The sequence below is a fragment of the Cylindrospermum stagnale PCC 7417 genome (genome assembly GCF_000317535.1).
Taxonomy (GTDB): domain Bacteria; phylum Cyanobacteriota; class Cyanobacteriia; order Cyanobacteriales; family Nostocaceae; genus Cylindrospermum; species Cylindrospermum stagnale.
Genome location: NC_019757.1, coordinates 342672 through 400342, shown reverse-complemented (window position 1 = coordinate 400342; position 57671 = coordinate 342672). Strand labels below are relative to the sequence as shown.

52 protein-coding genes, 2 tRNA genes and 2 pseudogenes (1 of these 56 only partly in view) are annotated in these 57671 nt (G+C 42.3%); 30 read left to right on the top strand and 26 right to left on the bottom strand.

Annotation, left to right across the window (positions count from 1 at the left end; genetic code table 11):
* The first annotated feature begins 314 nt into the window (after nucleotides 1-314).
* Nucleotides 315-1634 (top strand): IS4 family transposase, encoded by a 1320-nt coding sequence (locus CYLST_RS01790; RefSeq protein ID WP_041233351.1) that lies wholly within the window; start codon nucleotides 315-317, stop codon nucleotides 1632-1634.
* 94 nt (nucleotides 1635-1728) lie between these two features.
* Here CYLST_RS01790 and CYLST_RS01785 read toward each other — a convergent pair.
* The 3 genes from CYLST_RS01785 to CYLST_RS01775 all read right to left on the bottom strand — a co-directional run bounded on the left by CYLST_RS01785 (nucleotide 1729) and on the right by CYLST_RS01775 (nucleotide 3894).
* A tRNA-Leu gene (locus CYLST_RS01785) sits at nucleotides 1729-1812 on the bottom strand.
* A gap of 109 nt (nucleotides 1813-1921) precedes the next feature.
* Nucleotides 1922-3034 (bottom strand): alpha-hydroxy acid oxidase, encoded by a 1113-nt coding sequence (locus CYLST_RS01780; protein WP_015205993.1) that lies wholly within the window; start codon nucleotides 3032-3034, stop codon nucleotides 1922-1924.
* Nucleotides 3019-3894, bottom strand: coding sequence for a M48 family metallopeptidase (locus CYLST_RS01775; RefSeq protein WP_015205992.1), 876 nt, complete (start codon nucleotides 3892-3894; stop codon nucleotides 3019-3021). Before CYLST_RS01775 ends, CYLST_RS01780 begins: the two co-directional genes overlap by 16 nt.
* 163 nt (nucleotides 3895-4057) lie before the next feature.
* Here CYLST_RS01775 and CYLST_RS01770 point away from each other — a divergent pair, with 163 nt between their 5' ends.
* Nucleotides 4058-4771: a Uma2 family endonuclease gene (locus tag CYLST_RS01770; protein WP_015205991.1), complete on the top strand. Its 714-nt coding sequence runs from the start codon at nucleotides 4058-4060 to the stop codon at nucleotides 4769-4771.
* Nucleotides 4772-4906: 135 nt separating this feature from the next.
* On the opposite strand, the gene CYLST_RS01765 is transcribed toward CYLST_RS01770, so the two are convergent.
* Complete coding sequence (locus CYLST_RS01765) at nucleotides 4907-5173, bottom strand: helix-turn-helix domain-containing protein (protein ID WP_015205990.1); 267 nt, start codon at nucleotides 5171-5173, stop codon at nucleotides 4907-4909.
* A gap of 398 nt (nucleotides 5174-5571) precedes the next feature.
* On the opposite strand from CYLST_RS01765, the gene CYLST_RS01760 reads away from it, so the two are divergent.
* Nucleotides 5572-5808, top strand: a complete 237-nt coding sequence (locus CYLST_RS01760) for a hypothetical protein (protein WP_015205989.1) — start codon at nucleotides 5572-5574, stop codon at nucleotides 5806-5808.
* Nucleotides 5809-5937: 129 nt separating this feature from the next.
* Here CYLST_RS01760 and murA read toward each other — a convergent pair whose 3' ends face one another.
* Nucleotides 5938-7311: a UDP-N-acetylglucosamine 1-carboxyvinyltransferase gene (gene murA / locus CYLST_RS01755; RefSeq protein ID WP_085960565.1), complete on the bottom strand. Its 1374-nt coding sequence runs from the start codon at nucleotides 7309-7311 to the stop codon at nucleotides 5938-5940.
* 413 nt (nucleotides 7312-7724) lie between these two features.
* Here murA and CYLST_RS01750 point away from each other — a divergent pair.
* Nucleotides 7725-7806, top strand: a tRNA-Leu gene (locus tag CYLST_RS01750).
* Nucleotides 7807-7861: 55 nt separating this feature from the next.
* A complete protein-coding gene (locus tag CYLST_RS01745) occupies nucleotides 7862-8644 on the top strand; it encodes a TrmH family RNA methyltransferase (RefSeq protein WP_015205987.1) in 783 nt (260 codons plus the stop codon).
* Nucleotides 8645-8669: 25 nt separating this feature from the next.
* Here CYLST_RS01745 and CYLST_RS01740 read toward each other — a convergent pair whose 3' ends face one another.
* The 10 genes from CYLST_RS01740 to CYLST_RS01700 all read right to left on the bottom strand — a co-directional run bounded on the left by CYLST_RS01740 (nucleotide 8670) and on the right by CYLST_RS01700 (nucleotide 16968).
* On the bottom strand, nucleotides 8670-8945 hold the full coding sequence (locus CYLST_RS01740; protein WP_015205986.1) for a hypothetical protein: 276 nt from the start codon (nucleotides 8943-8945) through the stop codon (nucleotides 8670-8672).
* A gap of 87 nt (nucleotides 8946-9032) precedes the next feature.
* Nucleotides 9033-9227 (bottom strand): hypothetical protein, encoded by a 195-nt coding sequence (locus tag CYLST_RS34045; protein WP_157162508.1) that lies wholly within the window; start codon nucleotides 9225-9227, stop codon nucleotides 9033-9035.
* A gap of 69 nt (nucleotides 9228-9296) precedes the next feature.
* Nucleotides 9297-11945 (bottom strand): carboxypeptidase-like regulatory domain-containing protein, encoded by a 2649-nt coding sequence (locus CYLST_RS01735; RefSeq protein ID WP_015205985.1) that lies wholly within the window; start codon nucleotides 11943-11945, stop codon nucleotides 9297-9299.
* A complete protein-coding gene (locus tag CYLST_RS01730; RefSeq protein WP_245587457.1) occupies nucleotides 11902-12774 on the bottom strand; it encodes a fimbrial biogenesis chaperone in 873 nt (290 codons plus the stop codon). The genes CYLST_RS01735 and CYLST_RS01730 overlap by 44 nt, the downstream gene beginning before the upstream one ends.
* A gap of 285 nt (nucleotides 12775-13059) precedes the next feature.
* On the bottom strand, nucleotides 13060-13578 hold the full coding sequence (locus CYLST_RS01725) for a hypothetical protein (RefSeq protein ID WP_015205983.1): 519 nt from the start codon (nucleotides 13576-13578) through the stop codon (nucleotides 13060-13062).
* Between the two features lie 84 nt (nucleotides 13579-13662).
* On the bottom strand, nucleotides 13663-14151 hold the full coding sequence (locus CYLST_RS01720) for a hypothetical protein (protein ID WP_015205982.1): 489 nt from the start codon (nucleotides 14149-14151) through the stop codon (nucleotides 13663-13665).
* A gap of 56 nt (nucleotides 14152-14207) precedes the next feature.
* Nucleotides 14208-14687 carry a hypothetical protein gene (locus tag CYLST_RS01715; protein WP_015205981.1) on the bottom strand — a complete coding sequence of 160 codons (480 nt, stop codon included), beginning with the start codon at nucleotides 14685-14687 and terminating at the stop codon, nucleotides 14208-14210.
* Nucleotides 14688-14847: 160 nt separating this feature from the next.
* Complete coding sequence (locus CYLST_RS01710; RefSeq protein WP_015205980.1) at nucleotides 14848-15447, bottom strand: J domain-containing protein; 600 nt, start codon at nucleotides 15445-15447, stop codon at nucleotides 14848-14850.
* 180 nt (nucleotides 15448-15627) lie between these two features.
* On the bottom strand, nucleotides 15628-16221 hold the full coding sequence (locus tag CYLST_RS01705) for an ATP-dependent Clp protease proteolytic subunit (protein WP_015205979.1): 594 nt from the start codon (nucleotides 16219-16221) through the stop codon (nucleotides 15628-15630).
* Nucleotides 16222-16305: 84 nt separating this feature from the next.
* Entirely contained in the window at nucleotides 16306-16968 is a 663-nt protein-coding gene (locus CYLST_RS01700) for an ATP-dependent Clp protease proteolytic subunit (RefSeq protein ID WP_015205978.1), read from the bottom strand.
* A gap of 305 nt (nucleotides 16969-17273) precedes the next feature.
* Here CYLST_RS01700 and CYLST_RS01695 point away from each other — a divergent pair, with 305 nt between their 5' ends.
* From CYLST_RS01695 to gloA2, 3 genes are read left to right on the top strand one after another with little or no spacing between them, the layout of a single operon-like run.
* Nucleotides 17274-18530: a vWA domain-containing protein gene (locus tag CYLST_RS01695; RefSeq protein ID WP_015205977.1), complete on the top strand. Its 1257-nt coding sequence runs from the start codon at nucleotides 17274-17276 to the stop codon at nucleotides 18528-18530.
* A gap of 52 nt (nucleotides 18531-18582) precedes the next feature.
* Nucleotides 18583-19863 carry a vWA domain-containing protein gene (locus CYLST_RS01690; RefSeq protein WP_041232915.1) on the top strand — a complete coding sequence of 427 codons (1281 nt, stop codon included), beginning with the start codon at nucleotides 18583-18585 and terminating at the stop codon, nucleotides 19861-19863.
* Between the two features lie 53 nt (nucleotides 19864-19916).
* The gene (gene gloA2 / locus CYLST_RS01685) at nucleotides 19917-20303 is read left to right on the top strand and encodes an SMU1112c/YaeR family gloxylase I-like metalloprotein (RefSeq protein WP_015205975.1); all 387 of its coding nucleotides are present in this window, start codon (nucleotides 19917-19919) and stop codon (nucleotides 20301-20303) included.
* A 266-nt stretch (nucleotides 20304-20569) separates the two neighbouring features.
* Here gloA2 and CYLST_RS32990 read toward each other — a convergent pair whose 3' ends face one another.
* Together CYLST_RS32990 and CYLST_RS01680 are read right to left on the bottom strand one after the other, a co-directional pair.
* Nucleotides 20570-20752, bottom strand: a complete 183-nt coding sequence (locus CYLST_RS32990) for a hypothetical protein (RefSeq protein WP_015205974.1) — start codon at nucleotides 20750-20752, stop codon at nucleotides 20570-20572.
* A gap of 5 nt (nucleotides 20753-20757) precedes the next feature.
* The gene (locus tag CYLST_RS01680; RefSeq protein WP_015205973.1) at nucleotides 20758-21834 is read right to left on the bottom strand and encodes a PIN/TRAM domain-containing protein; all 1077 of its coding nucleotides are present in this window, start codon (nucleotides 21832-21834) and stop codon (nucleotides 20758-20760) included.
* A gap of 248 nt (nucleotides 21835-22082) precedes the next feature.
* On the opposite strand from CYLST_RS01680, the gene hemW reads away from it, so the two are divergent.
* The 3 genes and pseudogenes from hemW to CYLST_RS36630 form a co-directional block, all read left to right on the top strand.
* Nucleotides 22083-23267, top strand: coding sequence for a radical SAM family heme chaperone HemW (gene hemW, locus CYLST_RS01675; RefSeq protein WP_015205972.1), 1185 nt, complete (start codon nucleotides 22083-22085; stop codon nucleotides 23265-23267).
* A gap of 106 nt (nucleotides 23268-23373) precedes the next feature.
* Nucleotides 23374-23631 (top strand): annotated as a pseudogene (locus tag CYLST_RS36635) (transposase); the annotation flags it as partial.
* A gap of 147 nt (nucleotides 23632-23778) precedes the next feature.
* Nucleotides 23779-24027 (top strand): annotated as a pseudogene (locus CYLST_RS36630) (transposase); the annotation flags it as partial.
* Nucleotides 24028-24063: 36 nt separating this feature from the next.
* Here CYLST_RS36630 and CYLST_RS01665 read toward each other — a convergent pair.
* The gene (locus CYLST_RS01665) at nucleotides 24064-24471 is read right to left on the bottom strand and encodes a universal stress protein (RefSeq protein WP_015205970.1); all 408 of its coding nucleotides are present in this window, start codon (nucleotides 24469-24471) and stop codon (nucleotides 24064-24066) included.
* An 88-nt stretch (nucleotides 24472-24559) separates the two neighbouring features.
* On the opposite strand from CYLST_RS01665, the gene CYLST_RS01660 reads away from it, so the two are divergent.
* The 4 genes from CYLST_RS01660 (at nucleotide 24560) to CYLST_RS01645 (ending at nucleotide 27848) form a co-directional block, all read left to right on the top strand.
* Complete coding sequence (locus tag CYLST_RS01660; RefSeq protein ID WP_015205969.1) at nucleotides 24560-25762, top strand: phosphoglycerate kinase; 1203 nt, start codon at nucleotides 24560-24562, stop codon at nucleotides 25760-25762.
* 207 nt (nucleotides 25763-25969) lie between these two features.
* Nucleotides 25970-26554, top strand: a complete 585-nt coding sequence (locus CYLST_RS01655) for a Uma2 family endonuclease (protein ID WP_015205968.1) — start codon at nucleotides 25970-25972, stop codon at nucleotides 26552-26554.
* Between the two features lie 278 nt (nucleotides 26555-26832).
* Nucleotides 26833-27246 carry a hypothetical protein gene (locus tag CYLST_RS35425; protein ID WP_041232914.1) on the top strand — a complete coding sequence of 138 codons (414 nt, stop codon included), beginning with the start codon at nucleotides 26833-26835 and terminating at the stop codon, nucleotides 27244-27246.
* A gap of 320 nt (nucleotides 27247-27566) precedes the next feature.
* Nucleotides 27567-27848 carry a hypothetical protein gene (locus CYLST_RS01645; protein WP_041232913.1) on the top strand — a complete coding sequence of 94 codons (282 nt, stop codon included), beginning with the start codon at nucleotides 27567-27569 and terminating at the stop codon, nucleotides 27846-27848.
* Between the two features lie 237 nt (nucleotides 27849-28085).
* Here CYLST_RS01645 and CYLST_RS01640 read toward each other — a convergent pair whose 3' ends face one another.
* Complete coding sequence (locus tag CYLST_RS01640; RefSeq protein WP_015205967.1) at nucleotides 28086-30272, bottom strand: serine/threonine-protein kinase; 2187 nt, start codon at nucleotides 30270-30272, stop codon at nucleotides 28086-28088.
* A gap of 79 nt (nucleotides 30273-30351) precedes the next feature.
* The gene (locus CYLST_RS01635) at nucleotides 30352-32052 is read right to left on the bottom strand and encodes a serine/threonine-protein kinase (RefSeq protein WP_015205966.1); all 1701 of its coding nucleotides are present in this window, start codon (nucleotides 32050-32052) and stop codon (nucleotides 30352-30354) included.
* A 208-nt stretch (nucleotides 32053-32260) separates the two neighbouring features.
* Between CYLST_RS01635 and CYLST_RS01630 the strand changes: the two genes are divergently transcribed.
* The 10 genes from CYLST_RS01630 (at nucleotide 32261) to CYLST_RS01585 (ending at nucleotide 46815) form a co-directional block, all read left to right on the top strand.
* The gene (locus CYLST_RS01630; protein WP_015205965.1) at nucleotides 32261-33763 is read left to right on the top strand and encodes a phenylacetate--CoA ligase family protein; all 1503 of its coding nucleotides are present in this window, start codon (nucleotides 32261-32263) and stop codon (nucleotides 33761-33763) included.
* Nucleotides 33764-35433: 1670 nt separating this feature from the next.
* A complete protein-coding gene (locus tag CYLST_RS01625; RefSeq protein WP_015205963.1) occupies nucleotides 35434-36432 on the top strand; it encodes a WecB/TagA/CpsF family glycosyltransferase in 999 nt (332 codons plus the stop codon).
* Between the two features lie 915 nt (nucleotides 36433-37347).
* A complete protein-coding gene (locus CYLST_RS01620; RefSeq protein WP_015205962.1) occupies nucleotides 37348-38742 on the top strand; it encodes a GumC family protein in 1395 nt (464 codons plus the stop codon).
* An 8-nt stretch (nucleotides 38743-38750) separates the two neighbouring features.
* The gene (locus CYLST_RS01615; protein ID WP_015205961.1) at nucleotides 38751-40016 is read left to right on the top strand and encodes an O-antigen ligase family protein; all 1266 of its coding nucleotides are present in this window, start codon (nucleotides 38751-38753) and stop codon (nucleotides 40014-40016) included.
* Nucleotides 40017-40097: 81 nt separating this feature from the next.
* Complete coding sequence (locus tag CYLST_RS01610) at nucleotides 40098-41348, top strand: lipopolysaccharide biosynthesis protein (protein ID WP_015205960.1); 1251 nt, start codon at nucleotides 40098-40100, stop codon at nucleotides 41346-41348.
* Between the two features lie 188 nt (nucleotides 41349-41536).
* The gene (locus CYLST_RS01605) at nucleotides 41537-42463 is read left to right on the top strand and encodes a glycosyltransferase family 2 protein (protein ID WP_015205959.1); all 927 of its coding nucleotides are present in this window, start codon (nucleotides 41537-41539) and stop codon (nucleotides 42461-42463) included.
* A gap of 49 nt (nucleotides 42464-42512) precedes the next feature.
* On the top strand, nucleotides 42513-43514 hold the full coding sequence (locus CYLST_RS01600; protein WP_015205958.1) for a glycosyltransferase family 2 protein: 1002 nt from the start codon (nucleotides 42513-42515) through the stop codon (nucleotides 43512-43514).
* A 65-nt stretch (nucleotides 43515-43579) separates the two neighbouring features.
* Nucleotides 43580-44569, top strand: a complete 990-nt coding sequence (locus CYLST_RS01595; protein ID WP_015205957.1) for a glycosyltransferase family 2 protein — start codon at nucleotides 43580-43582, stop codon at nucleotides 44567-44569.
* 156 nt (nucleotides 44570-44725) lie between these two features.
* Complete coding sequence (locus CYLST_RS01590) at nucleotides 44726-45418, top strand: class I SAM-dependent methyltransferase (RefSeq protein ID WP_015205956.1); 693 nt, start codon at nucleotides 44726-44728, stop codon at nucleotides 45416-45418.
* Nucleotides 45419-45717: 299 nt separating this feature from the next.
* Nucleotides 45718-46815: a glycoside hydrolase family protein gene (locus CYLST_RS01585; protein WP_015205955.1), complete on the top strand. Its 1098-nt coding sequence runs from the start codon at nucleotides 45718-45720 to the stop codon at nucleotides 46813-46815.
* Nucleotides 46816-47106: 291 nt separating this feature from the next.
* On the opposite strand, the gene CYLST_RS01580 is transcribed toward CYLST_RS01585, so the two are convergent.
* From CYLST_RS01580 to CYLST_RS01570, 3 genes are all read right to left on the bottom strand, one after another.
* Complete coding sequence (locus CYLST_RS01580; RefSeq protein ID WP_015205954.1) at nucleotides 47107-47571, bottom strand: CYTH domain-containing protein; 465 nt, start codon at nucleotides 47569-47571, stop codon at nucleotides 47107-47109.
* Between the two features lie 70 nt (nucleotides 47572-47641).
* Nucleotides 47642-48379, bottom strand: a complete 738-nt coding sequence (locus CYLST_RS01575; RefSeq protein WP_015205953.1) for a DUF4079 domain-containing protein — start codon at nucleotides 48377-48379, stop codon at nucleotides 47642-47644.
* Nucleotides 48380-48680: 301 nt separating this feature from the next.
* Nucleotides 48681-49061, bottom strand: coding sequence for a hypothetical protein (locus CYLST_RS01570; RefSeq protein ID WP_015205952.1), 381 nt, complete (start codon nucleotides 49059-49061; stop codon nucleotides 48681-48683).
* Between the two features lie 253 nt (nucleotides 49062-49314).
* Here CYLST_RS01570 and CYLST_RS01565 point away from each other — a divergent pair, with 253 nt between their 5' ends.
* The 3 genes from CYLST_RS01565 to CYLST_RS01555 all read left to right on the top strand — a co-directional run bounded on the left by CYLST_RS01565 (nucleotide 49315) and on the right by CYLST_RS01555 (nucleotide 52066).
* The gene (locus CYLST_RS01565) at nucleotides 49315-50373 is read left to right on the top strand and encodes a DMT family transporter (protein ID WP_015205951.1); all 1059 of its coding nucleotides are present in this window, start codon (nucleotides 49315-49317) and stop codon (nucleotides 50371-50373) included.
* Nucleotides 50374-50783: 410 nt separating this feature from the next.
* Complete coding sequence (locus CYLST_RS01560; protein WP_015205950.1) at nucleotides 50784-50993, top strand: hypothetical protein; 210 nt, start codon at nucleotides 50784-50786, stop codon at nucleotides 50991-50993.
* Between the two features lie 158 nt (nucleotides 50994-51151).
* Nucleotides 51152-52066, top strand: coding sequence for a TauD/TfdA dioxygenase family protein (locus CYLST_RS01555; RefSeq protein WP_015205949.1), 915 nt, complete (start codon nucleotides 51152-51154; stop codon nucleotides 52064-52066).
* A 186-nt stretch (nucleotides 52067-52252) separates the two neighbouring features.
* Here the strand turns inward: CYLST_RS01555 and CYLST_RS01550 are convergent, their stop codons facing one another.
* Together CYLST_RS01550 and CYLST_RS01545 are read right to left on the bottom strand one after the other, a co-directional pair.
* Nucleotides 52253-52573 carry a hypothetical protein gene (locus CYLST_RS01550; RefSeq protein WP_015205948.1) on the bottom strand — a complete coding sequence of 107 codons (321 nt, stop codon included), beginning with the start codon at nucleotides 52571-52573 and terminating at the stop codon, nucleotides 52253-52255.
* A 13-nt stretch (nucleotides 52574-52586) separates the two neighbouring features.
* Nucleotides 52587-52823, bottom strand: coding sequence for a hypothetical protein (locus tag CYLST_RS01545; RefSeq protein ID WP_015205947.1), 237 nt, complete (start codon nucleotides 52821-52823; stop codon nucleotides 52587-52589).
* Nucleotides 52824-53146: 323 nt separating this feature from the next.
* Between CYLST_RS01545 and CYLST_RS34040 the strand changes: the two genes are divergently transcribed.
* Nucleotides 53147-53293, top strand: coding sequence for a hypothetical protein (locus CYLST_RS34040; protein ID WP_157162507.1), 147 nt, complete (start codon nucleotides 53147-53149; stop codon nucleotides 53291-53293).
* A 124-nt stretch (nucleotides 53294-53417) separates the two neighbouring features.
* Here CYLST_RS34040 and CYLST_RS01540 read toward each other — a convergent pair whose 3' ends face one another.
* A complete protein-coding gene (locus CYLST_RS01540) occupies nucleotides 53418-56621 on the bottom strand; it encodes a GAF domain-containing sensor histidine kinase (RefSeq protein WP_015205946.1) in 3204 nt (1067 codons plus the stop codon).
* A 955-nt stretch (nucleotides 56622-57576) separates the two neighbouring features.
* On the opposite strand from CYLST_RS01540, the gene CYLST_RS01535 reads away from it, so the two are divergent.
* Nucleotides 57577-57671 carry the 5' portion of a sterol desaturase family protein gene (locus CYLST_RS01535; RefSeq protein WP_015205944.1) on the top strand. It continues 421 nt past the right edge of the window, so 95 of the gene's 516 nt are visible here — the first part of the coding sequence; its start codon is at nucleotides 57577-57579; the stop codon falls past the right edge of the window.

Genomic DNA, 57671 nt, shown 5'->3' with positions numbered 1-57671 from the left:
ATATCTGGCCTTTCTTGATTGAAAAAGTTTTAGCAAAGCGAGGATAACCGAATATCGATTATTGCCACATTAAAAGCCAATTTCCGCTTTGCTATGACTATTTTATTCATTTTAGCTCAAGGTTGTAATATCGTCAAACTACAATATTAGGGACTTCCAATGAATAAATTAGCCAATCTTGTGGGGTGGAGATACTAGCTGCCCTGATTGATGGGCGGGCAAGATGCCATTGGTGTCAAGTTAAGAAAAATGGATTTGTGTCAAGAGAGGGAAACCTAATGGTAGAAGTCAACACAGGGGTGTTGAAAAGAGCCATGAGTAAACCACGGAAAAAGCAAGGGAATCCAGATTTTCGCCATCGAGTCAACGTACCGGCTCCGGCAAGTGAAGAGATAGAATCAAGGTTGTTTGAGTTGGTAAGTCCAGGCACATTTACCAACCTCAAAGAAGTAAAAGATAAAGAACGGAGCTTGCGCTCACGAGTACTGACCCTACCAGTAATGGCAGCAATAGTGTTGAGTATAGTGTATAGACAAGTACAGCACTTAACAGATGTATTGCGAATCCTAGAAGTAGAAGGATTGATGTGGGTAGAGGCAACGAAAGTGAGTAAGCAAGCTTTGTCTCAAAGACTCAACAGCCTACCGGCTCATCTATTTGCCAAACTGTTAGAGCAGGTCATAGAGTGCCTAGCAGCTAAAAGGAGTGTAAGGGAATTAGCCCCAGCCTGGGCATCAGTGTCCGAGAAATTTCCCGCCATTTGGATTGGAGACGCCTCGACACTCGAAGCCATGAAAAAACACTTCGGACAACTGCAAGAAAAAACAGGTGCGGTGTTGGCAGGAAAAATGCTGATGGTGGTTGAAGCTTTCACTCACACTCCCGTGGCAGTTTGGTATGATGCCGATGTCAAACGAAATGAGACTCGTTGGTGGCAAGCACTGTTAGAACGTTTACCTTCAGGCGGTTTACTCGTAGTAGACATGGGATTTTATGGTTTTGAATGGTTTGATTCTCTGACTACAGCTAATAAGTATGTGCTGACACGCCAAAAGGAAAAGGTGAGATATAAGGTAGCACGTGTACTTTCTGACGGCTCTCACTACAAAGACGAAATTATTCAAATGGGATGGCATCACACCAACCCATGTCGCCATCCCATGCGCCAAGTTTCCGTATTGTGGGGCAAGACTTGGTATCATTACTTGACTAATGTTCTTGACCCACAACAACTTTCGGCACAGGAAGTTTGCGAATTATACCGTCGACGCTGGCGCATTGAGGATGCATTTTTATTGACTAAGCGTTTATTGGGATTGTCCTATCTGTGGGTTGGTGGCACTAATGGTGTGCAGATGCAAATATATGCTACTTGGATTTTCTACGCTGTTCTTAATGACTTGTGTGCCGATGTCGCAGTAGCTTTACAACAGCCAATTGAGCGCATTTCTGTAGAAATGGTTTTTCGCAGTTTCTATTTTTTCCACCGCGCACTTTTACGTAACCCTGGGTTACAACTTATTCCTTGGCTCGTAGAACATCATCGTTCGATGGGGTTGGTCAAAGCCGTCCGTCAACGTCACCGACGAACGGCTGCTCGGTCACTTGACATCTGGGCTGATGCCTTAACTTGACACCAATGGCAAGATGCCCACCCCACAAGAGATAGTTAGGGATTTCTTTATTTAGAAATCACTTAAATGGCTGATTTTTCAAGCCTTTGAATAATGGGCAGGAGGAGAATCGAACTCCTATGACCGCAAGGTCGCCACATTTTGAGTGTGGTGCGTCTACCAGTTTCGCCACCCGCCCTTGGGTGCAACTTTCCTATTGTACGCTATTTTTTGATTTTGCAACAAGATAAATTAAAAATATTGTTTCACAATCCAAAGAGATGATGGAATCTGGCTTTCAGGCTTTCTCAGTTGACCAAACTAGAGTCAATATCTTGGATCTTGGCGCAGCCGCTGAGTGCCATTGCCACATTTAACTCATCTTGTAGCAACGAGATGACATGAGATACACCTGGTTGTCCGGCTACTGCTAGCCCCCACAAAATAGGTCGCCCGATGAGTACGGCTTTTGCTCCTAATGCGATCGCTTTGAGAATGTCTGTACCTCTACGGATACCCCCATCTAATAAGACTTCTGCTCTTTCATCCACTGCTGCTACTATTTCAGCCAGGGCATCGAAAGAAGCGATCGCACCGTCGAGTTGTCTGCCACCATGATTAGAAACCACAATTGCCTTAGCACCGTACTCTACTGCACGCACAGCATCGTCTCCCCGCAATATCCCTTTAACTACCAAAGGTAATGGCGATAAAGACTGTAACCATTCCAAGTCGCGCCACGTTACCGCCGAGTTTAGCTGTTGGGCGAAATAGGTAAATAACCCAGACTCCCCTTTTTCATGGGGAATATCTAGCCCTGAGATATTTGTCAAATTAGCCAGATGCAGCCCTGGTGGCAGGGTAAACTCATTGCGTCGATCTCGCTCCCGTTGTCCGAGGACGGGGGCATCTACAGTTAAACAAAGTGCTTTGTAGCCTGCGGTGTAAGCCCTTTCTACCAAAGCACGAGTTAATCCCCGGTCTTTGTGGATGTAAAGTTGAAACCATTGCAGGGCATTTGGCAATTTTTCCCGAACTGCTGCTACTTCTTCAATGGTTTTGGTAGACATTGTACTCAACACCATGCCCACTCCTGTCGATGCCGTAGCTTGAGCGGTGGCTATTTCTCCGTCTGGATGGGCAAGACATTGAAAAGCCATTGGTGCGATTAATAGGGGTAGTTGTAGGGGTTGTCCTAAAATGTTGGTAGTCAAATTGCGATCGCTCACATCCACTAACATCCGCGGTCGCAACTTAACTCGTGCAAAGGCAGCACGATTGTCCTGTAACGTCACTTCATCCCCAGCACCACTGCTGTAGTAATCAAAGGACATTTGAGACAGATGCTCTTTTGCTAGCTGTTCGTACTCAAATAAGTTAATCGGTTGAATGCGGTGATTTTGGTTTACCAATTTCGCCACCCGCCTTTGGGTGCAACTTCGCTAGTATATTTCTGTCCGTGACTTTGCAACAAGGTTTGATATTCTTGAGAGCTAGCCCAGCGGTCAATTTCTCGCGCCCTTAGTACTGGTACTGGATGGGTTAATTGGGCTGTGCGGGCGGATTTGACCATTTCCCCCAGTTCGGTTTTGCTAATATCGTCGTAAGCGCGTGCTTGATCAATAAAGGCATCGAGGTTGAGTTGTGGTGCTAAGGTGGGGGAACCTCCCGCTAACTTCATCAACACTGACATCACAGCTTTCGGGTCTTGGGTTGCTAGCAATGCGGCGCGATCGCAAGTAAACTCAGCACAGCGTACCCATTCTAAAAGTTGTGCCTGTATCGCTTGGGCAACTATAGCGCCAACGTTGGGCAAAATTCCCGCAGCTAATACTAATAAATTTACAGGCGTCAAGTAAACGCTATGGTCACACTTAAGATGCCCCAACTCATGGGCAATCACTGCCTGTATTTCCTCTGGTGTGAGGATATCAACCAGGGAAGTGTGGAGAACAACAAACGGCTGCTTACCACGCATGGCAAAGGTGTAAGCGTTGGGAGCAGGATGTTGCCGGATATACAACTGGGGTGGTTCAATATCCAGAACTTTGCAAGCGTCTAACAACAACTTGTGTAAATCGGGCAGTTGTTTTTCACCCACCAAAATGCTGGAGGCAATATTTTCTACATAAAAAACTTGTTCTGCCATTGGCCCTAGCCAATTTCGCACCATCATGTCTAAGCCTGGGATTTGCTTGAGAGTTTTGGTGGCTTCCAAGTCTAGGGGATGGCGAAATGAGTCAGCTTTTAAACCAATTAGCGGGCTTTTGAGTAAAGACATGATATGGCAATCTCTGAAAAATGCAATTCCCACAGCTAGTATAGCGATTATGTCGGGTGGGTAATGGGTGGTGGGTTTGGGGATTTTTCCTAAAAATCGGATAAATATATAAATAGGGAATGCACCTCTGAAGTTTAAAACTTTCTAAAAGTGGTATTTAAGTATGTCTGAAGTTCTCATAGACGAGACTGTAACTTCTGTTGACATCAGCCACATTGTCACTGAAGATGATACGCCTGTTGATAACCTGCTTTCGGAAAAGCAACAGCGCCTGTTAACGGAAAGTCTTTACAGTTCTTGGGTGACACTGAATAATTCCCAGAGGTTTTTAGTAGCAGCTAATGTGGGTTTGTTCTACGCTTTACGTCAACCGCCATTAGTACCTGATGTTTTTGTCAGCCTGAATGTGCAAATTCCCCCGGACTGGAATCAAAAGGAACATCGCTCTTATTTTTTCTGGGAGTTTGGCAAACCTCCAGAAGTTGTAATTGAAATTGTTTCTAATAAGGAAGAAAATGAACTTGGCAGCAAGTTGAAAGATTATGCTCAAATAGCTGTAGCTTATTATGTGGTATTTGACCCTTTGCAACAATTAGGTAATATTCCTTTGCGGGTGTATGGGTTAAGAGAAGCTCATTATGTGGAATTGAGCGAACCTTGGTTAGAACAAGTTGAATTAGGTTTAACTTTGTGGCGCGGAGAATTTGAAGGTGTGGAGGATATTTGGTTGCGTTGGTGTGATCAAGAGGGAAATATTATCCCCACTGGTAAGGAACACGCTGAACAAGCAGAATCACTGTTAGAGCAGGAACGACAACGAACTGCACAATTAGCCCAAAGGTTGCGGGATTTGGGTGTTGATATAGAGCAATTGTAAAAGCTAAATGTAAATAGAGAAGGTTTATATCTAATTATCAAGAGGTATTACAGCAGGCTCAAACTCTCATCCCTGAAGAGCAATTACGCTTAATTGAAGACTTGTTTTGATCATGCGCGATCGCTAATTTCACAACTAGCTCATACTTTCTTCTGGATGCTTCCCTAAATAGTCGGGTAGTTCATCTAAACCCTTTTCTACCAGCTTGCATAATCGCTTTGTTTGCAAAATTGTCAGGCTAGGTTCACTAATGCCTCGTTCGCAGCGGCTAACGGTAGAAGGGTCTATACCAATTGCAACAGCAAACTCAGCTTGAGTCATACCAAGCTGTTCACGTATCGCCTTTAACGGCACAATTACCTCCGCTGAATTATGGGGTTGACGTTTTCTCTTTTTTACCATACATTTTAACTAGGCAATGCGCCTAGTTATTTAGCTAGTTAATTTGCCTAGTAACAAACGACCAGAATCCAGCCAATTTAACCGAATCGGGAAGAAACAGTTATTTTAGCTGGTTTTCTAAAAGTCTTTCATTCATTTTCAGGAAAAGGTACAGGTGTCTGTCCTGCTTCCTGTCCTTAGTTAGGAGATATTTAGACGAAAATCAAAACCTAAAACTCTTTTAGTGTATCAATAACTGCTTTGATTATCGCTAGCTTGTGGCAATGCTAGTGATTTTTTCCCATCAACATCGATAAGGCTTCTGCCGAAATTCGTCAGAAAGTAACACACCAGCGTAGTTGGTGGAAAACTGCGCTGGTGTTTTTCTGAAATTCAATTAAATCAACACAATAACTACAATGATAACCTTCGTTACAGAAAACGCAGCATCAATTGTCAATGAAAAATTGACGACTCTTGCAGAGCAAATCAAACAACGGCATCCAGACCTAACATTAGATGAGTCTTGTTTGATTGCCGCAAAACTCATCGAAACCTTGACCAAGTACCTTGATAACCCATTTATACAAGCAAATGTAGATGCAGTGGCTAAGACAATCCGCCATCATCGGCACTCTGATGAGAGCGGTTGTTGAACGGTAAGAATTTGCAAAGTAAGTTAATGGCGAAAGTTTCCAAGCAGCTTTTTGATCAGCAGGTGGATGCGATCGCCATTAAGTAACCAAATACCACCATAGAAGGAGGTCGGCTTTCATCCGCTAACCCTACAATGAGACCGACGCCGGGGGAGTGCTGGCAAGTAATTCTGCATCTGGTGACGTATCACCCACACGCAGGATTTTAGCGCCTAATTGCTGTAACTTCATATCGAGGCGATCGTAGCCGCGATCTAAGTGATGCAAGCCTTGAATTGTGGTTTGTCCAGATGCTGCTAGTCCGGCTATGACTAATGCTGCTGATGCCCGCAAGTCTGTGCCTAATACTGGTGCCCCCGACAAAGTTGGCACTCCTCGGACGAAGGCCGCATTGCCTTTGATGCGAATATCTGCCCCCAAGCGATTTAACTCAGAAGCATGACGTAAGCGATTTTCAAAGACTGATTCGTTAATCAAGCTGTCGCCTTCCGCCAGTGTCAGCAAAGCCATGAACGGTGCTTGCATATCCGTGGGAAACCCTGGATGAGGCAAGGTTTCAATATCCGTTGCTCTCAAGGTTTCCGCTGGCAGAATGCGTAAGCAATCGGGCGCTTCTTCAATGATTGGCACGCCGATGTCTCGTAACTTGGCAATTACTGGGATTAAATGGTCTGGAACTACAGGCGACAAGGTTAGTTCAGAACGAGTGATTGCTCCAGCGACTAAAAAAGTTCCTGTCTCAATGCGATCGGGAATGATTGTGTAGTCGAGAGAATGCAATTGGGGAACACCGACGATGGTAATCGTACCCGTCCCCGCACCGTAAATCTTGGCTCCCATCGCTTTACAGAAATTAGCCAAATCGGCTACTTCTGGTTCCCGTGCGGCATTTTCGATAATGGTTTCGCCATCCGCTAGGGTAGCTGCCATCATCAAGGTTTCTGTCGCACCCACACTAGGGCTGTCCAAGTAAATCTTGGCTCCCTTTAATCGGCCAGTGGCACCAGGAACATAGGCATTACAAATGCCATGTTCAATTTGCACTTCTGCCCCCATTGCTTGCAGTCCCCGGACATGCAAATCAACCGGTCTGGCGCCGATGGCACAACCGCCTGGTAAGGGCATTTGTGCCACCCCTAGTCTGGCTAAAATTGGGCCAATGGCAAAGAAACTAGCCCGTAATTGGGTAACTAGTTCGTATGGAGCTTTGGATGTGGTAATTTCGCTGGCATTGATCTCTAAAATGTCGCCTTGTCTTGTTAGGCGCACACCTAAAGCCAATAAAACCTGGCTCATGCGCTCTACATCCGCTAATAAGGGAACATTGCGGATACGACAATCTCCCGAACAAAGCAAGGCTCCAGCCATGATCACCAATGCTGAATTTTTTGCCCCGCTAATTCTTACATGACCTCGCAAAGGATGCCCACCCCATATTTGCAAGACTGAGGAGTCTGCTTCAGGTGATGACTTGGCATCTGGTAAGCTGCTAGAAGAATTAATAAGCCTACCTCCAAAAAAAGTACGTAATATTAAAGGTTTGAAGTTGGTTTTGATTCTACAGTAAAGAATCCGTTTGTCTACATTTTGCTGCTATGGATTAGAGCAATAAATGTTTTGTCCTGTGGAAACTAATGGCTGAAAGTAATTAGTAGTAAGCTTTTTGGGCATTGGTAATTTCTCATCAAGAAGAATACCCCAATATACCCATTGGGCAAAACTCAATACTCAGTGACAGTACAGCTATGTTCCCTAAATACTGAGGTTTGGGGATTGAGAAATGCATCTTTATCCCTAACCCCCAACATCAGGCAACGGGCCTAAATTGCTCACTCGTGAAACAGCTATAGCCATAAGCTTGACAGACTGAAATTATTACGCAATAATTAGAAATTGTCGATAAGAAACAAATGCCAGCGGAACTGGCGGAATTGGCAGACGCGCTAGATTCAGGTTCTAGTGCCGCAAGGCTTCCGGGTTCAAGTCCCGGGTTCCGCATATCAATTTTGGATTTTGGATTAATCTAAAATCCAAAATCTAAAATACTAAGATTGTGTTGACAAGTTTACAAAATACCCTAGTTAAGCAAATTCGCAAACTGCACTCCACCAAGGAGCGCCACAGGCAAGAGTTATTTTTGTTGGAAGGGACGCACCTGCTAGAGGAAGCTTGTGCGGTGAATTACCCGTTAGCTGTAGTGTGTTGTACTCCCCAATGGCAAGCAAATCATCCGCTGTTGTGGCAGGAGGCTTGTAGTCGGTGCGATCGCACAGAAATTGTCAGTGAGGAAGTTTTAGCGGCGATGGCGACGACTGTGCAACCGGATGGTGTGGTGGCGGCGGCAAAAAGAAGCGATCGCCAAACACAAGTGCCGTTAACTGGGTTAGTCCTAGCTTTGGAAACTGTGCAAGATCCGGGCAACTTGGGGACAATCATTCGCACGGCGGCGGCGGCTGGCGCATCAGGGTTGTGGCTGAGTGGGGATAGTGTGGAGTTAGAGAATCCAAAGGTGTTACGTGCCTCTGCGGGGCAATGGTTCCGCCTAGAGATGGCAGTGAGCGAAGACTTAAAAGCCACAGTCCAACAAAGTCAGCAGGCGGGAATGCAGGTGGTGGCAACAATGGCGAGTGCAACTTCCACTTATTGGCAGATAGACTGGCGAAAACCAAGTTTGATTTTGTTAGGGAATGAGGGTGCTGGTTTGTCAGCCGATTTAGTAGCGATCGCCGATCAGCAAGTCAAAATTCCCCTCAGCCCCGGTGTAGAATCCTTGAATGTGGCGATCGCCGCGGCTTTAATGTTATATGAAGCGCAGCGGCAAAGAATTTATCAGTGAGCAATTAAAATTTATCTTTTAAGGCTTACTTTCTTTTTGTTCTTTCTTCTAGATATTTTTCGATATCAGCAACTGCATCCTCAAAAGCAGCTAGATCAATAAGCCCCAAGTTTTCACACAATTCTTCATCACTGGCATTACCAGTATGCAAGCCTGGTGTTACTTCATCCTCAGTTGGATTTTCTTGTAAGATACCCTCCAACTGCTCAAGAGCTTTCTGAAACTCTTGAGCAGCGGCGCGGCGCTGATGATCCTGATTTTGCTCCATAATCTTGACTAGAGAACTCTGATGTACTTGCATAACCTTAATTGCAGTTGCTAACACTGGAAATTTTTTTGCAGAATAGCTGTAGCTAGATATCCAGAACTGGTTACTGCTGTCTCAACTTTACACACTAAAAGGCTTGACGGCAAAATTAGCCAACGTGACGATGAAACTTAGCTGCTGTCTAGAGGCGATAAAGCTGGCGACGACTGCACAAGCTATGGCTACTACCAAACTTACCAAGTTGCGCCCTAGGAGATAGTCACAGGCATCATTATTGCTAGGTGACGGTAAGTGATAAATTTGGTTCCAGATCATCTCGGCTTAATCTAAATATGAGCAATGTTCCCTACTGCGTGGTTTATTTACCCGAAAATCGCTGTAATTCTAATTAGAGGGTTGTTGCAGATTTAGTTCTTGAAATGGTTCTGAGGATTGCTCTAGTTTCAAGCTAGCAACTGATTTACCGTTGATTTGCAAGCTATAGTTACCCTGTGGTAAACCTTCTAAATAATATACTCCAGCCCCGTTGGTGACAGAAAAACGCCGCGTTCCCTGTTCCTGTTGTATTGCTTCTACCCGTGCGCCGGCAACTGCCTTACCTTGGGCATCGGTGACAACGCCCGAACGTGTGTAAGCTCGAATCAGTGGGATGACTACAGGGGTATAACTGCCAGCGACGACATCTATCGCTAATGCCTCAACTGTAGCTTGCCAATCGGGGGGGAAACCTGCGGGATCTAAATCGAGGCGGTAAGTTCCTGGTGGCATCCGTAATAAAATGCGATCATCGCCTTGGATATCTGGTTGAAAAGATTTGATGGAACGATTATTGATGGTTAGTAGAGTTTCTGGGTTTTTGACATAGACTTCTTCCCCAGCATCGCGTTTGCCGTTATTATTGCCGTCAAAGAAGGGTTGAATCAACAAACCGCCTTGGGTGCGAAAGTATTCCGAACGGCGATCGCTTGGGGTGATGCCTTGTTGTAAGCTCAAACCAGAAACTAAGTCTAGACTAAAGGTTGCTTGTTCGTTCGTTAGCGATACTCCTTGATAACGTCCACGCAACAGCAAACCCGGTAACACTGTTGTTCCTAATGCCGCAATTAAGCCGTTACCTTGGGAACCAATGCCATAACCTAGCTGCACTTCCCAAAGAAAATTACCATCAATTGCTCTATTTTCTGAACGATAGCGCCAACCCAAGTTTAGTAAATTGTCGCTGCGGAGTTGATTGCTGGTTTCGTAACTTAACAGCAGGGTGTTTCCTGAATCCAACAAGCTATTTGTCGATAACTTGTAGGTGAGTTCCGACAAAGTGCCAATTTCATTTCCCCGCTGTGTTAGTTCTAATTTACCCAGCCGTTGCTGCAAATTCCACCGCAACCGATTTTTACTATCGAAGCTAACACGGGCAAAAGTAAAGATATCTTTGCCACTTAAGTTTATTTGCACACCCCCAGATGTCGCATCACGGGAGTCTGTCAGGGTAAATAAGCTGAGGCTAGGAAAAACTCGCCAATTGAGATTAAAACGGTTAGAGAAGCGATCGCTTGTGAATGCAGCACTTAAATTAGTAGATGGATCGTAGCGAATATCTGCGTTTATATCCCACTCACTACCCATCAGTGCTGACACTGCTACCTGGAAGGGCAAGTTTGTCGGACGATAAAATAATTCTGCTAAGGCTTTAGACGATTCGTCGTATATTGCACCTAAGCCTACCGTTAAATTCTCCGATAAACCCCAACGCCCAGCAATTCCCCCCCGAAAATTAGCAAAGTTGCCTAACAGACTTTGATTTCCCAAAAAGTCCCGCTGCAACCCACTAGAAACTATCAACGCTGAAGCACCTGCGGGTAATTGTCCTGGAACTGTCGAGTAAGCCGCCTCGCGAATCTCTGGTTGGGCTGTGAGTCGCCCTTGGGGATATAATAAAACGCGATAATTGCTGCTGAAAAATTGATTATCAGTTTTAATATTGTCAAAGCGATAAATCCCTGAGGAATCAACTAAAATTTCGGCAATTGCGCGTTCGCCAAAACCTTGTACTAGTCTCACCAAAGTACCTGGTTCAGCTTTACCAGAAATAGTGCGTCCAATCGCTGCTGCTTGTAGCCGTTGACGAGGATCGACAAAACCACCGCTGAAGGGTTGAGGCGGTGTAAATCCTTGTCTTTGAATATATGTGAAACCCCAATAATTTCCTGTTCCTTGACTTCGCCAAAAAGTTGGCTGAGAACCAACAAAATAATCAGTGTAATTAGTTTGTCGCAAAAACTGCGCCTCGCCAATATTCCAAGTTTGCTGATCTTCTAAATTTGGTTGATTGGTGCGAAGGAACCAGGAACCACCAAAAGCGCTACCGACAGCAATTAAATCACCTCTATAAGTTGTTGGGGTAATGTCACCACCAGTAGCAGTTACCTTTTGTTCAATTGCTGCTACACTAAAATTTGCTGGGGTAATCTTGGGTAATCCGGCTAGTTGAATCAGCGGTTCTTTTTCTATTTGTTGACTACTAGATTGATTCAACCAAGGAACATCTAAAATAATGGCGTATTCGTTGATATCGAATTTTGCTGTAACTCCAAATAGAGTTTGTAAATCTTGTATTGCCAAGACTAATCCCAGTTCTGGATCAGTACGAAGTTTTTTTGGGTCGATGCGAGTCACAACACCAGGTGATCGCAGTTCTAATTGACCATCTGGTAAAGTTGTGACATTTAATTTCAAAGCTTGAATTATAGTGTCATAAGGTAACAGCCAATTCTCAAAATTAATTGACTGAGAACCATCTTCTTTTCCCCGCACCAAAACACTAGGATTAACATTGCGTTTACCCAGATTTAAACCGACGGGAAATACGATAAATTCCCCTGTTTTATCGGGTAATTGGATATTTTGGGGATTGGTAATAATCGAATTATCTGCCCTAGCTGGGGTGATAATAATTTGGCAGATAATAGGAATTACGGCAAGCAGAATAATCTTATTTCTTATTGGATGTAGGAGATTGGGCGGGAATGGCAACATTTACATTGAATGGCAACTTAGTTTTTTTGTTATCTTCTCCCCATGTCAATTCTCCACTAAGCTGATATTCGCCATTCGTTAGGGCTGGCTGGTCTTTGCTGGGATAATTTAATAAAAAATGGCGATCGCTATTTGCCACCACAGCACTAGCCTCTACCTGCCCAGTCTTAACAACAGTTTCCCCACGGCGTAACGTCCAAATTACACTAGGGCGAACAGTTGCTTGTCCGCTATTGCGAATTAAAAGTTGAATTTGTTTTTGCTCTGGATTCAAACTGGCATTATCAACCGCTAAGTCGGGAGAAAGATTGCCTTTTCTGACATAAAATGTCACGCCAATTCGCGCCACCAAAGCCACATTATTCCCAGCATCATCCTTAGCTTCGGTGAGGGTTTCATTAAACACTACCGCTCGATATTCCCCATCAGGTAAATTAGGAGCCAAGCGACTAATGAGACGCACTCGGCGACTTTCTCCCGGTTTGATTGTCAACTCACGGGGCGAAAATTGCAGATAATTCGTCAAGTCACTGGGACTATCGGGTAAAGTTTGAAACCCTGTATCGCGGCTATATGTGAAAGGTTGTGCGTAAACACGAACACGAGAGGGAGTATTGCTGGTATTTGTCACCGTGATTATTCCTTGGGCTTGTCCCCGTTCGGCTTTGGCCTCAATCACCAGGGGAGAAACACTCATTTGTGCTTTAGCAGCACTAGGAAACAGAACTAAGGTAGATAAACTAGCGCCAAGAGCTAGAGAAAACCAATTATGACGAAACATATTGATGATGACGGCAAATAAATCTAGCAGTGAATTTATAGTTCCCAAATACGAGAGAAAATTCTTGTCCTACAGATAAATTAGGACTTAACGGACAAGAAATAGCAGATATGGGGTATGGTTTGTGTCATTAAAGGTTCTAAGAAAGTGCGTTAGGGAACGCACCCTACTGGTTTGTTGCATCCTCTGACTAATTCGTGCGTTAGGGAACGCACCCTACCGGTTTGGTAAATTTATACGGTGCGTAAGTCCTATAAATTTATAACTGTAGGAAAATATCTTGCCGGCAACGACAAGATATTTAAAACCTATTTGCAGCAAGCTTGAGAAATTCTATGGTGTGACGGTTAAGGTCACTTTATATGCGTAGTTTCCTGGCTGTAAATAAGGATTACCAGCAGATGGTACTACTCCTAAATTTACAGTGAGTGGTGTAGAACCAGGATTGAGAAACAGAGGACCAGTACCACCACCAGGCAAAGAAGGAATAGGAACGCCTACACTTCTAGAACCGTTAGGTGAACTGACCGATGCCCCAGATTGATTTCCTCCAGGACCTCCTGTTTGAATGGGATTAGAGATTTGCAGGTTAGCAGATTGGTTGCAGTTAACTGTCACCTGACCGGCTGAACCGCCAGGGATTACTGAACTGAGTTGATAAGCGCCTATTGGGCCGGAACCTTCAGCAGCCAAGTTGCCATTTGTGACAGCACCGAAGCCACAAATACCTTGCACAGTTCCTGTAAAGTTAACATCAATACTTGGACCAGCTATTTGAGCAAAGGCACTCTCGGCTACAGCAGCACTACCCACAAGGACGAAAGCAGCAGTCAATAAAGAACGACGAATCATTTTTAAATCCTTCTTCAAAAATTAGGGTTGTACAGAGTCATCAATAGGAATAATCAAACTCAGTCATGTGAACTTGAGAACCTACTACGGAACAATCGTCAGAGTCACGTTGTACTGGTAATTTCCTGCTTGTAAAGTGCTGCCCTTATCTACAAACATCTTCACCTCCAAGGGAGTGCCAGTAGCATTAGAAGGAAGCGGGATAGGACTAGAACCAGGAAAGGAACTAGTAACACCAGCTGGTGACTCAACAGACGCATCTGAGAAAATTGGTGTGAAAGTAGGCCCTCCTGTCTGCACTGGTAGGGATACAGTCAGGCTTGCAGGTTGACTACAGACAACATTGACCTTGCCACGAGATCCACCATTAATAAAAGAGTCACCTCTGAGACTTGTTGGAGTCCCGACTGGGCCCTGTACTGCCAAAATCCCAGCAATGGGAGTGTCAAAGGTACAACCACCGCCGACTGTTCCAGCGAAAGGAATATCTACAGTTTGTGCCATTGTCTTGGGAGCAGCAGCAGCGCTAGCCGCAAGTATCAAAGCAGCAGTGAATAAAGAATGACGAATCATTTGTAAATGCTTTTTCAGGAATTAGGATTGCACCAAGTCATTAACAAGAAAAACACTTATGGAGTAATAGTTAAGGTAACTGCGTAGGTATAAGTTCCCGGTGTAAACGAGTCTGGCCGCTCTACCAACATATTTACTTGCAAATTGGTGCTACCCGTAGGCAACGCTGCACTTCCGCCACCAACATCACTACGAACGCTGGTTGAACCAAAGGTTAAAAATCCTATGTAGGTTGTTCCTGGGGGATCGCTAGTAGGCCCAGAGACAAAGCGGGGAGGTGAAACAGTAATAGTGGTAGGGGTGCTGCTTGCTACGCCGATGGTGGCAGGAGTTTGTGATTCCAACTGTGTCGGTGTTTCATCAGAACTGCCAGAAATACTTGGTTCAGCAGTACCGATAACAGGAGTACTGAAGGTAGCTTGAATGGGAACGACCCCATTAAAGGGAATGTCTACGCTTTGAGCTAGGGCAGCACGATCTAGAGCGAAGGCACTGGCCAGCATTAAGCTAGTGGTTAGCGCCAGACGGTAAAACATTAGTAAACTGCCTTATTTGTCAGTCTTATTTTGCATTGGCACCTTAATCTAGGCTAGCTATTAATATACACTAAGTCCACAGTGCTAATACGCAAAGAGAGAACAGGGAAGCAAATTTCATAAAAATGCTTTATTTGTGAAAATTAGGTAAAAAAAAATCTTAAAAAATCTGCTCTAAGCGCTGGAAATCGCGTTGCACCTCTTGCCACAGAGTTTTGTTCTTGGGGTCTGTCTTCAGGGCTTTTTTGAGATAAATTCTGGCTTTGAGCAGCTGGTTGTCGCCAATTAGCGCCCTTCCCCAAATTTGATAGGCGATCGCTTGCCACTGACGAACTTCTGCATCTGTTGGTAACCGGGCCGCTAAAGCTTCGACTAATGCGATCGCTTGGGGAAACTGTTTTTCTTGCAAAAACCGCTGCAACTGTTCATAAGTCTTCCACTTCAGCCGCTGTTCTATTGCTGATAGATTCGCCGGCTGTGGTACTGCTGTTGTCGATGGTGCTGGCTGCGGGGGCGTTACTTTAATGTCATCAGATATTGACGCTTTACCTGAATTTTGGGCTTTCTTGTCTGGCAATACTACCGTCTGCAAGAGTTTGTAAGCCTCTGTCAAAGCAATAAATTTTTCTTTAGCTTTTGTATCATCTGGGTTGAGATCGGGATGATATTGTTGCACCAGTCGTCGGTAAGACGCTTTGATTTCGACAAAAGAGGCCCCCGATCTTAAACCCAATAAACGGTAGCAATCTCCGAGATCCATCTTCAGCTATTACAAGCACGAATATTAAGTTAGTTAGATATCAGCTAAACGCTTGAACTCTTAATGATAAAGAATAATTTTATAATTGCAAGTTCTCACTTGACACTTTGTCTTGAGGGCGATGGATGAGGGGGAGAAAGGGAGTTATCCTCATCTCCCTCCCAGTTGACGGCTAAAACGTTACGGACGCTCTTCAATCACACGGTCAATCAGACCGTATTCTTTAGCCTCTTGGGCAGACATGAAAAAGTCGCGATCCATGTCCTTTTCAATCTTGGTGATGATTTGACCGGTGTTGTCAGCATAAATTTGATTCAGTTGGTGACGAATCCGGAGAATCTCTCTAGCTTCAATTTCGATATCGCTTGCTTGCCCACGGGTGCCACCAGAAGGTTGGTGGATCATAATCCGCGAGTGGGGCAAAGCCATCCGTTTGCCCTTGGTACCAGCTGCTAGTAGGAAAGATCCCATTGAAGCCGCCAAACCGACGCAAATTGTTACCACATCAGATTTGATGTGTTGCATCGTGTCATAAATTGCCAAGCCAGAGGTGACCATGCCACCTGGGGAATTGATGTATAAAAAGATGTCTTTACCTGGATCATCAGAGTCCAGATACAGCAAGACAGCGATAATTTGGTTGGCAATTTCGTCATCAATATCCCGCCCCAGGAAGATAATTCTCTCCCGGTAAAGGCGATCGTAGATGCTAATCCAATCTGTATACTGACCACCGGGCATCCGGTAAGGGACTTTAGGCACGCCTATAGGCATCTTCGTTACTCCGTTTGTAATTAGTTATTAGTCATTAGTCATTAGCCATTGGTGAACTATCAAAGACAAATGACTCGTGACGATTTAGAGTACGCTAGCAGGGAGTGGGGGATTGGCGAGTTCTTCTTTTTCAAAGACTCGGTCAATCAGACCATACTCCTTAGCTTGGTAAGGAGTCATGTATAACAGACGATCCATGTCTTTGATAATTTTTTCGGTTGCCTGTCCGGTGGTGCGAGACAAAATATCAACTATTGACCCCTTGTTTACCAAAACTTCCCTCGCCCGAATTTGAATATCCGTTGCTTGTCCTTGGGCGTAGCTCTTTGGCTGGTGCAGGATAATGGAGGAGTTGGGTAAACTGGCGCGGCAACCTTTTGTGCCAGCACTGAGAAGCATCGCTGCCATACCCATCGCTGAACCGACACAGATAGTGTGGATGGGGGGCTTGATATACTTCATGGTGTCAAAGATGGCGAAAGCTTCTGTTTCAAAGCCAATGGGTTCGCCACTGTAACCGGAGGTACCGGTGGAGTTGATGTAGATTTTGATTGGCTTTTCGGGGTCGTCGGACTGTAAATATAGCAATTCGGCGACGATCAATTCCGTGACAGCAGGTACCAGTGGCATCCCAAGATAGACGATTCGCTCCTTCAACAGTAGGGAAGGTAAATCTGGCGGCGGTGTCCGGTAGAAGTTATCGCCGTAATAGGGGGCTTGAACAGCCTTGATGGGGGAAATGTCCATAGCAACTGATCGCCTGAAAATATAGCCGTTAACTGTAATACATCCTAGCGCGATGCTAGCGCTGTTCAAGGTGTGGATTTCTCTCTAATGGTCAAGATTGGAAGCGGGACAAGCGGGAATTATTGGAGAAATTTCTCCCTTGTCTGTTTCCAATTACCTAGTCCCCAATCTGGGTCAAGAGAACTTGGCTATTGAGATATCCTGAATATGTTAGCGAATCTGTGTCGGCTGGGTTTTCCGTAGCGCTGAGGTTACGTTTTGAAGTTATGAATAAATATGTATGTCCTAGATAGGAACTTTGGGTTATGAAGGTCAATTTGCAGCCTGCCCTGAATGATGCTAATTTGGACGCGCAGCAACAGAGCAGTCAACGTCAGTTAGCTATTTCGATTTCGGCAACTGCCGAAAATCAGGATCGCCATGTCCCCCTAAATTTATGTTTAATTCTTGATCATAGTGGCTCTATGGGGGGAAGACCGCTAGAAACTGTTAAAAAAGCGGCAACTCTCTTGGTTGACCGACTCAATCCTGAAGATCGACTCAGTATTGTAGTTTTTGATCACCGTGCTAAAGTCTTAGTTTCCAATCAATTGATTGAAAACCCAGAACGCATCAAACAGCAAATTAATCGTTTGGCTGCTGATGGGGGAACGGCGATTGATGAAGGTTTGCGCTTGGGCATTGAGGAATTGGCAAAAGGTAAAAAAGAAAGAATTTCTCAAGCTTTTTTGTTAACCGATGGGGAAAATGAACATGGTGATAACGATCGCTGTTTGAAATTTGCCCAATTGGCGGCTAGCTATAACTTGACTTTAAATTCTTTAGGATTTGGTGACAATTGGAACCAAGATATTTTAGAAAAAATAGCTGACGCTGGTCTGGGGACATTGTCTTATATTCAACAACCAGATCAGGCAGTAGAGGAATTTAGCCGCCTGTTTAAACGGATGCAAACGGTGGCGTTAACTAATGCTTATCTGCTATTCTCCCTGGTGCCGAATGTGCGGCTAGCGGAACTTAAACCCATTGCCCAAGTAGCCCCAGACACAATTGAGTTGCCAGTGCAGCTAGAAGCTGATGGCCGCTTGGCGGTACGTTTGGGAGATTTGATGAAAGATGCGGAACGGGTGATTTTAGCTAATATTTATCTGGGACAGTTGCCACAAGGTAAACAAGCGATCGCCAATCTGCAAGTCCGCTACGATGACCCCACCCTCAACCAATTTGGGTTATTTACCCCCAACATCCCAATTTATGCGAATGTGGCGGCGGTTTACCAACCCGCGGTTGATCGCCAGGTGCAACAGTCTATTTTAGCCTTAGCTAAGTATCGCCAAACTCAGTTAGCTGAGGCAAAACTGCAACAAGGCGATCGCGCAGGTGCAGCAACCATGCTGCAAACTGCGGCTAAAACAGCTTTGCAAATGGGAGATACGGGTGCAGCAACGGTGTTGCAAACGAACGCCACTCAGTTGCAATCTGGTGGAGAACTTTCGGAAGCAGACCGCAAGAAAACCAGGATTGTCTCCAAAACAGTGTTGCAAGATACTCCGCCTAAGTAAACTACCCACCACCAATCCGCAGGGTATGGTGGGGGTCTTCTGGAAGGTTGAGATGAAAGTTCAATTGTTATCGGCACTAAATGATACTAATGTTGACGTGGGGCAATCGAGTAGCCAACGTCAACTAGCAATTTCAATTTCGGCGATTGCTGGTGAATTTGACCAAAATTTGCCGCTGAATTTATGTTTAATTCTCGATCAAAGTGGTTCCATGCACGGGCCAGCAATCAAAACCGTAATTCGGGCAGTTGAGCAATTATTGACTCAGTTGAAAGCTGGCGATCGCCTTTCAGTTGTCGCTTTTGCTAGTAAGGCTGAGGTCATTATCCCCAACCAAATCATCCAAGACCCCGAAAGCATCAAATCCCAACTGCAAAATAAACTCAAAGCTGCTGGTGGTACTGTAATTGCCGAAGGTTTATCTTTGGGAATTACAGAATTACTCAAAGGCACAAAAGGCGCTGTTTCTCAAGCGTTTCTCCTCACTGATGGTCATGGTGATAGCGGTTTGCGGATTTGGAAGTGGGAAATTGGGACAGATGACAACAAACGCTGTCTGGAACTTGCCCAAAAGGCTACTAAGGTTAACCTCACTATCAACACTTTGGGATTTGGTAATGACTGGAATCAGGATCTGCTAGAAAAAATTGCTGATGCTGGTGGGGGTACTCTCGCCCACATTGAACGCCCAGAACAAGCTGTAGAGCAATTTAGCCGTCTATTTCGGCGCATTCAGTCTGTAGGGCTAACCAATGCCTACTTGCTGTTGTCTCTGGTGCCTAATGTCCGACTAGCGGAACTTAAACCCATTGCCCAAGTTGCCCCAGACACAATTGAGTTACCCGTGGAAGCCGAAGCTAATGGTGGCTTTGCTATCCGCTTGGGAGATTTGATGAAAGATGTAGAACGGGTAGTTTTAGCGAATATTTATTTGGGAAATCTGCCATTTGGTAAACAGGTAATTGGGCATTTGCAAATCCGCTACGATGATCCGGGGGTGAATCAACAAGGCTTACTTTCGCCGATGATTCCGGTGTATGCCAATGTCACCAAGGTTTACCAACCTGCGGTTAATCCCCAGGTGCAACAGTCTATTTTGGTATTAGCTAAGTATCGCCAAACTCAGTTAGCCGAGGCAAAATTGCAAGCAGGCGATCGCGCAGGTGCAGCTACAATGTTGCAAACTGCTGCCAAAACCGCTTTGCAAATTGGTGATACGGGTGCAGCGACGGTGTTACAAACCTCAGCTACTCGCTTGCAAGCTGGTGAAGAGTTATCGGAAGGCGATCGTAAAAAAACTCGGATTGCATCAAAAACAGTGTTACACCAATAGCTTTAGGGTAGGCCGAACAGCCTGCCCTTAAAAATTCAAAATTAAAATTAATTATGAAAATCTCTGGTATTCATCATATAGCTATTATTTGTTCTGACTACGAACGCTCAAAAAAGTTTTATATAGAAGTTTTAGGTTTTGATATTATTCAAGAGACATTCCGCGCCGAGAGAAACTCATATAAATTAGATTTAACAGTGGGAGAAAATACCCAAATTGAGTTATTCTCTTTCCCCAATCCTCCTCAAAGAGTCAATAATACAGAGGCTTGTGGTTTAAGACATTTGGCTTTCGCAGTGGAGGATATCGAGCAAAGTGTTGTTTATTTAAACTCGCACAATATCGAGGTAGAAAGTATCAGAATAGATGAAATCACAGGCAAGCAATTTACTTTCTTTAAAGACCCTGATAATTTGCCATTAGAAATTTATGAATACTAATTATTTAGTTAGTATTCGTTATTTTGCTCCATAAAACATTAAATAGTGGTTACAAGACGATATTTGAGAAGTGTATCTAGTTCAAAATCTTGAGTGAATTAAATTTACGGTAGCTGATGCTGTCTAATTATCAGCATTGGACAGATAGCAGTCCTCAATCATTCTTGAAAAACAAGATACCCGACTTCTTTAAGAAGTCGGGTATCTAAGGTTTTCGATGTTCGTGAGTAAGTTAAATGCCCATAATATAATCAAGTTTCCCTGATTCATTTTTTTTGTGATTTCCACGTTCCGCCGTAAACATAAAATGGATTGTTGTCACTGACAAAAGTCCAACATTCAGGACAAACAAAAATCCATTTACCTTCCTGTTCATGCTTCACCCGATACAAAATCGGTACAGCTTGACTGCACCGATTGCATAATTTAACTCTAATTGCACGTGACATTTACCTCAGGCCAATGTAGAAGCTTGGGGTTTAGCAAAAATCATCCTGCCGGCGGAAGTCTGCAAAGCACTGGTGACTACAACTCGCAATTCACCACCCACATAACTACTACCTTCTTCAACAACAACCATTGTGCCATCGTCGAGGTAGCCGATTCCCTGAGAAGGTTCTTTACCTTCTTTGAGAATTTTCAGATCGAGATTATCACCAGGTAAATAACTAGGACGAACAGCATTCACCAAATCATTTACATTTAAAACAGGCACTTTCTGCACACTGGCAACTTTAGATAAGTTGTAGTCATTGGTGAGTAGAGTGCCGTTGATTTCTTGGGCGAAGCGGACTAGCTTGGCGTCAACTGTGGCAATCTCTTCATAGTCAGCAGGGTTGATCAAAATCCGATCGGGGTATGCTTCTCTTATGCGGTTGAGAATTTCTAGTCCTCGCCGTCCCCGTACCCGCTTTTGGTCTTTGCTGGCATCAGCTACTTGTTGCAGTTCTTGCAAGACAAACTGGGGTACAATTATTGCCCCTTCCAAAAACCCGGTTTCTAGGAGTGCTTCAATGCGTCCATCGATAATGCAACTGGTGTCTAAAACTTTGGTATTGGCAGGTTTGAGTGTTCCTTCCACTACCATAGTTTCTACGGTGTTGGGATTAATTAACCGCAATAAACCTCGCCCGTGGGTATCTGCCAAGTTCATGCCAGTAACAGCAAGTATAATACTGCCGACAACTGCCACTAGGGGTTTAATAAATCCAAAATCTGCGGGAATGGGGAGTAAAAATAGCGGGGCTAGCATTAAGTTGGCTAGCAATAGCCCAATTACTAAGCCAATGGCACGAGTTAAGATAGATTCGAGTGGCATTTCTCGAATTTGCGACTCTAGGCGACGATATGTCGTCTGGAAACTCAGCCCGATGGCACCGCCGATGATAGCGGCAAAGACGCCAACAACTAAGCGTAAGGCGTCGAGGTTTGTCACCCCGGCTAGGGTTGATGTGGGGAGGAGATCGGTGCTGTAGTAACCTATTCCCGCCGCTGCCAGAATAAATGAGAGAATGATAATGACATCAAGCATGGTTGTTTTTTCCCTACAACTGTGTTACCCAATAGAGTAAAGTATTTTTTATTTCATCGGTAGGATTGATTAATAAATATGGACTTACACTAGAGGCAAAGGCCGGCTATATATGCAAACATTATAACCAAAGAGTTTCCGCTTCTTATTATTCTTAGTTTTGTTGTAATAAGATAAAAAGTTGTAAACAAACTTCTCATTTTAATTATTTATAATTCTCGATTAAGTTAATTTAATTGTTTCTCATAATGAGTCAAAAAGTTAGTTTTTCTGGGATTCCCCGGTCTGCTTACGTACATATTCCCTTTTGCCGAAGGCGATGTTTTTATTGTGATTTTCCTGTGTCTGTTGTGGGCGATCGCTTGCGGGGCGAAACATCTGGTACTATCTGCCAATATGTTGAGGTGTTATGCCAAGAAATTGCTATTACACCAGCTTTTGGTCAATCACTAGAGACGATTTTTTTTGGTGGCGGTACTCCTTCACTACTATCAACAGAACAGTTGCAACGGATACTGGCAGCGCTAGAGGAACGGTTTGGTATTGCAAGGAGTGCGGAAATTTCTATGGAAATGGACCCTGGCACATTTGATTTAGCACATATAACAGGCTATCGCAGTTCGGGTGTGAATCGGGTCAGTTTGGGAGTACAGGCTTTTCAAGAAGAATTATTAAAAATTGCGGGGCGATCGCACTCGGTTGTAGACATTCTTGCAGCTGTGGAACTAATCCGCCAAGTCGAGGTTCCCGAATTCAGTTTAGACTTAATTTCTGGTTTGCCGCATCAGTCTTTAGATCAATGGCAGGACTCGTTAACAAAGGCTTTGGCAATAGCACCGACGCACATCTCTATCTATGACCTTACCATAGAGCCGGGAACAGCCTTCGGTCGTTACTACCAACCGGGAGATAATCCTTTACCGACGGATGAAGCCACTGTCAAAATGTACCAAACGGCGCAGCAGGCTTTGAAGAGTGCGGGTTATGAACATTATGAAATTTCCAATTATGCCCAACCGGGACATCAATGTCGGCATAATCGGGTTTATTGGGAAAATCGCCCATATTATGGTTTTGGTATGGGTGCAGCCAGCTACGTTCAGGGTAAGCGCTTCACCCGTCCCCGGAAAACAAAGGAGTATTACCAGTGGGTGGAAGCTGGTGCTGTGATTGATTGTGAAGTGACGCCACCACTTGAAATTTTGTTAGAAACTTTAATGTTGGGGTTGCGGTTGGCTGAGGGTGTGAGTTTGGCGGCGTTGACGAGGGAGTTTGGTGAAGGGAAGGTAGAGGAAATTTATCAATGTTTGCGATCGCATTTTGAACAAGGTTGGGTAGAAGTTGTGGGGGAAAGGTTGCGTTTGAGTGATCCCCAAGGGTTTTTGTTTTCTAATGTCGTTTTGTCTGGGTTATTTGCCGAATTGGGGGAATAAGGCGTGAAAATACCCGTAGCGCGGGCGTCCCGCCTGCGCGTTTAATATAATAACAGGCGTCTCGCCTGTTATACGAATTTAACTTTTAGCTTTCTATAAATTACGAATGTCGAACAATTTGCCTATACCCCAAAATCCCCAACTCAAAATTACCAGCAGAAAACTACCTCACTGGGAATTAAATGGCTCAGTCTATCACATTACCTTTGTGACTTGGGAAAGATTAGAACTCAATGAATCTGCTAGAGAAATTGTTCTCAATGCTTGTTTATTTTTCCATCTCAAAAGATACGAAATTTTCGCAATGGTGATCATGCCAGACCATGTACATTTATTGATTCAGCCTTGGGTTAAATCTGATAATCATGGGCGGGGGGTTAACAGGCGGGACGCCTGTTCTACGGATGATAAGGGTGAGGTAAATTTAATCAATCACAGGCGGGACGCCTGTTCTACGGATGATGAGGGTGAGGTAAATTTAATCAATCACAGGCGGGACGCCTGTTCTACGGAATATTGGTCACTTAGCAGCATTATGCACAGCATTAAAAGCTATACAGCGAAACAAATTCCCAAGGTGATGAAGCACATTGGTACAGTTTGGGAAGATGAATCTCACGATCATATTATTAGGAATTACCGAGAATTTCAGAATACTTGGCAATATATTCGCCAAAATTCCGTACAAGCTGGTTTATCTGTTAATCCCGAAGCTTATCCTTTTCTCTGGGAATCTGAAAAATCATCCGAATATTCGTAGGACAGGCGTCTCGCCTGTCCCAATTAATCAGTACGCTTAAGGCACAATCAATACTGGACAAGGAGAAAGGTTAATCACCCGCGCGGTAACACTGTCAGTTGCACCTTCTTCCGTTAAGCCTAATCCGCGACAGCCCATAATAATTAAATCTGCGGCGATTTCGTCGGCAACATCGCAGATGGTAAAGGCTGGTTTACCTTGGCGTTCTAAGACTTCGGCTGTAATTCCTTGCCCAGAGAATAAAGCTTGGGCATTTTCTAGCAGTTTAGCAACTACTTCTGGAGACACCATCGGATCGGCACTAGGCGTGTCTGGAGGGGGTTCTTCCACGACGGACAGCAGCACCAAGCGGCTACCATACTTTTGCACAACGTTGGCAACCACATCGGCAGCTTCCCGCGCTTCCCTACTTTGATCGATTGGAAACAGAACTGTTTTGAACATCTCGCACCTCCGCACGCCTGACTCCGGTAAAATCTGGATGGTTCTACTTTCCAAACGATAACAAAAAGGCAATCAGGAGGGTTTAGTTATGTCCAAAAAAAGTTTAGCAAGTTTATCTGCGGCGGATATCTCCGGTAAACGCGCCTTAGTGCGGGTTGATTTTAACGTGCCTGTGGATGATCAAGGTAACATCACAGACGATACTCGGATTCGCGCGGCGCTACCAACCATCAAAGATTTGACCCAGAAGGGAGCTAAGGTGATTCTAGTGAGCCATTTTGGTCGTCCCAAGGGTGTAAGTGATAAATTGCGTCTAACGCCTGTTGCCAAGCGTCTCTCTGAGTTGTTGGGGCAAGACGTTGTGAAAGCTGATGACTCTATCGGTGATGAAGTTGCAGCTAAAGTTGGGACTTTGCAAAATGGCCAAGTGCTGTTGCTAGAAAATGTCCGCTTTTACCCAGAAGAAGAGAAAAACGATCCTGAGTTTGCGAAAAAATTGGCAGCTAATGCTGATTTTTATGTAAATGATGCTTTCGGTACGGCACACCGCGCCCATGCTTCTACTGAAGGTGTGACTAAGTTTCTGAGTCCTTCTGTGGCTGGATATTTGGTTGAGAAGGAATTGGAATATCTGCAAAACGCGATTGAAAATCCCCAACGTCCTTTGGCGGCAATTATCGGTGGTTCCAAGGTTTCTAGCAAAATTGGCGTGATTGAAACTTTGCTTGAGAAGTGCGACAAGCTAATCATTGGCGGTGGGATGATTTTCACCTTTTACAAAGCCCGTGGTTTGAGTGTTGGTAAGTCTTTGGTGGAAGAAGACAAGCTAGAACTAGCGAAGACTTTGGAAGCTAAGGCTAAGGAACGTGGTGTTGCTTTGCTGCTACCTACAGATATTGTGTCAGCAGATAAGTTTGCCCCTGATGCTAATGCGACAACTGTCAGTATTGAAAACATTCCTGCTGATGGCATGGGTTTGGATATTGGCCCTGACTCGATTAAGGTGTTCCAAGCCGCCCTTGCTGATTGCAAAACGGTGATTTGGAATGGCCCGATGGGTGTGTTTGAGTTTGATAAGTTTGCTGCGGGTACGGAAGCGATCGCACATACTCTAGCCGAAATCGGTAAAACTGGCACAACCACCATCATCGGCGGTGGTGACTCTGTAGCGGCTGTTGAAAAGGTGGGTTTGGCTGATCAAATGAGCCACATTTCCACCGGCGGCGGCGCTAGCTTGGAGTTACTCGAAGGTAAGGTATTACCTGGAATTGCAGCTTTAGATGATGCTTAATTAAAAGGGTGAAGGATGAAGTTTTTGGCTTTATCCTTCATTCTCTAATCAGCGGTTACAGTAGGTTAAATTTCTATCTAATTGATAATAATTTGCTGCTGCATACTTCTCAATATCCTAAAATGATATACTTAATAAGTCTTGATTAATAAAAATGCTTTTGTTATTAACTATTTACAATTAATAAACAAACTCAAGGAGGAGAATATGGAAGTACAAACTCGTAAACCTACGTATACCCCTGAAGAATATTTAGAATTAGAGGAAAAAGCACTTTATAAAAGCGAATATCGGGATGGGGAAATCATACCTATGACTGGGGGAACTACAAATCATAATCAAATTGCGCTGAATTTTGCAGCGTCCTTACTATATGCTATCAGAAGAAAACAATATCGTGTTTTTATTGGAGATGTGCGTTTATGGATTCCCCAATTTCGAGAATATACCTATCCTGATATTATGGTAATTGCAGAAAAACCTATTTATACAGGTAAAAATAATACTACTGTTACTAATCCTTTATTAATTGTTGAGGTTTTATCTAAGTCTACAAAAAATTACGATCAAGGTGATAAATTTACTTTTTATCGTTCTATTCCGCAATTTAAAGAATATGTTTTAGTGGAACAGAATCAATATCAGGTTATGCACTATAGCAAAACTAATGAGGGAGAATGGATTTTTAGGGAATATAAATCTGAAGATGATATTGTAAAATTACAACATCTTGATTTTGAGATTAGTTTAGTTGACATTTATCAAGATGTTAATTTTGAGGATAAGGAATAATACCCTGGCTTTATTGTCATCTCCTTGCAAAAATAAATTTTCCAGTTAGCCCTAGCGACTAGAAGTCGCGGCTATACAAGCAAAACCCACCTGCGTGGGTTTGAAAGATTTGATGTTGCATTGCTCTATCTCCGTGGACTAATCTTGTGTAGTAACGACTTCTAGTCATTCAATAATCCAAATGGTGGAAGCAAAAATCTTCTGGTAAAGATTGGTTATGGGAATACCAAAAATTAAATTATCCAGTAATCATAGACTTGTAGGGACACAGCAATGCTGTGTCCCTACCGATTGGATATTTTTTTAATTGGAAGTCCCTATCCCCAAAACAACAGATTGAAGAGTTCCGAAAAAAAGCTGATGAGATATTCAAAAATTATAAATTACAGCATACCTGCAAATCTCATGCAGAATTTTCAACAAAGAAGAGAAACTTTCTATTTTATGATTATAAATTACATCCTGAGAAAGATGCTTATTACTTTGTTGGTGACCGAAGAGACAAGGTACAATTTTCTTTCAAAGATGCTTGTCATCTCCGTCAAATCGTAGCAGTGAATGGCTCAAAACTAATATTTAGAGAACTTTTACCAACTATGGATGTTGATTTTGTCCGCACGGGGCAAAGTACTGTAATTCCTTTTCCATTTAAGTATATTAGGGAGTATAAGAATTTTGGCGTTGCTGAATAACTGTATGAATCGGTATTAATATTAATTAACTGCAATAACTCTTCGGTTGAAGCGTTCTACTGAGCCACATTTCCATCGGCGGCGGCGCTAGTTTGGAGTTACTCGAAGACAAAGTATTGCCTGGAATTGCCGCTTTAGATGATGCATAAGCGGATTCTTTGAGTGATGCAGAGATGTTACATGTAACGTCTCTGCATTAAATAGGGGAAAAAATGTGTAACCCAAATGGTTAGAATGGGGCCTCCTTTCCCATCGCGAATCATGACAAGTTAAGAAAAACGATTTGATTTACCGACGATATTGTCTTGGAAACTGACCATATGGACTGGGATATTGACGATATTGTATGGAGAACGGATGACTTTGTATCGGATATTGACGATATTGTCCTGAAAACGGATGACTTTGTATCGGGTACTGACGATATTGTCCTGAAAACGGATGACTTTGTATCGGGTACTGACGATATTGTCCTGAAAACGGATGACTTTGTATCGGGTACTGACGATATTGTCCTGAAAACGGATGACTTTGTATCGGGTACTGACGATATTGTCCTGAAAATGGATGACTTTGTATCGGGTACTGATGACTTTGTGTAGGGAACCGATGGCCTTGTCTGGGAGTTTGTCCACCTTGTCTAGGAAACTGACGATATTGAATATTGACAGATCCATTCCGCCTTAAGTTGATTGGTTGTGCGATCGCAGGCAAGGTAGAAATTTGCATCATGGTCAGAACCATTGCCAATGGAAACATTTTTAGTTTTTTCATTTTCTTCAGGGGATTTATGGTGCTTGAAATTTTAACCAGATATACAAAGTTATAACTTTGAATTTTCAATTACTCCCAGGCGTTATCTCCGTCGGTGTAGGTGTGGGTGTTTCTGTAGGCGTTTCTGTAGGTGTTTCTGTAGGCGTTTCTGTAGGCGTTTCTGTAGGCGTTTCTGTAGGCGTTTCTGTCGGTGTTTCTGTAGGCGTTTCTGTCGGTGTTGGTGGTGGTGCGGGGCTTTCTGCGGAGACTTTGAGTTGATAATCTACAGGTTCTGAGGCTGTGGAGACAATGGCAAACTCATAAAATCCGTTTTCAGGTAATTTAGTTGAGTATGTGCGTTGTTTTGAATCTTCTAAAAATTGGATTTTGCCAGAGGGGGAATAAATTGATAGCAAGACTTGGGAATTTGCTGTGAGTTTAACTTCCATATTTTGCTCTTTGGCAAGTCCGGCAATGAAAACTTTACCCCCGCCTGGTTGGAGTGTACCACTGACTGTTTTCCCTGTGGCACCTGAATCAAAAACAATTTTCTGGAAAGCGGTACCGGCGAGAATGGCATTGAGTTTGTCGTTGGTGAACCCATACCAAACTTGTCCAATGGGCTGTTCGAGAAACTTTTTACCGCGTTGTTCAGGAAATTCACGGTAGAAGGCAGCATCTCCTAAATCATATAAAGAACGACTACCAACGTTAATTTGGTTAACTTCTACTTTCCAGCGATCGCGTTCTGCTGTTGTGAAAGTACCGAGTTGGCGGCGTGCTTTAGCACTTAAGGAGGAAAGCTTGTCTAGCAATTGGGCGGCGATTTTATCCCATTCTGCCCGCAAATTCTCATCTTTCGGTTCATCGCTGAGACTGCGTCCCTTTAAGCTGGGGTTTTTGTCCCAAAAGGCTTGATTCACCAAGTTAACGTAGAAGTTCAAATCAATATCCAACTGTTGACGGCGATCGCTTAATTTTTCTTTGCGCTGCCTTTCTGCTGGTGAATATTTATCTGAGGGTTCCGTGGGTTCGTCAATGGTTGCAGTAGGGCTGGATGTGACTGTAGGCTTGCTTCCTCGGAGATTCTGCTTGCTGTTATTCACTCCCCAGGAAATTAGCCCCGTGGCACTAACTAATGCCAGTGTGACTAAAAAAGTTCTTGTTGGTGTCCACCAGCTTGTAGGGGTTGGAGTCGGGGAATAGCTAACAGGCTGGGGTGATGCGCTGATGGGAGGAGATACAGCTAAAGTTGCTGATGTGGGAGGGGGGGTAGGTGGGTGGTAGGGAGGTGGAGTCGGGGAATAGCTAATCGGCTGGGGATTAATAGCTTGGAGAACTTGACGGGCTGATTGAAAGCGATCGCGTGATGCAGGGGAAAGCATCTTATCTAATATCTGCCCCAATCCAGCACTTACGTTAACATACCGTCGCCACTGCCAGGAAAGATCATGAGTATCAATTAATTCTGGCGGCTGTTTACCTGTGAGTAAAACTAACACAGTTACCGCCAAAGCATACAAGTCACTGTGGGGCGACACTAACCCAGTCTGCATCTGTTCTGGGGGTGCAAATCCGATTTTACCCAGTAGCGTTGGTGCTGGGGGAGAAGATATCGCACCGGGTTGGTAATATTGAGAAGCAACGGTTGCGACTACTTGTTTGACACCACCAAAGTCAATTAATACTGGCAGTTGATCAGCAGTGCGAAGCATTAAGTTATCTGGAGAAATATCCCGATGAATCACTCCGAGAGAATGGATATATTCCAGCACCGGCAAAATCTGCTGCAATAACTGGCGAATTTCTGACTCGGTAAACCGTACACCCTGCTGTAGGCGGCTATTTAACAAAGAATTATAAGTTTGCCCTTCGACAAAATCTTGCACCAAAAACAGGTATTCTTTACCATCTAAGTTGATGCGTAATAGTTCCCGGAAGCGGGGAATTTGGGGATGTTGCAACTGATAAAGAACACTTGCTTCTCTCTGAAAAAGTTCTTCGGCTTTTTGTAAAACGTAAGCGGTTTGAACTTGGGGAGAGAATTCCTTTAAAACGCAAGCTTCCCGGAAGCGGTTGATATCTTCAGCTAAATACGTGCGTCCAAAACCCCCCTGGCCAAGTAAACGCACAACAACATAGCGATCGCCTAAAGTTAATCCTGGTTGGATACCAAAACTGACGGGCTGATCCAATAGTTTCTCACCACACTGGAGACAAAAACGGCTACCTGCTGTATTTTGGTGTCCTTTGGAACAATAGAGAGGAGTCATAAAATTTAGTTAATAATCATTAGTTAATAGTCATTATTCATTAGATATTAGTTTCCCTTGAGGGGTGAAAGTTGCTGGCTTAATTGCCAGATTGAGCTTTGCTAACTTTATCAGCTGCGATCGCATACCAAATTTGTAAGAAAGTTTGCTGGTTTAGTTTCCCACGCTCCTGCCCAGGAAACAACGGATTAAATGTTTTATAGGTATCGTCTTTGACTTGAGTAAAAGTTTTATATTTGCCCAACTGTCCGGCTTGTGCAAGTCGTCTCCAAATTGCCTCATCTTGTTGACTATAGCTTCCCAGTTTCTGACGCGCTGCTGTACTGAGATTTGCCCGTTCTATTTTATTCAACAAGTCTTCCGCCACATCATACCATTCATTCCGTAAAGCCGCGTCTTCTGGATTTGGGGAGAGGGTACGTTTGTTCAACTCTGGTCTTTTAGTATAAAATGATTCGTCAACTACCTTTGTAAAAAATCCTGCGGGAATTTTCTGCTGTTGGAGGCGATTTAAGATTTTTTGGAGATCGCGAGTTTTATTCTTGTCACTTCCTGGTTTACTGCTAGGGTTGCCGATGGAAGGGATTTGTGGCAGTGAAATTGACGGTACAGTGATGGAAGTTACGCCACGAATCACAAAATTAGCGATCGCCACAGTACCCGCACCAACTAAAACTATGGCAGTTGTACCCACCAGAGTCACAGCAAACGGGCGAAACCAATCAGGCATTGGTATACTTTGCATAGCCGATTGAGTTCTGCTGTGGAATCTACTGGCAATAGCTTGGACACGTTGTCGTCCAGGGGCAGCTACCATCGTTTTCAGCTTGGTAATATGGGGATTTGCGGCTTGGGTGGAAGTTGAGGACGGTAAAACTCGCAAAACTTGATCAGCTGTTTGGTAGCGATCGCTTGGTTTATATGCCAACATCTTTTTGAGAACCGCTTCTAGTCTGGGACTAACCCTAATTTCCTTACCCCAAAACCAAACACCGTTATAGCTGTCATAAAGTTTTTGCGGTTCCTTACCCGTCAGCAACACCAGCACCGTCACAGCTAAAGAATACAAATCACTACTTTTAAATACTTGTCCCTGCCTTAATTGCTCCTCTGGTGCGTAGCCTTCCTTACCCAACAAAGTGCGATTTGGCGCCAACTGGGTAAACCAAAAACCTTGATGAGCAGGCAATTGCTTGACACCACCGAAATCAATCAACATCGGCAGTTTATCACTACTCCGCTCAATCAAATTATCAGGAGAGATATCGCGGTGAACCACATCTAGCGAGTGGATATAAGATAAAACAGGCAAAATCTTGTGCAGTAGATTGACTACTTCTTCTTCACTAAAAGCCTGTCCTTGAAGTTTCCGCTGTTCTAACAAATAGTCATAATTATCACCTTCTACATAGTCTTGCACCAAAAAGAAAAAATCCTTTTTGCCTAACTTTGCTTGCAGAGAAGCGTGAAAACGCGGAATCTGTGGATGCTGGAGTTTTTTTAGGACACTCGCTTCCCGTTCAAACAGTTCCTTCGCTTTTTGTAAATCCTGTGGTTTTTGTACTTGGGGCGCAAATTCCTTCAACACGCACTGTTGAAGCGATTTCTGATTATCAAGAGCCAAATAACTACGTCCAAAGCCACCTTGTCCGAGTATGCGGACAATTTGATAGCGGTTCTCCACAACCTGCCCTATAGGCAGAGGTAACGGCTCACCACAGTGGGTACAAAAGCGGTTACTGCCACTATTTTGATGTTTTTTGTTGCAATAGACCTGCATGGTGCTGAAAAATGAATTAGGTTTTATCAATTGCTACAAGGGAGGGCAGCCCATTTACGAAAATTTTTCCAAATGCCAATTCTAGCAAGCAGTGGACTGTCTTGGGTTTTCAGAGTATCGAACAACAGCTAAAATACCGGCAAACAGTAACCTTGGTGTGGTTTCCACTTTATGAGAGTAATCGAAATTTTTGACAATAACAAGCAATATGAAGCACGAGTCACAAAAGCACAGAGCAATTACGGTATTTACAGATTTTTTGTCTACTCCTCTAGAAAAGCAACTAGAACGACATCTCAACACCCCAAGTGAATCAGTAGTCGTAGCTTTATTTCAGGATGTGGCTGCAAACGTCCCCGCTTACAAAGCTTTTTTAGCAGAACGAGAAATTAATCCCCACACTATTCAAACCTTAGAGGATTTTCAGAGCTTACCTGCGATCGCTAAAGAAAACTATATATCGCGTTATCCCCTAGCTGACTTATGCCGCTACGGAAAATTAGAAACCTGCGATATGATAGCCGCTTCCTCCGGTTCCACAGGTAAACCCACCTTTTGGCCGCGTTTCTTCACCGACGAACTGCAAATAGCCACCCGCTTTGAGCAGATTTTTCACGATAGTTTCTATGCCGATACCAAACGCACCCTAGCCGTGATTTGTTTCACCTTAGGAACTTGGGTAGGGGGAATGTTCACCACCAATTGCTGTCGTTATCTTGCCAGTAAAGGTTATCCTCTCACAGTGATTACACCAGGCAATAACAAAGCCGAAATTTTGCGTGTAGTGCAAGAACTGGGGGGAAATTTTGAACAAGTTGTGCTGTTGGGATATCCGCCATTTCTCAAAGACGTGATTGATACTGGCATTGCTCGTGGTGTGGAGTGGAAGCAATATCAGATTAAATTGGTAATGGCGGGAGAAGTATTCAGCGAAGAATGGCGGAGTTTGGTTGGTGAACGGGTAGGTTCTCAAAATCCCTACCACTATTCTGCATCACTTTATGGCACAGCAGACGCCGGAGTTTTAGCCAACGAAACACCGTTAAGTATCTGCATTCGTCGGTTTTTAGCAAAAAATCCCGACGCAGCCAAAGCTTTATTTGGGGAATCTCGGTTACCCACACTCTTACAGTACGACCCCATTCAACGATTTTTTGAAGTTGAGGATAGGACATTACTCTTTTCTGGAGATAATGGCATTCCCTTAATCCGCTATAACATTTTAGATCATGGCGGGTTAATTAGTTATAATGCCATGCTCAAGTTTTTAGCAGAATGGGGTTTTAATCCTGCCGCCGACTTACAGCAAGCTAGAGGAATTCACTCATTACCTTTCGTTTATGTTTTCGGACGTTCTAACTTTACAGTTTCCTACTTCGGCGCGAACATTTACCCGGAAAACGTCACGGTAGGATTAGAACAACCAGTCATTCAAGAATGGGTAACGGGTAAGTTCGTTTTGCAAGTAAAGGAAGATGCTGACAAGAACCGATTTTTGTCTGTAGTTGTCGAGTTAGCACCAGAGGTAGAAGCTACCGAAGATAAGCGAGAAACCATAGCATCTTCCATTCTCTCGCAACTGTTACGCCTTAACGGCGAGTTTGCTAATTACGTTCCCCCAGAATATCAAGTACCCCAAGTGGTATTAGCCCCCACCGGCGATGCAGAATATTTCCCCGTTGGCGTAAAACATCGATATACACGTAAATAGGTAAATTGGGCAAGAATTTAATAATTATTGATTGCCTCTTTACAACAGACTTGTATCTAGCAACTTGATTTTCCACTTTCTCATATAGCAATTCTTGTTTGGATATACAAGCATACCTCTTCTCTAATTCCTTAGCCTTCTTCCCTATAAATGAAGAGGGTTATGTATCCTAGGGTGTAATTGATTCAACTGAAAATAGCTATAAGTCAATTAAAGGAGTAGCAGATATGGTAACTATTTTTACCCAGTCTGTTGCTCATGTATTTTTCGGAAACGCCACTCTCTTGTATATGCCATCTAGGTTCCTTATTTAAGTAATTAAATTTGCAGTAATTTCTAATGACTCACTTCTGTAATTACCTTTATAGTATTTTTCAGGTTGATATCCGCTATAGATAAATTACATCCCTGAATTTTAAATTCGCCGATTTCTGGAACTAATGAGATGAGCAAATTGCCAAAAGTTATTGTTTTCGGAGCTAGTGATTTTATCGGCGAGCATTTTATCAAGTACTTGGCAGACAATAACTTTGATATATATGCCGCCGTGACAACTAAACCTGAGTACATACGGATACTTTTAACCGCGCTCAAGTGACCTATACTAACCACTGTAGAGAACAGTAACTCGCGAGCGAATTTACGCCTGTTTTTGCGCTACATTCAAATAATTTATCTAGAATCTGGGGGGACAATCTATTCTCTAAAAGTCCCTTAACCATTACAGAAACTAGAGTCTTTTGAATAAAGCTCTAAAACACCTGTTATAGTAGCATTTTACTTCTCGACCCTGGTATTTTTTTCAACTGAACAGTAGATTAGCCAATAACACAACACTTTGAAATGGCTATTTCTAATCTGTTCTGTGGGGTCAGTCCCAGTAGAATCTGCTATCATATCAAACTTATTGGCACTCGGATGAAAATCACTTAAATACAGTGGAATGCCGAGTCAATTAAGTACGTTCTGTACGTTGTGCTTACTTCAATGGCTCGCTAGCTATTTGATGTTTTTGCCACAGCTAAGTTTATTGCCGTTCTTGTCAGCATCGATAACAGTGCTGCACAAAAAACTGATATTTTTCAAAATCATTGTATGAGTTACATTATCTGTGTAAATCACCTCATAATGGTTTTGTTTTTACAGTACTTGTTCTTCAAAGTGCTGAAGTGCAACTGCCAAAACCACTAAAGCTTCATCTGCTATCAGTTCTACAGTCAAATCGACGGTAAACATCCCATCAGTTCGATATCCCTTTTCTCTATCGAGTTCATACAGCCCAATTAGCTCTAACCATTTTCTAATGATGCTGTAGCTGAGATAAGTTCAGTTTACGGAGTTATTCGTTTGCGACTTTTGCACGATTTTTATAATACTCCTGTGACAGAGATTTATCTCTGACTTTGATTTCCAGAGTTATCAATTTATTTTGTTTATTGATGGCTGTTTATTTCCAGCTATCTCGGCTTTTTAACCTGACACGCCAATCAGTTGACTGGACATTGAAACTCTTTCATCAACTCAGATATGCCTCCTTACGCTTGAGGTACAGATTCTGTCTGAAAAATTATAATTTCACAATGCTCAGAGTCAAAATCCTAGTATATAGCCTCAATTCGTCCCTCGATTAAGTAACCCCAAAATCTTGAGTTAAATTGCAAAACTTACTTATGAGCAAATTACTCCTTTTCTACTACAATATTGCTTTTCTTTTATTTACTTTTGTGCTCAACCTTAGCTTTTGGAAAAGCCTTCAGCGAATCAAAAGCCATTTCGTATCTATGCATCCTTTGCATTTTATAAACAGGCTGAGATTTCCTTCTGTTGAAAAAATACTTAGAAGTAAACTCTTGCAGAAAAATCTCCCAGTTAAATACAAAAAAAATGTTCAAATACTGAATGTGCAGATTGATAATTTTTCTATGCCTGAATTGCTGTCCTCTTTAAAAGAAGGTTTCATTCTCACTCCAAATGTTGATCATCTTATGAAATTGCAGACAGATATGGAATTTTTAAGAATTTATAGTTTAGCTGACTACAAGGTATGCGACAGTCAAATTTTACTCTTTGCTTCCCACTTTTTAAAAACCCCCTTTAAACAAAAAATTTCTGGGTCTGATTTATTTCCAGCATTTTGTGAATTTCACAAAGACAATCAGGATATTCAGATATTCCTTTTAGGAGGCATTGAAGGAGCATCAGAAAAAGCTGCCGACAGAATTAATAGTAAATTTGGTAGAAATATAATTGTCGAAGCTTATTGTCCACCGTTCTTTTTTGAGAACAATGAACAGGAATGTTTGAAAATAATTAACAGAATAAATAAATCTAAAGCAACTGTGTTAGCAATTGGAGTTGGGGCGCCAAAGCAGGAAAAGTGGATTTACAAACACAAGAATAACCTGCCATTGGTAAAAATATTTATGGCTATCGGAGCAACGATTAACTTTGAAGCTGGTGTAATTAAACGTGCTCCAAAATGGGTTAGCAACTGTGGCTTAGAGTGGCTTTACAGACTAGCTTGCGAGCCTCGAAGGCTATGGAAGCGATATCTAGTTAATGATTTACCCTTTATATGGCTTATTCTTAAGCAGAAGCTTGGTTTCTACAAGAAGCCTGACTTCCCTGCTTCAATAAAACTACCTTATCAAATGAACAAAATTCAATGAGTAAGACTCTTAGGACACGTAAGTTAGCCCACTTATTATTGAATAGGAGCGTGTAAATCACTCTAAAAAATGTGCTTTCACCGTTAGTTTAGGTAGCCTAAAAAAGAAGTATAGCTAGTTTAGTCTCGGCAAATAAGCAAGGATTAAAAGGTACCTTCTTAAATATCACAAGTGTCTATTTATGTCACATTAATTTGTCTCATATTCAAACATATTATGTGATTATAAACACTTAGCCACAACGATTCAGGCATCTTTTAACAAAGCTTCAACGCTCTGTTTGAGTATTGCATCTTACATTCCGCAGGTTGGCGCTCACTTTAACTAATTATCTGAGTTTCAGCCTATATAGGTTGAGCAATTGTCTGAATAGTTAAGAACAGAGTCAACAAGGTACGAAAAGATAAATTGGTAGTAAATGCCGATATTGCTTACCCAACAAAGGTTTGAGGCTATAACCTACCATAAATGTTTGATAACAAGACCAAAGCTGCGGAATGTCGGTTGCATTTATGTAGACAATCATTCACATTTAAGGGAATATAAATCAAAGTAAAATTTGTGGGATCGCTACAAAATTATGCCAATAAAAAACTTATTGAAGCACTGAAAATATTATCAGTTGGTTAATTTTTATTAGAAAAGCAAACTATTTTCTAATATGTGCTTAATTTATGTCTGGCTAGCTAAAAGTATGGTTTTTACAAAGAAGTTCATGTTACAACAAATATTTAAATAACCTAAAGATTATGGCAAATAGCTACCAAAAAATGTGCCGCATTTTGACTTACATACTTATTTGATTGGTTAGCAAAATTTAAGAAGATAGGAAGAGTATTCCAATAGTCTCATATCAGCATTGTTACCTCACTACCCACCTTTTAGTTCAATTTACACAGTATTCTTAAAGCTTGTATGACTGAGTTAATTTCTGTATTTAAAGGCTATTCGATATCCACCAAAATCAGGAATAGTTGGCTTTCTTACTTACTTTTATTAATTATTAGTAATTCTGCAATGTGGGGTTTAGCTTTCTTATATCTCAAAAATACTTCATCAACCTACACTAGTAAATTTTCTCTTTCTTTGCCTGGAACTATTACACATACAGATGTCAGTTTGCCTGACCGTGGAACCGCATACTCTCAGCCCGTATCTCCTTACGAAAATACAACTCAAGATCCAAGAGAAAATTATAAATTTGTTATTGAAAACCCAGTAGTTCAAAAAGCCGCAGCCGCAAAACTGCATATGTTACCAGAAGAATTCGGCAAACCCAGATTCAAGATCGTAGACAAGACTACAGTCATGAATTTTGAACTTATTGGGAATAGTCCTAAAGAGGCAGAGGCAAAATCCTGGGCATTTTACAAAGCCTTTCAAGAAAGGCTTGATGTACTCAGACGCCAAGAAGCAGAACGGAGAGAAACAAAACTTCGATGGTCACTCCGGGAGTCTCAGAAAAAACTAGACCTGGCTCAGAAACGTTTTTTTAATTACAGAAATCGTTCTGGTTTAGTATCAGATACACAAATTGAAGAACTCGCGACTAATCTTGAAAAATTACGCATACAAAAAAATGAAGCTGTAATTAAACAACAGCAAAACAGTACTCGTATGAGAGAACTATCAGCCAATTTTAAAGTATCTACCTCAGAAGCGACCAATTCTTTGATTCTCCAATCAGATCCTCTATTTCGAGACCACCTAAAAAATTATAGTGAAGCTTCAGCTAATTTAGTTCTTTTAGAATCCAAATTTCTTCCTACCCATCCTTCCATAGTTGACACAAGAAGTAAACAACAGTTAGCAAAATCTGCTCTAATTGCTCGAAGTGAATCTATTTTAGGCTATTCAATCGACCAACAGACTCTCAATAAGTTAAGCGGTGATGGCACTAAACAGACTTTTTTGGAGAGTGTAGTTACCGCTGGTGTAAACAAACAAGAATTTCAAACTACTGTTCAGGAATTAGACCGACAAACTACTCAACTCGAAGCAAGACTTCAGATAATGGCAAAGCATAAATCTATGTTAGAAGCTCTGAAAAGAGAAATGCAAATTTCTGAAGCTGTTTATTCTTCAACCCTTGCAAGCTTGGATGTTAATAAATCAAACTTCTACGGTTCTTATCCAGAAATTCAACTTTTGACTGATCCAACTTTGCCTAAAGAACCTGGTTCACCAAATACAAAACTTGTCTTATTAGGTACAGGATTAGCTTCGCTGTTTTCAATCAGTTGGCTACTGATAATATACTGGCGCTCTAATTCTATTAAATTTAGACCGAATATTAACGAGCACAGATAACAAAAAATATGAAACCTCAAAATTTTGAAGAACATATTGTTTGGTATTCTCTCATTAGCACATACATTCTTTATATAGCGGGCTTGCTATATATTGCTAACTCTACAATAGCCTGGGTATTATTTATTTACTTATGCAAAAAGCTTTGGATTCAAACACAAGGAATTTCGTTTGAAGAGAAAATTAGTATTCCCTGGATTGTCTGGCTTTGGATTATTTGTATGCTGATAATGGCCATAGGTACATATATAGGTTTAGTAAACTTTGACTACGATATTAAGGATATCATTAGAGGATTACTAAATTGGACTAGAGATTGGGCATTATTAGCATTATTTCCACTAGCAGGCTGTTGTCTTAACATTCGTCCACATTTGATTTACCGAGCAACTTGTTTGCTTTGCTTGCAGAGTTTGTTTTTTATCCCCATTTCTTACGCAGCCTACTTATTACACCTGCCTTCTCTTGTCTACTCTTCTCCTTTAGAGAGGATAACTCAGAATGGTACCATTTATTATAATGTAGTTCTTTACTTTAAAGAATTTGATGCTGGAGAAAGCTTCCGTCTTACTTTATTTGCACCTTGGTCTCCTGCATTAGCTTTGCTAGGTCTTATTTATTTCTTCTTTGCACTTCAAGAAGAAAATAAAATATGGCGTTGGATTGGCTTAGTAAGCAGCATTTTAATAACTTATTTAACAGCATCAAGAACGGCTATTATCTCTTTACCTATAATTATTGTATCAATTTGGTTTTTAAGCAACTTCTCCCGCCCATATGTACATATTTTGTCTAGCATTATCTGTTTTAGTTCAGGAATATTTTCCAGTTTTCTTGTGGAACTAACTAGACAATTACAGGAAACTTTTACGACTTCTAGACAAGGCTCTTCACGTGTGCGTGATATCTTAGCAAGAATGGCATTAGACCGCTTCAAAGATGCTCCTGTCTGGGGACACGGTCGTTCACAACCAGGCTTTGAAGCCACTGCTAATATGCCAATTGGTTCTCACCATACCTGGATAGGTCTTCTATATGTCAAAGGATTAATTGGTTTCTTTGCTTTTTTAATACCAATGGTATACAGCTTTATTTATTTGCTACTAAAGGCTCAAAAAAACACTACTTCCAAGGTAGGACTAACCTTTTTATTAGCGTTAATATCATTTACATTCACAGATAATCAAGAAGTATTAGCTTACCTCTACTGGCCGGGATTAATTATAATGGGAATTTCGTTTAAAGAAGAAAAGAACGCCGTTATTTTTAAATAGAATTTATTAAAAACACTTGCATAAAAAAATAGCTGGTTTTAATTCAACTAAATAAATATTAGTAACTTAAATCATGAAATTATGTTAATCAATAAACTTAAGCATAGATTATCTAATCAATATATAGGCAATATTAGTTGGATGGGAGGAGCTGAATTTGCGAATCGAATCTTTCGTTTGGGAACAACAGTTATTGTAGCTCGTGTGCTAAATCCCTATGATTATGGACTAGTAGCAGTTGTTTTAGCTACCAATGAAATTATAAATATCTTTACTTTGAAAGCAGGAATTGGCGCAAAGCTTATTCAAGCAAGCAAGGAAAATGTAGCTATTTTATGTGACACTGTCTACTGGATGAACTGGATTTTGTGTATTGGGCTGTTTATCATTCAGTGTTTTGTTGCTTTTCCTATTGCTTGGTTTTATGGCGATAATCGAGTTATTTTACCTATTTGTGTTATTTCAATAACTTACTTATTTCTACCTTTTTATGCAGTTCAAATAGCATTAATATTTCGAGAAAATAAATTCAAAACAATTGCATTGTGTAACATCAGTCAGTCTCTATTTGGAAGTATTATTACTGTAATTTTGGCGTTACTAGGTATGGGTATATGGGCAATAATTTTACCTATTGTCTTGACTCATCCTCTTTGGGTTATTATTAATCTTATGAATCATCGCTGGCGACCCACCAAGTCTTTTACCTTGTATCGTTGGCAGGAAATATCTAGTTTTGCTCTCAACGTACTGGGCGTTGAAATTCTTAATAAGCTAAGAGCAAATTTAGATTATCTAATAATTGGACGTTTCTTAGGAATTGATAATTTAGGTATTTACTATTTTGCCTTTAATGCAGGAATAGGGATTAGTTTGAATGTTATTAATACGCTTACTTGGTCTTTACTACCTTATTTCTGTGAGGCTAGAGAACAAATTAACGAGCTTAAAAAGCGCTATTTTAGTAGCTTGAAAGTAATTGCTTCTATCATCGTTCCTTTAGTTTTACTACAATCGGCTCTTGCTCCTATTTATGTACCAATTATTTTTGGACAAAAGTGGGTAGATGCAATACCAATTTTGGTAGTAATTTGTCTATCTGCTATCCCGCGACCCTTTGCTGAAGCTGCTGGTCATTTATTGAAAGCATTTGATAAACCTAGTGTCGATCTCTACTTTAATCTGCTGTTTACCGTAATTTTTGTGATGGGATTACTATTTGCCGTCCATTGGGGAATTCTTTGGGTAGCTGTATCTGTACTTGTTTCTCATATAGTGATAATGCCTATCTTTAGCGTCTGTGTTAGTAGATATGTTTTCTACAAAAAGTAAAATATCATTTTCAATACTTAGAGCATATTTCAACAGTAATTTTGACAAAGTATTTAACATATAGCTGAGTATGATTCTCATAAAGTAAACATGTTCAGCCTCCGTACTAAATTTATATGTTGCAAATACTTTGGAAATTTTTACTAGCTTTCAAGCAAACAGACCTTGTAATTAGTTGAAAATCTATCATGAACATCACTGTCAGCATAGTTATACCAGCTTATAATTCTTCTCGATATTTAGCTGAAACTATTGAACATGTTCTATCTCAGACATTTTTTGACTATGAAGTGCTGATAATTAATGATGGTTCTACGGACAATACTGCGGAAATTGCCACTTATTACAGTCAGCAAGATAGTCGAGTAAAGCTATTTACTCAAAATAATCAAGGACTTTCTGGTGCTCGCAATGCGGGGATTCAGATAGCTCAAGGAGAATACATCGCTTTTCTTGATTCAGACGATCATTGGTTGCCACATAAGCTTGCTGCCCATATGGAGCATTTTGCTAGATGCCCTGATCTAGGCCTTAGCTTTGGAAGAATAGAGTTTATGAGCTTTGATGGTAAGCCTACTAGGAAATTTTCTAACTCACGCTTATTCAAGCTTACACCAAAACACTTTTATTATGAAAACCCGGTAATTACACCATCTAATGCTGTAATTCGCCGTTCTGTCTTAGGACAAATTGGACTTTTTGATAGAAGCTTAAAAGTGTGGGAAGATATGGATTTATTTTTGCGTGCGGCATCCAAAGGATGGAAAGTTGAAGGAATTAATCAAGTTTTAGTACGTTACCGCAATAACCAAGCAGGTTTATCATCAAACCTTTATCTTATGGAGGAAAATTGGCAGCAATTTAGCAATAGAGTTCAACAATATGAGCCAGAACTTGTAAATCAACATTACCACACAGCAAAAGCAGCTTCCTTATGTTATTTAGCCAGAAGAAGTCTTCGATTAGGGCAATCTTCAGAAATTGGAGTAGATTTAATCAATCGTGCTCTAAAGTCTGACTGGAAAATTATCCTTAGAGAACCTCGGAGAACTATTTTGACAATAATGGCACTTTATGTAAATTATCTTATCCCAGGTTTAATTATTGCAAATTAGTAGAAGTACTTAGTCTTGATAGTTCGTCATTTTGGAAAATTTTAAACCAATGAAAACACCAACTATTTCCGTAATAATTCCGGCTTATAATGTTGAACACACCATTATAAAAACAATCACTTCAGTTCAAGCTCAAACTTTTTTGAACTGGGAGCTAATTGTGATTAATGATGGCTCAACCGATGAATCTCTCCAGCTACTTAACGAAATAAAGGATTCTCGTCTCAAAGTGTTTTCTTACCAAAATGGTGGTTTAGCAGTAGCTCGCAACCGTGGTATTAATCATGCTATGGGGGAGTTTATTGCCTTTCTAGATGCTGACGACTTATGGACGCCTGATAAGCTTGAATTACAATTAGAAGCCTTGCAAAAAAATCCGGAAGCAGGCGTTGCTTATAGCTGGACTTATTTCATGCAAGAGAAGGGTAAATATTTTCATACCGACCGTCCTTTATTTTTTGAAGGTAACGTTTTTGCTAATTTGTTAACTAACAATTTTATTGCCAGTGGTTCAAATCCTCTAATTCGTAAGCAAGCTATTGAATCTGTTGGGGAGTTTGACCCATTGGTTTCGGGAGCGGCTGATTGGGATTACTGGCTGCGATTAGCTGCACGTTGGCAGTTTGTTGTAGTTCCCAAAGCGCAAATTTTTTATCGTTTGTCGTCTAATTCAATGTCATCTCAAATCGAGTTCATGGAAGAGTGCCAATTGAGGGTAATTGAACGAGCTTTTCAATCAATACCAAGAGAATTACAATTTCTTAAAAATCAGAGTATTGCCTATATTTATCAATACTCTTTTCAACTATGTTTGACAAGAATACCAGGCGTAAAAGGAGTAAAAAAAGCGGAAGCAAAAATTTTGAAAGCCGTCCAAATATATCCAAAAATCTTACTTCACCCTAAAACTCAAAAGTTACTTGTAAAGCTGGTTTTGAAACAAATAATGACTCCTCAAGTTGCTGAATATCTGCTTCAGAGTATCAGTATATTACGTGCTAACCATACTCAATACTTGAAAAATGACAAAAAGCAGACATGGCCGACATAAATCCGGAAACAGCAATAACTAGATATTTTTTGTGTATTCGTTTACATTTTATTTAGTACCAAAAAATGAAAAAAGTTTCCGTAATTATTCCCGTCTACAATGCTGAAAAATACGTTGCAGCTACGGTTCAATCTGTACTGTCACAAACCTATCAAAACCTTGAAATTTTAATTATTGATGATGGTTCTGATGACTACAGTATAAAGATTTGCCAGCAGTTTGCTGATCCCAGAATTCAGATTATCCACCAAGCAAATAGGGGGGTACCAGGAGCGAGAAATACGGGTATTCGCTATGCCCAGGGGGATTATTTAGCTTTTTTAGATGCTGATGATATTTGGTTACCTACTAAATTAGCTCAACACGTCAATCATCTAAACAATTCACCGACTGTGGGAATTAGCTTTAGCTATTCTGCGTTTATTGATGAGGGGAGCAAGTTCACAGGATTTTATCAGAAGCCTCGTAAGCTTTACGACATCACGCCATCATATATTCTTTGTCGTAACCCTGTTGGTAATGGTTCAGCAGCAGTGATTAGACGAGAAGTTTTTGAAGAGATAAAGTTTCAAGACAAGCTGCATGGTAATGTAGAGGACTACTATTTTGATGAGCGATTGCGCCAGAGCAAAGCTGATGCAACGGATATCGAATGTTGGCTAAGGATATCAATTCAGACTCACTGGCGACATGAAGGACTGCCAGAGGCATTAACTTTATATCGGGTGAACTCAGGAGGACTTTCTGCTAACGCTTTGAAGCAATTGGAAGCTCTGGAAAAGGTGATAGAAAAGACTCGTTCCTATGCTCCAGATATCATTGCTCATTGCGAGAAACCTGCAAAAGCTTACCATCTGCGTTACACAGTCCGACGCTTGGTGAGCTTGGGTGAAGGAATAACTGCTGTGAAGCTATTCAATCAAGTTCTTGCTAATCACTGGCGCATTCTACTTGAAGAGCCGGGTCGGACTTTGTTAACTGGCGTTGCGGCTTATCTACTCTGGTTTTTATATCCGCTGAAACTATTTATCCTTAAGTCGAAAGTATCAGCTTGATAGAAACTGCATTGTAGTTATTAATCCTCTTTTGTCATTTTGGGTTTAAACTTTATACCCTTGAGTCGAAAGTGACAAAAGATTCTTAAATACTGAAGAAAATTTGTTCTAGTTAAACCTTTCTCAATGTCTATATTATTTAGGGAGTAAGCGCTCATGAATTTACAAGTATTACTACAAAATGCCCCTTTATTACATGAAGTCACACCCGGAACACTCACTTCATGGCAGATATCTGATACAACCTTGAATTTTTTAGATAAACATATCAATAAAAACTCGAAAACTCTAGAAACAGGAGCTGGTGTTAGTACTCTCTTGTTTGCAATAAAGGGTGCTTGTCATACATGTATTGTTCCAGATATAAAACTTGTTAATCGCATTCGGGAATATTGCCAAAATAATCAGATATTACCTCACAAAATAGACTTTCATGTAGACATATCTGAACGAGTACTACCATCTTTAACAGTGGATGATTTAGATCTTGTTCTTATTGATGGGCGCCATGCATTCCCTTCACCATTTATCGACTGGTATTACACTTGCAATAAGTTAAAAATTGGTGGGATGATGATAATTGATGACACGCAAATTTGGACAGGATCAGTGCTGAAGAACTTTCTGCTCTCAGAGCCAGAATGGGAACTAAAAGCTGACTTATCATCAAAAACAGCGGTGTTCGTAAAACTCGAGGAAAGCAGCCATGCAAAAAACTGGAGCGAACAAAGGTTTATAGCTGATAAAAGTCGCTATTCTATAGCGACTTCAAAAGTAAATAGAGGTTTTGAAATTTTGTCTCAAGGTGACTTAGGAAAATTCTTTTATAAGCTGATGAAAAAAAAATGAATCATGGCTTGTTATCCCTCTTCAATCACTCTAGGCAACGCCAAATTTGAGACCTTTATTTAACAAGGGTTTTGGCGATTTATTAAGGTTTCAAAATGTTCGCCACATTTTGTTGGTAATAAAATGTTCAAACCTTTATCACATCTAGATTTCAAAATTAGGAAATTATTTTTGCGATTCCCAGTTTAATGGAAGAGGGATATTTGTACTTCATTTACTCGCAAAGTGCTGTAGTTTGATTTCTGTTCGCCTACTTACTTAAATCTTTCAAAAATAAATCATCATTGGAGATTGACGAAATGAAGCTTAATAGCGGATTTGATCAAAAAATTACAACTTTTATTGATTCCTTACCTCGGGGAAGGAACTTTACTATCAAGATTGCTCGCTCGCTGCGTAAGGGAGGATTAACTTGGGACCCTTGGATTCTCAGAGATGGTGATATTTATCGTCTGTTTTATTTGGGGGGTCCCAAAGCTGTAGACCCCCGCACTCCTTGGTGGGCAGAAGCCACAATTTATGGTGCTATTTCTAGTGATATGAAACATTGGCAAGATTTGGGAGTCATACTCGAACCTGACCCAAAGAATCCACTAGAATCTCAAAGGATGCTTGCTGGTTCCACCTACCAAGAAAATGGTATTTATTACCTCTTTTACTCAGCAGCAGGTAAGGAAGATATGTGGAACGAGGAGATTGGGTTGGCAACATCTACTGATGGTATTCATTGGCAGCGCCAGTCGAGTCACCCTATTTTTGTAAACTTGGATGAACGCGATCGCTGGTATGGGAAATATGACTTTACTTTTACAAATGGAGAGACAATCACCCATCGCCATTGGCGCGATCCTTACATTGTAAAAGAAGAGCAAACTGGCAAGTACTATATGTTCATTTGTGCCGCAGCAAAGGAATTAGCAGCTAGCCCATTTTGCGGTTGTGTTGCTCTAGCAGTTGCTGACAGCATAGCTGGACCTTACACACTCCTATCTCCCGCTTGTATGCCGATTTTGGACAGGACAAGTGAATCAATTTATATAGAAATGGAGCGACCGCAGGTTATTTATCAAAATGGTAAATATCATTTGTTTTTCTCTTGCTGGCCCCATCGGTTGAATCCAAAATGGATACAGCAGGTTAGTCAGGAGAGAATTAGCCCATCTTCACTATATTGGTATGTTGCTGACGAAATTACTGGACCGTTTAAAGCTGTAAGTAAAAAACCCGTAGTGATGGGTAGTGAAAAAACAGGTATGTATGGAACAAACTTTTTTCCTTCACCAAATAATTCAAAGGAATTTATTGCTATTGGTTGGTATCACAATTTACTATCATTAGGCGTTTCGCCATCATTATTTCCTGTATTCTGGAATCATGGATTAGTTGAAATTAAATAATTTTAGTTCTGTTGCAAAAACTAGGACTGGTCTGGTACAAGTGTAGTTGTGTCAATAGTCTGGTATTAAAAAACTGCTCTAGACACAGAGAGGAGGCAGCGCGTTGCGGGGGTTCCCCCCGTTGTAGCGACTGCCGTCGCAGAGGTTGTAGGAATGATACCGATAAAAACGGATTTGATATGAACCGTATTGCGTGATGTGTTAGCACGCAGGCATGATAAAAAAAGCCTCCGCAAGAAAACATCTAAGTGAGGGTTTGATATCAAATTTTATAACCGTTATTTGCAGTAATTACCATTGTGAAAAGGGATGTTTCACTAAATTGCTGTTGAAATATTTGGGATCGTCCGAAACTTCCTCACCAATCCAGATTGGTAGTTCAAGTTGTTGTTGTTCATCGCTGAGTTCGACTTCTGCTATGATCAGTCCTTTATTAACACCATCAAACTCGTCTATTTCCCAAATCAAACCACCGTACTCTACCCTATATCTAATTTTTTCTATTAAAGGAGGTTCGCATAATGTATCAAGCATTTCTTGAGCATCTTCAATCGGAATGGGATACTCAAACTCTGACCTACTATATTTAACGCTAGGCCCCTTCATCGTTAAGTATCCTTGGTTCCCTGCTATGCGGACACGTACAGTAGCTTCTTTTTGGGTTGAGATGTATCCCTGACGATATACTTTACCCTCAGCTAGTCTTCTCCAACTATCGCTTTTAACTAAAAATTTACGCTCTATTTCTTTCGCCATTTTAGTTGAGATTGAATCTATAAGATTATTCTAGCTGGATTCCAATTCAAGTTAAAATAAATCTGTTAATTTATTGAAGTTTTTCAGGTATGGGCGGTGCTTGGATTGTGCAGGTTTGAGTGTGACAATTTTGTTTGTAAAGCATCTGGATGTATGGTTCTTGCCAACTGAGGGGAACTTCTAATAATGACAGTGTTCCTGTAATTCCCTGTCCGATAAATAATAGGAGAGCGATGCAATTGAGAATGATGTGAACTTGGCGCCAGAAATTGGTTTTATCTTTGTAGATATCGGGTAAGATAGCCAGGGAAAAAATCATCAATAGAGCGGCAATTAGTCCGTAATAGTAGTGGGAGATATACCATTGGTCGGTTTGGCGATAAATGCCATCCTGACAACCCAACACTACTAACCCCATGCCGCTCAGAGTCGCAAATATACCACGCCAGTGTTGATCCTTTGCCTGATAGAGTAAAAATAGGGATGCGATCGCACCGACAAATACTAGCCCGATAAAAATAACCTGGAATGGTGCTTTAATCCAAACTTGGTTGTCTAAAATATTGCCAAAAATATCGTTAGCTAGGGCTAGTAGCACAATGCCGACAACGGCTCCAGTTAGCCAACGGCCCAACTGGACGTGTTCCTGTCCGACAACCGGTGGTATTTTGCTCTTACCTGTGCCTACAGTCTGCAATCGGCGTTGACGGACTTGAAAAGCTCGGTGGATAACGATGCCAATTAGGGGAAAAACTACGATAATAGCGATCGCCGGATGTAACAACAAAATCGCATCTCTAAGTTCCACACCACACCTCTAGATAAAATATTTGCCCATAATTTAAGTAGGAAGAGACTATCGCCCTCAACGCAGATATGGCTAATCACTATTGAAGCCAAGGGCAGATTTTGAATATCTGCCATGCTCAATTGTATGGAGTTACTAACCACACTATTATTTTTCAGGCGAAACTGCGCCGGGTTGCAGGAAATGGCGACGGAATAGGGTTTGAAGATATGAGTCCCCAAAATTTAAGCAACAGTTTTGGGCGTCTTCATATTAAATGAGTTTTTCCAAACAACCCGCAAAAAAATGAGCGAACCTACCGTTACTTCACTTCACTGGCTTCAAACTTAGCCACCTTGCCTTTTTTCACGGCAATTACCACATCGTAGGTTGAGCAGTAAGCGATCGTGACATTATTGGCTTTGTTATAAAGGTTGACTACCATACCTGCACCACCAGGTTGGACGGCGATTGGCTCAAGGTCACCAAAAAAGAAACGACGTAGCTCGTCACCACTGCCAAACTGACCTTTATGCTTGATGAGCAAATCAATTTTCTGTTGAACTGTCAAACCTGTAGCATCTTTAGTTTCTGCGGCTGATGCTTGAACTAATGAAGGATTCACAGCTTTGAGTGGAACATCCCAGACTGTCAACATACCAGCTAAAGCGATACTTGTGAGCAGAGAAGAGGCGAATTTCATTTGTTTTTCCTGAGGAGTTGACTTTCTTGACTGTCCGCAGCATCCCATCAGCTACTGAAGCTGATATGAACCCAAGCCATGAATTGTCTGAATTTATCCCGTGAGAAAATTTAGTTTCAACTCAGCAGATTCTCAGGAAATTGTGATGCTGTCATGTCTTTTACCTTTCTTCAGTGTTTTCTCAGATTCACCTCACCCTAAATTAATCAGGGAAGCCGAGTATAGTTGATAGTATTTTTGCAGTGGTGTTATTGTGACCAGACCGAGAAGATGGCATCGTCTTATCCGCAAAATTCCAGGTCAAACCTATCTCTGGCTAGCAATCCTAATTTTTGGAGCATCTAGCGCAGTTACCCGCAAGTTGACAGAAATCGGTGCCCAACACTTCATTGGTGGTCGCAATCCGATTTCTCTGTGTAATGTTTTGTTTGTAGGCAACTTGTGCGCCTTGATAGTGCTGATTATGATCTATGGGCGACAGTGGAACAAAGCTAATTTGAAGCAAATTTCCCGACAGGAATGGTTAGCTTTAACAGTGGTAGCAATTCTCTCTGGAGCAGCAGCACCTGGATTAGTTTTCCGGGCACTGGAACTAACAGAAGTCAATAACATTATTTTAGTCGGACGTTTGGAACCGCCGCTGATTATGGCTTTATCGGTGTGGTTGCTGAGAGAACGGGTAGGTTTTTGGGAAGTTGTCGGTGCGATCGCTGCTTTTGTTGGTGTTACCCTGACTATTATTCTTCAGTCCCCAGGGGCAGACATGATGAATATGGCAGGTTTGAAAGTAGGTATAGGCGAACTTCTAGCAGCAGTAGCCGCCTTGATTTCCGTAGCTTCAACGATTCTTGTCAAAAGATACCTCTCTGATATCCCGCTAGGAATCTTCAATATCTTTCGTACTGCCTTAGGAAGTGGAATATTTTTCTTCATTGCCTTAGTTTTCTATGGCAAACACCATTTTATGGAAGTATTCTCACCGTTTCTCTGGCAGTGGATGCTTGTCTATGGTGTTGTGATTGTGGTGATCGGCCAGTCATTTTGGCTCAAAGGCTTGAGATATTGCACTGTGTCTGCTGCTTCTTTAGTTGGCTCTTTTACCCCAATCGTAGGCATCATAGCTGCTTATTTGATTTTAGGCGAAGCCCCTACCCTAGCTCAATATGTCGGCGGCAGCTTGATTTTAGTTGGCATATTCCTGAGCCAAGTTGGTATTAGGCGTCAGAGTTCTCGCAGAGATGCTCAAAGCTTGGTGAGTTCTGCTCAAGTTGAACATCAGATAGAAGCTGGTATGGGATTCAAGGGGATTTAACCCCAAAATATTTTCGGACTTACCAAGTTTAAGAAAATGCCTGAATAGCTGACGAATAAAGGACTAAGGAGGAAGAAGCTCTTTCTCGTTTACCTTGTCTTTAGTCTAAGAGTAGCTACTGACAAGATGTGATTATTTCCGTTTCTACTATTGACTAGCTTAACGCTGCTGCACAATTTTTTTTAGAGGCTTGCTTCTTAGGGTTGTCTTGTGTTAGTTTTTTTTTAACCAGATATTACTAAATATCTATCGAGTTACCGTAGTTTGTTGACTACAGTTGACTTCGTCAAAGGGGTTCAAAGCCAGGAAAGACTAGGTCACATATTCACTTGACCTATTGCAGACAAAAATGCGATCTGCACTAAAGCAGCAGCGGTGGCGCGATCGCCAATTAGATAGCCGGCAACCTGATGAGCAAAATACGTACTGTGATTGTTGACCCCAATATCCCAGGGGGTTTGGCAGTGAGTGAAGTGGTTGCACCTCAAGGATTGAATCGGTTACCTGAGAGAAGGTCAACACTTCTGGCTCAAGCCATCCTGAGCATCCAGAATACAGGCTTTCCATCAGTGGGCAACATGGTGACCGTAATTTTACTTACAATAAAAAGTACAAATTAATAGAAAAAAACAAGTGTGCGTTCAGGATTGTCAGGTATTAAAGTTTGATTTTTTCATTATGAGCGAGCGATCGCCACCGATCTGAAGGCAGCTGTCAAAACTCTAAAACATCTAATTCCGTAAATCATCACTACTAACGAACTGGAGACAGAAAAACAATGAGTTATAACTACTTTGACATCCAACCAGTTGCAGGACGCATCGGTGCTGAGATCCTAGGTGTTGACTTAAGTGCTGACCTCAGCGACAGCATCATTAGCGAGATTCGCAAAGCCCTAGTTTATTACAAGGTGATCTTCTTCCGTGGCCAGCAGATCGACGCCAACGGGCAGGTCGCCTTTGCTCGCCGGTTCGGTGAGGTCACCACGGCCCATCCCACAGTACCGTCGCTCCCAGGACACCCAGAAGTCCTCGACCTGGATTATGGACGAACTGTCGCCCGCGCCAACAACTGGCACACGGATGTTACATTCGTAGACCGCCCCCCTCTCGGCTCTATCTTACGGGCGCTGATCATCCCCAGATCTGGAGGCGACACTATCTGGGCAAACTCGGTGACTGCATACCAGGATTTGCCACCCCATCTGCGTAATATCGCTGACCAACTCTGGGCTGTCCACAGCAACGCCTATGACTATGCGGCAGCCGCAGTTGACCTGACTGAAGAGGTTAGAGCTTATCGGTCTGTCTTCACATCGACGGTATATGAGACTATTCATCCGGTCGTACGCATCCATCCTGAGTCCGGCGAGCGTGGACTTTTCATCGGTGGTTTCGTTCATCGAATCCGTGGCTTATCTGAAACTGAATCAAACGACTTGATCAGACTGTTGCAGTCCTATGTGACGCGTCCTGAAAACACAGTTCGCTGGCGTTGGCAAGTGGGAGACGTGGCGTTTTGGGACAACCGCGCTACTCAACATTATGCGATCGCTGATTACGGCAACCAGCCTCGACATGTTCAGCGAGTGACAATTTCCGGCGATATCCCAGTCAGCATTGACGGCAAACATAGTGAGGTTGTTAAAGGAGACTCTTCTGCATATACCTCACGCGTAGCGATCGCAGCTTAAAAGGCATTGGGTAGAAAATCCTTCCTGGCGGTACAACTAACCGAGTTCCCAAACGGTCTGGCAGTGCACCAGCTATCGGGGCAATCAATGCACTGAGCACAGGCTATACTGCTAATAGCAAGCCAATTTTTGCTGTGAGATAGTGCTTAACTCGCTCTAAAAAGAAGGGGGTAGTAGACAAGGTATTTATTTTGCCTGCCCATCTTTCCCATCCCCTTTAATTGAACGGTGGAACAGGCGACAGGGCCAGCAGAAAGCCCCGCATATACTTACCGAGGCAATGGCGGCGACAACTTGCCAACTTGTAGTGGGTGGAGTGGCAGGCTCTGAAAGGTTGTTTTGTCTGCCTTTAATTAGGTCTGGTGCTGAATTAAATAGCTGACTGGCTGTACTCGCCCCTTCCATCGCCGCTCCTATTAGATAAGCTACCAGGGCAATTATTAGCCAGTGATTTATCATGTCGTACTGGTCGAATTTTCTCGAAAATATTTGGCTCTCAGCAATCATTCGGTTACTCGTGTTAATGATTGTCTTGCCCGAAGGATAATCGCCCTTCAGCTGTGTCGCGAATTAGTGGCAGTTTAGATTTAATGTAAGTTTTAAGGCTGCTATCTGCCGGGCACTCAATCCCCTGCTTGACTTTTAACTGCTGAAGGAGCAATTGTACTAAGGCTGTATCGTCAAAGTGGAGAAGAGTGCTAACTTGAGTAGACTCGATCACAGCCCAGACTTGTTGGATTATTTTGGCAGTTATCATGAGCTTTTGATTTTTTAATATTTTCTTTATATTTGCATGGTTTTGCAATTTGTGCCTAGTTTTGCTCCTGAAGATTAATTAATCAACACAATTCGAGAGTTTAACCTGACACGCTCCAGAGATGTAGAGGTTTTGTGTATAGCATTTTTTGCTGCCAATATGCCCAAAAATGTACTTAGAAAAAATACCTCTATGAATCAAGTCGAAAAAAGGGTTTCATTAAAGTTATCCTTTCATTGGTCAGCCTTATCCAAAATCTCGTCGTTAAATGGGTAGACTCGGCGCTGCGCGGGGCATAACCCAATATTTCGGTTGAAAACGAGATGATGAAAGCCGCCAACAAGCGTTGGCTTACCAATGAAAGTCCAGGTTTTTCCCAAGGGAAGGCAGAAAAGCGAAAAACAATTCCAAAATGGCAGGGATTGTTGAGAGAAGCAATAGATCAATTAATTAAGATTCATGGCGGTTAAAACCGTTTCTCCTTTCTTTCCCTCTGGCGATACTGTCGCTTCCGATCCAAAAATGCTAACAATTGCTAACATTTGAAATCCCCGTGTTTTTAGACCGGGGAAGGTTAACACTTTGCCTGCTTGCTTATTCCTGTTCTGACACCTTGACTTTTGCTACTGGTTTTTTAGTTGTCGCCTGACGAATCGGCAGCTCAACCACAAACTCTGTGCCTTTGCCGAGTTCAGATTGACAATAGATCTTGCCGTTGTGTTTATCTGTCACAATTTGATAGCTGATAGAAAGCCCTAGCCCTGTGCCTTTACCAACAACCTTGGTGGTAAAAAATGGATCAAACAGTCGAGAGAGTACTTCTTCATTCATGCCGAGTCCGTTGTCAGTAATCCGAATGGCAAACCAGTCCTTATTGAGCAGGGAGGTAGAAATTCGGATTTCGCTGGGGTTTGCGGCGATCTCCCGCAGCGATCGCTGCGTGTTTCGCTCTTCTAAGGCATCAATGGCATTGGACAGCAAATTCATAAATACCTGATTCAACTGACCGGGATAGCATTCTATTAGAGGTAACGTATCATAATCTTTGCTCACGTGAATGGTGGGGCTATCGGCTGATGGCTTCAAGCGGTTTTGCAAAATCATCAACGTGCTGTCGATGCCTTCGTGAATATTTGCTGCCTTGAAGTCGGCTTCATCTAAACGCGAGAAGTTCCGCAAAGAATTGACAATTTCACGAATGCGATCAGTACCGACCTTCATCGACTGGAATAATTTAGGTAAGTCGTCGAACAAAAACTCTATTTCTGCTTTCTTGATAAAATCTTGTAATTCTGGGGCGACATTGGGATGATGATGCCGATAAAGCTCCACACAGCGAAGCAATTCTTGCGTGTATTGGTGGGCGTGTTCCAAGTTACCGTGGATAAAATTAATCGGGTTATTAATTTCGTGGGCAACCCCTGCCACTAGTTGCCCCAAGCTGGCCATTTTTTCAGCGTGGATAATTTGCATTTGGGCAGTACGTAGCTCATTCAGTGTCTGGGCAAGTTGATTGGCTTCTTCACGAGTTTGACCCAGCAAACTGGACTGTTGGAACAAGTTGGCTTGACGCAGCGCTACACTGAGTTGAGCTGCCACTTGGGTCACAAATTCCAATTCAGTCTCTTCCCAATGACGCGCATGGGTGCATTGGTGAATGCACAACAACCCCCACAGTTCGTCACCTTCCATCAACGGGACAATAATCTGCGCTTTGACTTGGAATCGCTCAATCACATCAAGATGAGGTACCTTGGAGCCAACGCTGTTGACATCAGATATTACTTGCACTTGCCCTTGGCAATATTGCGGCGCGTACTGGTCGCCGAAGCAATAGTCTTGCACCTTCACGGCGAGGGCAGAATCGAATTTGGGTAGCACGTCTTCAGCGATAAATTCACCGCTGCAAAAACCGACATCAGAGTCAAAGCGGAAGATGCCGACTCGATCCGCGCGCAAAGATCGGCGCACTTCTTGGACTGTAGTCTTCAAGATCGTTTCTAAATCCAACGATTCACGAATTTTGACGACCAGATCAAATAAAATCCGCCGCTGTTCAGCCGATTGTTGCAGTTCGTCAGCGCGAGTTTGGATTTGGGTCACCATTTTAGAACTTTGCAGTGCCACTCCGAGTTGACTGGCAACTTGTCCCAAAAATTCTACTTCAACACTATCCCACTGGCGCGGTGCAGAATGTTGGTAGGCAGCCAGCAATCCCCACAGATTCCGTCCTACAAAAATTGGGGTCAACACATAGGCGCGAATCTTGAACTGCTCTAAAATCTCTAGATGACAGCGAGAGTGTCCGGCTTGGTAGATATCTTCTACAGCAAAATTTTCGTTGTTGCGGTAGCGTCCGCCTTTGGTTTCTTGCAGGTGGGTATCTTCCCAAACGAGATTTTTGCCAAAGGGATTGATGCTGTCCCAGTGTGCCTCAACCATGCCGAAATGGCTGACGAATTCGCCACTCCAGTCTGGATTAAAGCGATAAACGCCGACCCGCTCAACTCGCAGCATTTTACACACTTCTTGACAAGTGGTTTTCAGGATCAAATCAATATCTAGGGAGGAGCGAATTTTCCCCACTACTTCAGTCAGTGCTCGTTGCCGGGCGATCGCATCTTGGAGAGCATTCGCCTGTTGTTTCGACTGAGCTAAATTCTCGGCTTGCTGAATCGCGACTCCCAATTGTGCCCCCACCTGTCCGAGGAACTCAACTTCGTAATTTGCCCATTGGCGTGCTCCAGAGTGTTGATACGCTGCAACCATTCCCCACAGTTTTGTCCCGATGAAGATGGGCGCTAAGGCATAGGCACGAATTTTGAATTGCTCCAGAATGTCGGTGTGACAGCGTGAGTGACCGGCTTGGTAAATGTCATTGACAGCAAAACTTTCGTTATTGCGGTAGCGCCCGCCTTTTGTCTCTTGGAGATAGGTATCTTCCCAAACCAAATTTGTGCCAAAGGGATTGATTCTATCCCATTGTGCCTCGACTATGCCGAATTGGCTAATAAATTCGCCGCTCCAGTCTTCATTGAAGCGATAAACCGCTGCCCGCTCTAGTTTCAGAAGTTTGCAGAGTTCTTGACAGGCAGTGTTGAGAATAATTTCGGTGTTCAGAGACGAGCGAATATTCCCCACCACTTCCGTCAAGGCACGTTGCCGCGCGATCGCATCTTGCAGTTCTGCTGTGCGTTGTTTGGTTTGTTCTAAAATTTCTGCCTGCTGCATTGCTACGCCGATATGGCTGGCAGCTTGCGCTAAGAATTCGACTTCCTGAGAATACCATTGCCGAGGAGCAGTGTGTTGATAGGCTGCAAGCATTCCCCAAAGTTTGGCACCAATGAAAATCGGCGCGATCGCATACGCCCGAATCTGAAACTGTTCTAACACCTCAATATGACAACGAGAATGCCCTGCATCGAAAATGTCAGCCACGGCAAACGGTTCATTTTTGCGATATCGGCCTCCCTCGGTTTCTTGCAAATGTGAATCTTCCCACACCAAGTCCTGACCAAAGGCAGTCAGTGTATCCCAAGGAGGTTCTGCAAAGCCAAAACGATTGATGAAACTACCGCTCCAGTCAGGGTTGAAGCGGTAAATTGCCACCCGCTCAATCTTCAATTGCCGACCAATATCTTGACAAGAAGTCGAACACAGGGATTCTAAGTTTACAGATGCGCGAATCTTAGCCTGAATTCTCGCCAAGATTTTTTGGTACTGAACTGCTAGCTGTAGCTGGTTGTGACACTCTTGCAAGTCTAAGAGGTTTGACATTTCATAACTGTTCGTTGTCATAGAGTGTAAGGAAAATGAAATACCTACTTTTAGTATTCCCTTGTTTATTTTTCCGAGCACAGGTTGAAATGAAACTTGAAACGAAAACTGAATCAGCTAAACGTGACGGACATCCTCAAAAAGCCTAGCATCAAGCGACTCTTCAGAGGCCTTAAGCGGCCCAAAGTTGCTACCAACACGTGCCCAAATACCATAGCCTGGTTCAGACACAAATGCGCCCAAAAACCTACGCCAACTAAATCTAGTCACAGTAGTCTTTTAACTGAGTATGAATACTGCATAGATAGCTATAAAAAGCGAGTGCATAATTCAGGGTAAAATCACCTATGGCGCCAGTCTCAAACGAATCGTGATGTAGATACACAAACAACAGCCACCTGCACGTATTTAAACCCCTGATCTTTAGAAGTCTGCATAGGTGAGTTATTTTGCTTCCGCTGCGATGCACCATCGCTCATCACCAAGTTTAGGTGCAACACTTTGATAAAGCCATGCATTTGGTTAGTAGAGAAAACTTAACCTAAATTTGTACCAGTTTTAACTCAACCTTTGCTAATCACGTATGCCTTAGTCAGAAAATTGTGGAGTAACTATGGTAAAATACGGTATTCCCATCGGGGTGTAGACGTATTATTTCCATCAACCCAGAACCAAAAACCAGATGGCAGACTCTCAACAGTTACTGTGTACTGCAATTAAGGATCGTAAATTGATGAAACTGCTAGTTCCCCACCTGTATAAATATTGAGCAGACCCAAGTAAAGCATAGACACATAACAGGCAAAGCAGCTTCTCGTTTCTGTTTGTAGAGGCTTTGGTGTAAACCTTCTTTAAGGACAATACCAGTCTATGCCGTCCTTGATTGCGAGATGCTCAACCACGCTATGCCTTGATTCAGCATCAAGTTTGGCTACTTTTCTCTGTGGAGTTTTCTTAGTAAACTTAAGGAGTATAAATGCTTGAGGCTATCGCTACTGCTTGGCTATTACTGTTTTTTGGCGATTTTCTCTCGACTTTCTGTTACCACGTACCTGAGCACGTTTTTGGTAA

Bases quoted from the DNA above. Each gene is read 5' to 3' on its own strand.
- CYLST_RS01790 (WP_041233351.1), top strand. From the start codon at position 315: ATGAGTAAACCACGGAAAAAGCAAGGGAATCCAGATTTTCGCCATCGA.
- CYLST_RS01775 (WP_015205992.1), bottom strand. From the start codon at position 3,894: ATGTCTTTACTCAAAAGCCCGCTAATTGGTTTAAAAGCTGACTCATTT.
- CYLST_RS01770 (WP_015205991.1), top strand. From the start codon at position 4,058: ATGTCTGAAGTTCTCATAGACGAGACTGTAACTTCTGTTGACATCAGC.
- CYLST_RS01765 (WP_015205990.1), bottom strand. From the start codon at position 5,173: ATGGTAAAAAAGAGAAAACGTCAACCCCATAATTCAGCGGAGGTAATT.
- CYLST_RS01760 (WP_015205989.1), top strand. From the start codon at position 5,572: ATGATAACCTTCGTTACAGAAAACGCAGCATCAATTGTCAATGAAAAA.
- CYLST_RS01740 (WP_015205986.1), bottom strand. From the start codon at position 8,945: ATGCAAGTACATCAGAGTTCTCTAGTCAAGATTATGGAGCAAAATCAG.
- CYLST_RS34045 (WP_157162508.1), bottom strand. From the start codon at position 9,227: ATGATCTGGAACCAAATTTATCACTTACCGTCACCTAGCAATAATGAT.
- CYLST_RS01735 (WP_015205985.1), bottom strand. From the start codon at position 11,945: ATGTTGCCATTCCCGCCCAATCTCCTACATCCAATAAGAAATAAGATT.
- CYLST_RS01725 (WP_015205983.1), bottom strand. From the start codon at position 13,578: ATGATTCGTCGTTCTTTATTGACTGCTGCTTTCGTCCTTGTGGGTAGT.
- CYLST_RS01720 (WP_015205982.1), bottom strand. From the start codon at position 14,151: ATGATTCGTCATTCTTTATTCACTGCTGCTTTGATACTTGCGGCTAGC.
- CYLST_RS01715 (WP_015205981.1), bottom strand. From the start codon at position 14,687: ATGTTTTACCGTCTGGCGCTAACCACTAGCTTAATGCTGGCCAGTGCC.
- CYLST_RS01710 (WP_015205980.1), bottom strand. From the start codon at position 15,447: ATGGATCTCGGAGATTGCTACCGTTTATTGGGTTTAAGATCGGGGGCC.
- CYLST_RS01705 (WP_015205979.1), bottom strand. From the start codon at position 16,221: ATGCCTATAGGCGTGCCTAAAGTCCCTTACCGGATGCCCGGTGGTCAG.
- CYLST_RS01700 (WP_015205978.1), bottom strand. From the start codon at position 16,968: ATGGACATTTCCCCCATCAAGGCTGTTCAAGCCCCCTATTACGGCGAT.
- CYLST_RS01695 (WP_015205977.1), top strand. From the start codon at position 17,274: ATGAAGGTCAATTTGCAGCCTGCCCTGAATGATGCTAATTTGGACGCG.
- CYLST_RS01690 (WP_041232915.1), top strand. From the start codon at position 18,583: ATGAAAGTTCAATTGTTATCGGCACTAAATGATACTAATGTTGACGTG.
- gloA2 (WP_015205975.1), top strand. From the start codon at position 19,917: ATGAAAATCTCTGGTATTCATCATATAGCTATTATTTGTTCTGACTAC.
- CYLST_RS32990 (WP_015205974.1), bottom strand. From the start codon at position 20,752: ATGTCACGTGCAATTAGAGTTAAATTATGCAATCGGTGCAGTCAAGCT.
- CYLST_RS01680 (WP_015205973.1), bottom strand. From the start codon at position 21,834: ATGCTTGATGTCATTATCATTCTCTCATTTATTCTGGCAGCGGCGGGA.
- hemW (WP_015205972.1), top strand. From the start codon at position 22,083: ATGAGTCAAAAAGTTAGTTTTTCTGGGATTCCCCGGTCTGCTTACGTA.
- CYLST_RS01665 (WP_015205970.1), bottom strand. From the start codon at position 24,471: ATGTTCAAAACAGTTCTGTTTCCAATCGATCAAAGTAGGGAAGCGCGG.
- CYLST_RS01660 (WP_015205969.1), top strand. From the start codon at position 24,560: ATGTCCAAAAAAAGTTTAGCAAGTTTATCTGCGGCGGATATCTCCGGT.
- CYLST_RS01655 (WP_015205968.1), top strand. From the start codon at position 25,970: ATGGAAGTACAAACTCGTAAACCTACGTATACCCCTGAAGAATATTTA.
- CYLST_RS01645 (WP_041232913.1), top strand. From the start codon at position 27,567: ATGGACTGGGATATTGACGATATTGTATGGAGAACGGATGACTTTGTA.
- CYLST_RS01640 (WP_015205967.1), bottom strand. From the start codon at position 30,272: ATGACTCCTCTCTATTGTTCCAAAGGACACCAAAATACAGCAGGTAGC.
- CYLST_RS01635 (WP_015205966.1), bottom strand. From the start codon at position 32,052: ATGCAGGTCTATTGCAACAAAAAACATCAAAATAGTGGCAGTAACCGC.
- CYLST_RS01630 (WP_015205965.1), top strand. From the start codon at position 32,261: ATGAAGCACGAGTCACAAAAGCACAGAGCAATTACGGTATTTACAGAT.
- CYLST_RS01625 (WP_015205963.1), top strand. From the start codon at position 35,434: ATGAGCAAATTACTCCTTTTCTACTACAATATTGCTTTTCTTTTATTT.
- CYLST_RS01620 (WP_015205962.1), top strand. From the start codon at position 37,348: ATGACTGAGTTAATTTCTGTATTTAAAGGCTATTCGATATCCACCAAA.
- CYLST_RS01615 (WP_015205961.1), top strand. From the start codon at position 38,751: ATGAAACCTCAAAATTTTGAAGAACATATTGTTTGGTATTCTCTCATT.
- CYLST_RS01610 (WP_015205960.1), top strand. From the start codon at position 40,098: ATGTTAATCAATAAACTTAAGCATAGATTATCTAATCAATATATAGGC.
- CYLST_RS01605 (WP_015205959.1), top strand. From the start codon at position 41,537: ATGAACATCACTGTCAGCATAGTTATACCAGCTTATAATTCTTCTCGA.
- CYLST_RS01600 (WP_015205958.1), top strand. From the start codon at position 42,513: ATGAAAACACCAACTATTTCCGTAATAATTCCGGCTTATAATGTTGAA.
- CYLST_RS01595 (WP_015205957.1), top strand. From the start codon at position 43,580: ATGAAAAAAGTTTCCGTAATTATTCCCGTCTACAATGCTGAAAAATAC.
- CYLST_RS01590 (WP_015205956.1), top strand. From the start codon at position 44,726: ATGAATTTACAAGTATTACTACAAAATGCCCCTTTATTACATGAAGTC.
- CYLST_RS01585 (WP_015205955.1), top strand. From the start codon at position 45,718: ATGAAGCTTAATAGCGGATTTGATCAAAAAATTACAACTTTTATTGAT.
- CYLST_RS01580 (WP_015205954.1), bottom strand. From the start codon at position 47,571: ATGGCGAAAGAAATAGAGCGTAAATTTTTAGTTAAAAGCGATAGTTGG.
- CYLST_RS01570 (WP_015205952.1), bottom strand. From the start codon at position 49,061: ATGAAATTCGCCTCTTCTCTGCTCACAAGTATCGCTTTAGCTGGTATG.
- CYLST_RS01560 (WP_015205950.1), top strand. From the start codon at position 50,784: ATGAGCAAAATACGTACTGTGATTGTTGACCCCAATATCCCAGGGGGT.
- CYLST_RS01555 (WP_015205949.1), top strand. From the start codon at position 51,152: ATGAGTTATAACTACTTTGACATCCAACCAGTTGCAGGACGCATCGGT.
- CYLST_RS01550 (WP_015205948.1), bottom strand. From the start codon at position 52,573: ATGATTGCTGAGAGCCAAATATTTTCGAGAAAATTCGACCAGTACGAC.
- CYLST_RS01545 (WP_015205947.1), bottom strand. From the start codon at position 52,823: ATGATAACTGCCAAAATAATCCAACAAGTCTGGGCTGTGATCGAGTCT.
- CYLST_RS34040 (WP_157162507.1), top strand. From the start codon at position 53,147: ATGATGAAAGCCGCCAACAAGCGTTGGCTTACCAATGAAAGTCCAGGT.
- CYLST_RS01540 (WP_015205946.1), bottom strand. From the start codon at position 56,621: ATGACAACGAACAGTTATGAAATGTCAAACCTCTTAGACTTGCAAGAG.